We start from the raw sequence: 55,717 nt of genomic DNA, 5'->3' as shown, positions 1-55,717 counted from the left end.
GCCCGCCGGGGTGATCGCGGCCGCGATCGGCCTGGGGCTGCTGGCCCTGGTCCTGGAGACCCTGTCGCTGCGCGCCGTGGTCCCCGGCAGCCGCACCGCCCGCCTGCTCCCGGCGTACGCGGCGACCTCCGCGATGAGCATCGCGATCCCGGGCGGCGCCCTGCTGGGGACCGGCATGCTGGGCTGGCTGCTGCGGCGGGGCGGGCTGGGCGTGAGCACGATCGTCCTCGGACTGCTCGCCTTCTCCCTCGGCGACCTCGCCGTCACCGCCGTGCTGGTCCCCGGGGCGGGGCTGGTCGCCTACGTCGTGGCGGGCGCACAGCTGGACCTGCCGGGGACCTGGGCGGCCGCGCTGGTCGCCGCGGCCGGAGGCGTCCTGTCCCTCGCCGCGGTCGCCGTCGTCCTCTCGCGGCCGCTGGTGGCGGCCGTGGCCGAGCGCCTGTCCCCGCTGGTGCCCGCGGCCGCCGCGGCCGTGGACGTGCGCGACGCGCTGCTGGTGCTGCTGCGCCGCCGCGGCGCGGCGCTGCTGGCGGGCCAGATCGGCGCGCGCCTGGCGCACCTGCTCGTGCTGCTGCTGGCGCTGCGGGCCGTGGACGCGGATCTCTCCGTCGCTGCGGCGGTCGCGGTCTTCGCGCTGGGCCGGGTGGTGGCGATGGTGCCGCTGACCCCGGGCGGCGCCGGGGTGACCGAAGCGGTCGGCGCCGCCTCGCTGATCGCGCTGGGGGTCCCGGGGGCCGATGCGGCCGCGGCGGCCCTGGTGCTCATGGTCTCCACGGTGATCGTCCCGGTCGCGGCCGGAGCCCTGGCCGCAGCAGCCGGCGCCCTGCGGTCGGGCGGGCCGGGCTCGCAGGGGCCGCGCCCGGAGGGGCCTGGCAGGCAGGGGCCGCGCTCGGAGGGGCCGGCTCAGTCCTCGTCCTCGTAGCCCGGTGTGGCCGCGCCGAGGGTCTCGGAGGGGTGCGGCGGGACCGCCCGGCCGCGCGGGCTCAAGGGGTAGCCGCCGATGCTCGCCCCGAGGTCGTGCCCGCGGAAGGCGATCACCTGGCGCACCTGCTCGACCTGCTCGCGGGCCCGGTCGCCGCGCCCCAGGAAGCCCGCCCCCGCATAGCCGCCCATCCGGCGGCCGCTGGCACGCTCCGCGGCGGCGGCCGCCGCCTCGAGGCGGTCGTGGTCGGCGCGCAGCGCGCGGACCAGGGCGCCGATGCCCGGGTAGACCTCCTCGACCCAGGTCTCGTGCACCACTCCGCCCTCGAGGGCGGACATCCCCCGGGCCAGGCGCAGGCGCAGCAGGGTCAGCCGGTCCGCGGCGCGGCGGTGCGCCGCGGCGAGCCGGTGCAGGTCATCGGGCGCTGCGGCCACGGTCCACCTCCCCGTCGATGCGCGGCGGGAGCACCTGGCCCCGACGCGGCGTGCACGCTCACGGGCGTCCCGGCGGGACGTCCCGAGTCATCGTAGGACCGATGTCCGGGAGTTCCCTCAGCCAGTCCTCGACGATCTCCAGGGCCCGCCTGCGCACCGCCGGGGCGGAGAGGAAGACGTCGTGGCGCGCCCCGTCGACGGGCTCGATGCGCACCGACGGCCCCAGCTGGCGGGCGGCCGCAGCGATGGTCCGCACGTTCAGCACGATGTCGGCCTCGGCCATGTCGGAGCGGAAGCGCAGCCCGAACACCGAGCGGGACGAGTGGAGCACGAGGGTGGGGACGGCGAGGGGCCCGCCGCGGCGCAGTCGCGCCTGCCCCTCGAGCACGGCGCTCAGCGTGCAGGCCGGGAAGTCGTGGCCGCCCGGCGGCTTCCAGCGCAGCGAGTAGGGCGTCTCGCCGCCGAACAGGGCATGGGTGGTGCGGGTGTAGTGCGTCGATCCGCGGGGCAGCACCCGTGCCGTCGGCGCCCGTTGCGCCAGGGCGCGCAGCGCGGGGCGGATCGCCTCCCGGGCGGCGGCGCCGGCGTGGAACTCCAGCCACGGGGAGTTCAGCACCAGCGCGCGCACCGTCCCCGGGCGGCGCTGCGCCCACAGCGCGGCCGTGAGGCCGCCGGTGGAGTGGGCGAGCAGGACCGGGGGACGGTCCCGGCCGATCAGGTCCAGCATCGCCGCGATCTCGGCGTCGTACTCGGACAGGTCCCGCACCGCGGTGGGGGTCTGCCCGGGCAGGAGGCTGCGCCCGTGCTTGCGCAGGTCCACTCCCCACACGTCGAAGCCTCGTGCATACAGATGCAGCATGAGGCGGCGGTCCAGCACGTAGTCGGACCAGCCGTGGATCAGCAGCACCGGGATGCGACGGCGCTGCGCGGCCTGCGCCGCGCCGCGCGAGGCGGCAGGTCCGGGCAGGCAGCGCACCGCCACCGCCCGCAGCGGGCCCTCCTCGTCCTCGCCGAGGTCCAGCGTCCGGCAGCGGAAGCCCGCGCCCAGGACGTCCCGGCGCCACCCGGCATCGCTCGTCCTGCGACGGGCGGCGCGCGTCACGGAGAGGGGCTCAGAGGCTCTCTGCCTGCAGGTTCTCCTGCAGGAGCTTCTCCACCTCGTCGCGGCGGTAGCGTCGATGACCGCCGAGGGTGCGCAGCGAGGACAGCTTCCCGGACTGGGCCCAGCGGGTCACCGTCTTGGGATCGACGCGGAAGAGCTTCGCGACCTCGGCCGGCGTCATGAGACTGCCGATCGACGCCGTCGCAACATCGTGGTTCTCCGCGGATGCAGCCATCGGGGGTGTCCCCTCCTCGTTCTCGGGGCGCGGCCACGCCCGCCCATCGTCACAGTCATGTCGTGAACAGCAAGCCTACGCCCTCGGATACCGCTTTCGGAGCTCTCGTCGCCTCGACGCCCCTCCCTGTCCGGCATCGGCGCCGACGTGAGCGCGACCTCACGCCGTTCGGGTTACCGCCCCACGGCGCGTTCGTTGTAAGGTTGGGTTCCGAAATCACTGCCATCTTCCGGGCCGCCTCGCCCGCACCCGACGCACAGGGGGTCAGATCCATGGGTCGTGGCCGACAGAAAGCCAAGCAGACTAAGGTGGCTCGGGACCTCAAGTACTACAGCCCGCCCACCGACCTCACCGCGCTCCAGCGCGAGCTGCAGTCGAAGGCCTCCGCGAACGAGGAGCAGGGCGACTGGGACGACGAGGGGACCGACGAGTGGGCGGATGATTCGCCCGCATCGGCGCGGCGACGCTGACGCCCCCACCCCGCGGGCTCCGCACCATCCGGAGCCCGGGAACCGCGGAACCGACCGCGGCATCGAGCACAGCATGACGAAGGCGGCCCCCCGGGGCCGCCTTCGTCGTGTGCGCGGCGGGTCCGATCACGCGCCCCAGCCCGGATGCGTGCCGGTCATGAGGACGGCGCCCCCGTCCACGCCCTTGGTCCCGGAGACGAGGACGTCGGAGGTGCTGGGACGCGGGGCCGCCAGCGCATCCTGCGGATGGATCCGTCCGATCGCCCGCGAGGGCAGGCCCGCGGACTCGAGCTGCGCGAGGACGGCATCGGCCGCATCGGCGGAGACCACGGCCACCATGCCCAGGCCCATGTTCAGGGTCGCCTCGAGATCGGCCAGCGGGACCGAGCCCCAGGTCGAGACGCGCTCGAAGATGGCTCCCGGCGTCCAGGTGGCGCGGTCCACGGCCGCGCCCAGCCCCGCGGGGACCACGCGGGCCAGGTTCGCGGCGAGCCCGCCGCCGGTGACATGGCAGAGGGCGTGCACGCCCTCCCCCGCCGGCGATTCCAGCAGGTCCAGCAGGTCGCGGGTGTAGATGCGGGTGGGCTCGAGGGCCTCCTCGCCGAGGGTGCGCCCGAGCTCCTCCACATGCGTGTCCCAGCCCAGGCCCGCCGCGTCGATCACGGCGCGCACGAGCGAGTAGCCGTTGGAGTGCAGGCCCGAGGAGTCCATCCCGATGATCACGTCGCCGGCCTCGACCCGCTCCGGCCCCAGGACCTTGGAGGCCTCCACCACGCCCACGGCCGCACCGGCCACGTCGTAGTCCTCGGGGGCCATCAGGCCGGGGTGCTCCGCGGTCTCCCCGCCGACCAGGGCGCAGCCGGCCAGGCGGCAGCCCTCGGCGATGCCGCGGACGATGTCGGCGATGCGCTCGGGCACGACCTTCCCGCAGGCGATGTAGTCGGTCATGGCCAGCGGCTTCGCGCCGAGCACGACGATGTCGTCGACGACCATCGCCACCAGGTCCTGGCCGATGGTGTCGTGGATGTCCAGGGCGCGCGCGATCGCGATCTTGGTGCCGACGCCGTCGGTGCTCGAGGCGAGCAGCGGACGCTCGTAGTCCTTGAGGGCGGAGACGTCCAGCAGGCCGGCGAAGGCGCCGACCCCGCCGAGGACCTCGGGGCCGTGGGTGGCGGCGACCGCCTCCTTCATGAGCTCGACGGCCTTGTCCCCGGCGTGGGTATCGACCCCGGCGGCGGCGTAGGTGATCGGCTGGGGGGACGCTGCGCTCACGCGGGGACCTCGTTCTTCTCGGGGGAGGCGGGATGCGGGCCGGCGCCCGGTGCGCCGGCCTTCTTCTGCTCGAGCACGCTCTTGCCGAGCGCGCGGGGATCGGGGAGCGGCACCGGATACTGCCCGGTGAAGCAGGCCGAGCACAGCTCGCCCGCCGGCTGCTCGGTGGACTCGACCATCCCGTCGAAGGAGATGTAGCCCAGCGAGTCCGCGCCGATGGAGCGGGCGATCTCGTCGGTGTCCAGGCCGTTGGCGATGAGCTCGGCCCGGCTGGCGAAGTCGATGCCGTAGTAGCAGGGCCAGCGCACCGGCGGGGAGGAGATGCGCACATGCACCTCGGCGGCCCCGGCCTCGCGCAGCATGCGCACCACGGCGCGCTGCGTGTTGCCGCGGACGATCGAGTCGTCGATGACCACCAGGCGCTTGCCGGCGATGATCTCCTTGAGCGGGTTCAGCTTCAGCCGGATGCCCAGCTGGCGGATGGTCTGGCTGGGCTGGATGAAGGTGCGCCCGACGTAGGCGTTCTTCACCATGCCCTGGCCGTAGGGGATGCCGGACTCCTGGGCGTAGCCGATGGCGGCAGGGGTGCCGGACTCCGGGGTCGGGATCACGAGATCCGCCTCGACGGGATGCTCGCGCGCCAGCTGGCGCCCCATCTCCACCCGGGAGGCGTTCACGCTGCGACCGGCGATGCGCGTGTCCGGCCGGGCGAGGTACACGTACTCGAACACGCAGCCCTTGGGGCGCGGCTCGAGGACCTGGCTGCTGCGCAGGCCCTGCTCGTCGATGACGATGAGCTCGCCGGGGGCGACCTCGCGCACGAAGCTGGCGCCGCAGATGTCCAGCGCCGCGGTCTCCGAGGCGACCACCCAGCCGCGGTCCAGGCGGCCCAGGACCAGCGGACGGATGCCCTGGGGGTCGCGCGCCGCGTACAGGGTCGTCTCGTCCATGATCGTGAAGCAGTAGGCGCCGCGCAGATGCGGCATGAGATCGGCGATCGCCCGGGCGAGGTCTCCCTCGACGTCCAGCAGCGCCGTCACCAGGGCGGTGTCCGTCGTGTTGCCGCGGGCGATCTCGCCCTTGGGGGCGCGGGCGCCGCCGCGGCGGGCCTCGAGCATGTCCACGAGCTCGCGGGTGTTGACGAGGTTGCCGTTGTGGGCGAGGGCGACGGTGCCCTCCGGGCGGGGGCCCAGCGTCGGCTGGGCGTTGGACCAGATGGACCCGCCGGTCGTCGAGTAGCGGGCGTGGCCGATGGCGATGTGACCCTGCAGGGTGCTCAGGGAGGTCTCGTCGAAGACCTGGGAGACCAGGCCCATGTCCTTGTACACGAGGATCTGCTCGCCGTCGCTGGTGGCGATCCCCGCGGACTCCTGCCCGCGGTGCTGCAGGGCGTACAGGCCGTAGTAGGTCAGCTTGGCGACGTCCTCCCCCGGGGCGAAGACGCCGAAGACGCCGCACGAGTCCTGGGGGCCCTTCTCGCCGGGGAGCAGGTCATGGGTGAGTCGTCCGTCGCCGCGTGCCACCGAATCATCATGCCACAGCCCCGATGCCCCCGAACCGTCGGGGTCACGCACCGCACAGCCCTGCGGGCTGCGGGGCGAGCGCTCAGCGGCGCCGGTCGGTGCGGCGGTGGCGGAGGGCGTCGACCAGGGCGGCGAGCGCGGCCAGCGGCAGCCCGAAGAACACGGCGCCGGTCACGGCGAAGTACACCATCCCGGCGAGGTAGCGGACCTCGACGACATAGGCCACGACGGCCCCGGCCAGGGCCGCCAGCAGCATGCAGCCCAGGACCCAGAACCCCAGGCTCGGCATGCGCCGCCGCCGGACCAGGATGACGGTGCCCTCCGGGGTGGAGGAGTCCTCGGCATCGGCGGCGTCAGCCGCGGGGCCGTCCTCCTCCGCGGACTCCGCGCCGCGAGGGCCGTCGGCCTCGGGGGCGTCGGCCGCAGGGGCATCGGCCTCGGCGGCATCGGCCTCTGGGGCGTCGACCGCGGGGCCGTCGGCCGCGGGGGCCTCGCCCGGAGCATCGGCCGGGACCGGGTGGTCCGGGGACTCGGCGGCGTCGGGAGCGGGCGCCGGGGTGCTCCCGGGCTGCGGGGAGGCGGGGTCGCTCGGGTGGGTCACAGTGCTCCTGCTGCGTCTACGGCCGCCTGGGCGATGGCGGCGTCGGTACGGGTGGGGGCGGCGGCATCCGGGGTGCGGCTGCGGGCCGAGGTGTGCACGGCGTCCACGCGGGCCCGCCGGGCGAGGTCGGGGATGTCGACGGGGCGCACCCCGCCGCCGGCCATGATCTCCACGATGCCCTCGCCGGCCTGCACCATGCGGGCGAGGTCCTCGGCGCCGTCGAGCGCACGGGCCGCGCCCCCGGAGGTGAGCACGCGGTGGAAGCCCAGCCGCAGCGCGGTGCGCACGGCCTCGGCGCGCTCCTCGGCCCCGGGCAGGGCGTCCACGGCGCGGTGGAGGGTGAGGTCCAGGCCGCGCAGGGAGCGGGAGGCGGCGCCGAGGGCGGCGTCCCGGATCTGCTCGAGGGCGGGCACGTCGAGCGCGCCCTCGGCGGTGAGCACGCCGATCACGACGCCGTCGCAGCCGGCCTCGACCATCGCCGCCGCCTGCTGCCCCATGCGCCGCACGGCCTCGCCGTCGGCGACGAACTCCTCGGGACGGCCCAGGAAGTCCCCGGTGCTGGCCTCGGGGCGCACCAGGGCGTGGACGCGGAAGTGCGGCTTCGCCTCGCGCTCGGCGACCAGCGCCGCGGCACGGGCGACGGCCTCGGCGGCGAGCTCGGGCCGCGGGGTGACGCCGCCGTGGTCGAGGTCCTCGGCCAGCTCGATGCGGTCCGCTCCCGCGCGGGCGGCGATCTCGAGGCCCGCGAGGTCCTCCACGGTGATCTCGACGGCCAGGCTCATCGGCCCTCCTCCAGGGGTGCGGTCCGCTCGGCGGCGGCAGAGGCGTCGGGCCCGGGCGCTGCGGCGCGGGCCGCGGCGACCAGCCGCCGGGGCCCGGGCAGCGGCAGCAGGGCCGAGATGTCGCTGCGCTCCCCGCTGGCGTGCAGGGCGCCGCGGGCGACGGCCTCGGCGAAGGTCAGGTCCCCGGCGGCCAGGGCCAGCCAGGTCAGCGGGTCGGTCTCCACGACCGCCGGCGGCGTGCCGCGGGTATGCCGGGTGCCGGCGATCGCCTGCACGGCGGCATAGGGCGGCACGCGCAGCTCGACGGCGCCGCCGGGGTTCTCCTCGGCGAGCAGCTCGAGGGTGTGGCGGACGGCGGGGGCGAGCACGCGCCGACCGCCCGCCGCGGCGGCGTCGGGGTCGCGCGCCCACAGCTCGAGGGCGGCGCGGCCCTGCTCGGGATCGGTGCGCCGGGCGGGGGACACGGTCAGGCGGACTGCGGGAGCAGGTCGTGCACGGCGACGGTGGCCTCGCGGTCCGGTCCCACGCCGATCGCGCTGATGCGGCAGCCGGCGAGCTCCTCGAGCCGCGCGACGTAGCGCCGCGCGTTCTCGGGCAGGTCCTCCAGGGTGCGGCAGGAGGAGATGTCCTCCGTCCAGCCCGGCAGCGTCTCGAGCACCGGCACGGCGTGGTGGAACTCCGTCTGGGTCATCGGCATCTCGCGGTGGATCACGCCGTCGACGTCGTACGCGGTGCAGATCGGCACCTCGTCCAGGCCCGTGAGCACGTCCAGCTTGGTCAGCACGATGTCGGTGAAGCCGTTGATCCGCACGGCGTGGCGGATCATCAGCGCGTCGTACCAGCCGCAGCGGCGCGGGCGGCCCGTGTTCACGCCGACCTCGTGGCCGGTGGTCTGCAGGAACTCGCCCCACTTGTCGAACAGCTCGGTCGGGAACGGGCCGGCGCCCACGCGGGTGGTGTACGCCTTGACGATCCCGATCACCCGGTCGATGCGGGTGGGGCCGATGCCCGTGCCCGTGCAGGCGCCGCCCGCCGTCGGGTTGGAGCTGGTCACGAAGGGGTAGGTGCCGTGGTCGACGTCGAGGTAGGTGGCCTGGCCGCCCTCCATGAGCACGACCTCGTCGCGGTCCAGGGCGGCGTTGAGCAGCTCCGTGGTGTCCACGACCATCGGCCGCAGCCGCTCGGCGTAGGCGAGCAGGGTCTGCGTGATCTCCTCGACCTCGACGCCGCGGCGGTTGTACAGCTTGACCAGCAGCTCGTTCTTCTGGCGCAGGGCGCCTTCGACCTTCTGGCGCAGGATCGAGGCGTCGAAGAGGTCCTGCACGCGGATCCCGAGCCGGCCGATCTTGTCCATGTACGCCGGGCCGATGCCGCGACCGGTGGTTCCGATGGCGCGCTTGCCCAGGAAGCGCTCGGTGACCTTGTCGAGGGTCTGGTGGTACGGCGCGACGATGTGGGCGTTGGCGCTGATCCGCAGGCGGGAGGTGTCCACGCCGCGCGACTCGAGCACGCCGATCTCCTCGAAGAGGGCCTCGAGGTTGACCACGACGCCGTTGCCGATCACGGGCGTCACCTGCGGGGAGAGGATGCCGGCGGGGAGGAGCTTGAGCTCGAACTTCTCGCCCTTGACGACCACGGTGTGCCCGGCGTTGTTGCCGCCGTTGGGCTTGACGACGTAGTCGACCCTCTCCCCCAGCAGGTCGGTGGCCTTGCCCTTCCCCTCGTCGCCCCACTGGGCTCCGACGATCACGACGGCGGGCATGGCGGCTCCTCAGGGATGCGGGGTCGATCGCACGCCGACGACGGGAGCTGTGCCCGTCCGGGCGCCGACGGGTCTCGGGGGAGACCGGCGCGATCCTACCAAGCGCGCTTCCGCGCCGTGCCCAGCTGCGCACGGCGCGAGGCGCGCATCACCGGTGCGGGATCGGTCGACCGGCGAGGGATCAGTCGACCAGCGAGGGGTCGGCCTCCCGGAGGAAGGCGCGCACGCGCTCGGCCTCCTCCTCGTCGCCGATGCGCCGGGAGGTCTCCCCCAGCAGCGCGAGGGCCCGCAGGAACCCGCGGTTGGGCGCATGGGAGGCGGGGATCGGCCCCTGGCCGCGCCATCCGGCCCGGCGCAGGGCGTCCAGGCCGCGGTGGTAGCCGGTACGCGCATAGGCGTAGGCGGCGATCACGTCGTCGTCGGCGAGCGCGTCGCGCGCGAGCTCCGCCCACACCAGCGAGGAGTGCGGGAAGCGGGCGGCGAGGTCGCGGGGGTCGCCATCGGCCTCGAGGGCGGCGGCCACCTCGGTGTCGGGGTGGTCCTCCGGGAGCAGGGTCGGGGGGACGCCGAGCAGGTTCGACGCGTCCAGGGAGGGGGTGCTGTCAGCCATGCCTGCATGGTACGGGTGCATCATCCGCCTCGCCGGTACGGTCGAACCCTGGTAGAAACGTCGCATGTCTGTTTCACGGGACGGCTCCGAGCTGCTGACGGGGCCAGACGCCGGCGGCCTGCTGAACTCCGCTGTCAGCAATGCCGGGGGCGTGCTGCGCTCGTGGGAGCTGGACCACGTCGACCACCGGCCCGGCCGGTCGACGAAGGCCCTGTACCGCACGACCGTCTCCTGGCCGGAGCTCGACGGCCCCTCCGCGCCCGCACGGGAGGAGCTGTTCGGCGCCAGCGCGCACATCGGCGAGGCCGAACGGCACGTCGCCGGGGCGGAGCATTCCCTGGTCATGACGGACGGGGACATCAATGTGCGGGTCTGGCGCTACCCTCACGACCCCTGGCTGCCGATGCTGCCGCGGGTGTGCTACCCCGACGTGCTCGGCACGACGCTCGCCGAGCTGGGCGTGCCCACGGGGATGGACGCCGCCGCCCCGGTCCCGATCGAGGTCGTCTCCTATCGCCCTGGCCGTCGGGCGGTGCTGCGCGCCCGCCTCGCCGACCGCGCCGTCTTCCTCAAGGTGATGCAGCCGCACAAGAGCGGGGAGATCGTCGATCGCCATCAGCGGCTGCTCGCCGCCGGCGTTCCCGTGCCCCAGGTCACAGCCCACCACCAGGGGCTGGTGGTGATGGAGGAGCTGCCGGGCCGCCCGCTCGCCCACGCCGTCGTCGAGGAGGGCGCCCGGGCCGTCCGCGCCGAGGACCTGGTCGCGACCCTGGACCGCCTGCCCGCCTCGATGTACACGCTCCCCCTGCGGGCGCCGTGGACCGATTCGGCCGATTTCTACGCGGGCGTGGTCAGCTCCTCCGTGCCGGCGCTCGCCCCGCGGATCGAGACGCTCGTGCGGGGGATCCGCGACGGCCTCGCCGCGGTGGGCCGCCGCCTGGACATGCGCCCGCACGACGTGGTCCACGGCGACTTCTACGAGGCCCAGCTGTTCGTGCAGGGCGGCGAGGTCGTCGGCGTGCTCGACATCGACACCGTCGGCCCGGGGCGCCGCGCCGACGACCTCGCCTGCCTGCTCGCCCACCTCAGCGTGCTCGCCGACTACGGCAGCACCGGCCGGATCTCCGCCCCCGCCCAGGCGCATGTCGAGGAGGCGATCCGCGTCTGGCACGAGGTGTTCGCCCGGCGCGTGGACGCCACCGAGCTCGCCCTGCGCGCGGCCGGCGTGGTGCTGTCCCTGGCCACCGGCCCGCATCGGCAGCAGGAGAACGCGTGGGAGGCCGCCACCGAGGCGATCATCCGCGTCGCGGAGCGCTGGGTGGAGACGGCCCGCGAGGCCGAGCGCCGCCTGCAGCGCGCCCAGCGCGAGGCCCAGGAGGCCCGCGAGGCGCAGGCCGCGCGGGAGGCGCGCCAGGCCCAGCTCCAGGCCGAGGCGGAGCGAGCCCGGGCGGAGCAGGCCCGGGCGACGCCCCCGCAGACCGGGGCGCCGCAGGCGCCTCACGGGCCCCCGGTGCAGCAGGGGACCCCGGCGCCGCACGGGCCCCCGGCTCCCCCGGCTCCTCACGCGCCGGCGGCCTCGCAGCCGCTCGAGGGCCCGCCCGCCGCGCAGCCCCGTCAGGCCCCGCCGGGGCAGGACGCCCAGGACCCGGGCACCCCCTGGGGGCACACGGTGCCGGCGCGCCCGGTGGACCCCATCGTCCCGCCGGCGCCGACGCGCGCCGCCGCCCTGCGGCCCGAGGACACCGCCCCGCGCAGCGCCTCGCAGCAGTCCGCCCCCGTCTACCAGCCCCCGGAGCAGCAGGTCGCCTCCGGGATCCATGCGCCGCTGGCGCCCTCGTCCCCGGTCCCCTCGACCGGCGGCCAGCAGAGGGGGCCCTCGGCGGCGCCCGCGGGAGCTCCCCCGACGCACGAGAGCTCCGCCTCGCCCGATGCCGGCGACGAGAGCCCCACCCAGGAGCGCCCGATCAGCTCGATCCCGCGCTGACCGCGGCCCGATAGCATCGGCCCCATGCGTGCAGTCCTCCAGCGAGTCAGCCATGCCCAGGTCGAGGTCGAGGTCGAGGGCGAGGTGGTGGGCCGGACCGAGGGCGAGGGGATCCTCGCGCTGATCGGCGTCACCCACGAGGACGGGCCCGAGCAGGTCGCCACCATCGCCCGGAAGATCTGCGAGCTGCGGATCCTGGAGGGCGAGCGCTCGGTGCTCGATGCGGGCGCGAGCGTCCTGGTGGTCTCGCAGTTCACGCTCTACGCCGATGTCCGCAAGGGCCGTCGCCCCTCCTGGAACGGCGCCGCCCCGGGGCCTGTCGCCGAGCCGCTGGTCGAGCAGGTCGTCGCCGCGATCCGCGAGCGCGGCGTCCCGGTCCAGCAGGGCCGCTTCGGCGCCCACATGCAGGTCTCGCTCACCAACGACGGCCCGGTCACCATCCTGCTCGAGGCCTGACGGCCCGGACCCGGCCGGACGACGAGCCTCCGACCCCTCGACGCCGAGGCCCCGGAGAGCGCCGGCCCCCGTCCGGACCTCGCTCCCGGGAACACCGGGCGGGACGCACGGTCGAGGCCAGGCAGGCGGGAGGACGTCTCACGGCCGGGCGGGCTGCCCTCGCGGAGCGGACCGAGGTGCAGGTACGGGGCGCGCCCCGTACCCTGGGACCCATGACCTACACACTCGTGCTGCTCCGCCACGGCGAGAGCGACTGGAACGCGAAGAACCTGTTCACCGGCTGGGTGGACGTGCAGCTGACGGAGAAGGGCCGCAAGGAGGCCGCCGCCGGCGGCGTGCTGCTCAAGGAGGCCGGGATCCTCCCCGACGTCGTGCACACCTCGCTGCAGCGCCGCGCCATCACCACGGCGAACCTGGCGCTGGACGCCGCGGATCGGCACTGGATCCCGGTGCACCGCGACTGGCGTCTGAACGAGCGCCACTACGGGGCTCTGCAGGGCATGAACAAGGCGGAGATCCGCGAGAAGTACGGCGAGGAGCAGTTCATGGCCTGGCGCCGCTCCTACGACACCCCGCCGCCGGAGATCGAGTTCGGCACGGAGTTCAGCCAGGACCAGGATCCCCGCTACGCGGACCTCGGCGAGCAGCTGCCGAAGTCGGAGTGCCTCAAGGACGTCGTCGAGCGCTTCCTGCCGTACTGGGAGGAGGGCATCAAGCCCGACCTGGCCAGCGGCAAGACGGTGCTGATCGCCGCGCACGGCAACTCCCTGCGCGCGCTGGTGAAGTACCTCGACGACATCTCCGACGAGGAGATCTCGGGCCTGAACATCCCCACCGGCCAGCCGCTCGTCTACGAGCTCGACGAGAACTTCCAGCCGGTCACCGCCGGCGGCCGCTACCTCGACCCGGTCGCCGCGAAGGCCGCCGCCGAGGCCGTCGCCAACCAGGGCAAGTGAGGTCGCGCCCGGGCACGCGAGCCCGGGCGACCGCAGCGAGCGGGCCCCGTGCCCGGCGACCGCGTCCAGGTCGCCGGGCACGGGGCCCGCTCGCATCCCGTGACGGTCCGCCGACCGTCACCCGTCATCGTCACCGGAGGCGAGTCATCCCGCCGTGCCAGGAGGGGCCGCGGCGGTCCCGGCATCGTCCGCGGCGCGCGCCCGGTCCTCGATCGCGGCGTAGCGCGACCAGCAGTACATCGTCAGCGCCATCGCCCCGGCCGTCCCGAGCACGGCCGGCAGCGGCCTGCGCCACCAGGCCCCGGCCGCAGCGGTCGCCAGCAGCGCGGAGTTCGCGGCGTTGACGGCGCCCATCCCGGGGTCGAGGCTGTGATCGGTCAGCCAGCGCTCCTCGCCGAGCATGGCGCGGGTGGCGAAGGCCTGATCATCGGCCGGGGGCGGGGTCATCACGGGGTTGAGGGCGAACCAGGCTCCGACGGCGAGCGCCGCGCGGCCCGAGCGCGTCCACAGGGGCGCCAGCAGCAGCGGGGTGGTCGCCCACCGACTCCAGGCGCTGAGCGGATGGCAGTGCCGGGAGAAGACGAACCGGGTCAGGGGCGGAGAGGCCGGGGGTGCCATGGTCAGCGCCTCCTGCGGCGGGTGCCGAACAGGGACCGGGTGATCTCGCGGCCCACGACGGTGCCCGCCGAGCGCAGGAACGACCTCACCGCCGGATTGTCGAACAGGCCCTTGTCGTCCTTCGCCGAGGACCGCCGGGCGGGGGCGTCCTTCTCGGCGGGCTGCTCCGACGGGGCCTGCGCGTCGGCCTCCTCCGCGGCGGCACCGGCGGCTTCGGCGTCGCGCCGGGCGAGGATCTCGTAGGCGGACTCGCGGTCCACGGCCTCGCCGTACTCGGCCTGCAGCGCGGAGGCGTCCACGATCTTCTGCATGGCCTCGGCGGGCGCCGGGTTCATGGAGGACTCGGGGGCCCGCACCGCGGTCACCGCCACCGGGGTGGGGGCGCCGTCCTCGCTCATCACGGTCACGATCGCCTCCCCGGTGCCGAGCGCCGGGATCACCTCGACGAGGTCGTACTCGCTGCTGGGGAAGGTCGAGGCGGTCGCCTTGAGCGCCTTGGCGTCATCGGGCGTGTAGGCGCGCAGGGCGTGCTGGATGCGGTTGCCGAGCTGGGCGAGGACGTCGCCGGGGACGTCCTTGGGGGTCTGGGTGATGAAGAAGATGCCCACGCCCTTGGAGCGGATCAGCCGGACGGTCTGGATCACCTGGTCGAGGAACGCCTTCGAGGCCCCCTGGAACAGCAGGTGCGCCTCGTCGAAGAAGAACACGAGCCTGGGCTTGTCGGCGTCGCCGACCTCGGGGAGGTCCTGGTACAGATCCGCCAGCAGCCACATCATGAACGTCGAGAACAGCTGGGGCCGGGTCGCGACCCCCGGCAGCTCGAGGCAGGAGATGATCCCGCTGCCGTCCTCGGCGGTGCGCAGGAGATGCTGGGTGTCGAAGGCGGGCTCGCCGAAGAAGACGTCCGCGCCGGAGGCCTCGAAGGCGGTCAGGCTGCGCAGGATCACGCCGGCGGTCGCCGCGGAGATCCCGCCGATGCCCTTGAGCTCGCCCTTGCCCTCGTCGGAGGTGAGGAACTGGATCAGGGCGCGCAGGTCCTTGAGGTCCAGCAGGCCGAGGCCGTGCGAGTCGGCGTAGTGGAAGATCAGCCCCAGCGAGCTCTCCTGGGTCTCGTTGAGCTCGAGGACCTTGGACATCAGCACGGGCCCGAAGTCGCTGACGGTGGTGCGGATCGGCACCCCGGTCCCCTGGCCGCCCAGGCTGTAGAACTCGGTCCTCCCGGCCCGGGACACCCACTCCTGGCCGCGCGCCGCGGCACGCGCGGTGAGCTTCTCGGACGCCTCCCCCGGCACGGCGATGCCGGAGAGGTCGCCCTTCATGTCGGCGACGAAGACGCTGGTCCCGGCCGCAGCGGCCTGCTCGGCGACGACCTGGAGGGTCTTGGTCTTGCCGGTGCCCGTCGCGCCGGCGATCAGGCCGTGGCGGTTGAGCATGGACAGGGCGAGGTTCACCGGCGCCGCGGCGACGGGCTCCTCGCCCTCGACGAGCGCGCCCAGGTGGATGCGGGCGCCCTCGAAGGCGTAGGCCGCGGTGATCGCGGCGGCGTGCTCGGACAGTCCGGCCGATGCGGGGGCCTCGGTCGCAGGCCCGGGGACGGGAGCCTCCTCCGGCTGGGCCTGGGCGTTCTGGGTCATCGGGTCTCCTCGCATGGATCCGGCCGGCTGGTGCCGACGTCGGTGTGCGGAACACCACGATCGTAACCATGCCGCCGCTGGTCGCGGACGGTCCGCGGCCGATGAGCCAGTCCGGACGAGCGCGGACGGGGCCGCAGGGACGAGGACGGGCGGGCCGAGGCGATGAGGACGGACGGGCCGAGGCGACCGGGGGCGCGGCCCTCAGCGGCCTCGGGCGGGCGGACCGACGGACTCCCGCCAGACCACCGTCTGCAGCGGCCCGTCCTGGGTCGAGGGCGCTGCGGAGGGCACTGCACCCTCGTCCGGACGATCGGGGCCGGACCCGGTCCCGAGCCCAGCATCAGCATCGGCATCGGCATCGGCATCGGCATCGGCATCGGCATCGGCCGCAGGGTCCGCGCGGCGGCGCACGGCCTCGATGAGGCGCCGCATCGAGACCCTGCCCAGCAGCTCGCGGTCCTCCTGGACGGTGGTGAGCGAGGGGACGAGGTAGGCGCTGGTGTCGCGGTCGTCCCATCCGGTGATGCTCATGTCCCCCGGGATCGACCAGCCGCGCAGCACCGCGGCGCGGATCGCCCCGGTCGCGATCACGTCGTTGCCGGCGATCACGGCCAGCGGCGGGGCCGAGTCGGGCAGGGACTCGATCGCCGCGAAGCCCGAGGCGGCGTCCCACCGGCTGGGGAGGACGCCGAGGTCCTCGACCCCGTGCCGCGCGATCTGCGCCAGGTAGGTCTCGCGGCGGGCCACCGCCGAGGGGAAGTCCATCGGCCCCGCGATGTGCAGGAAGCGGCGATGCCCCAGGCGCACCAGATGGTCCATCATCTCGGCCACCGGCCCGGCGTCGGTGAGCACGCCCGTGGCGTGCAGGCTCTCGTCGAACTCGGCCAGGACCAGCAGCACCGGCCCGTCCTCGGGGACGGCGGGCGCCTCCGGACCCGGCGGGGTGAACGCGAGCACCCCCTCGTAGTCCCCCGAGCCCACCAGCTCCTCGAGGCGGGCGCGGCGCTGGGCCGGGTCCGCGGGCAGGCCCACGACCTCCAGCACATAGCCGTGCTCCTGCGCCGTCGCGGTCGCCCCGCGCAGCACTCCCCCGGGGCTGTACCCGGCGTCCGGGATGATCACGGCCAGCCGGCCGCTGCGGCGGGTGCGCATGGAGCGCGCGGCACGGTTGGGGCGGTAGTTCAGCTCCGCAGCGGCCTGCAGCACCTTCTCGCGGGTGGCGGCGGAGATCCCGCGGCGCCCGGTGAGCACGAACGAGACAGTCGACTGCGAGACCCCGGCGCGCTGGGCGACGTCCCGGCTCGTCGGCCTCCTGATCATCGATCGCTCCCTTCGCCCTCCACCGGCCCTCGGCGGTCCGTCCCGAGCTCGGGACCCCGGAGCGGGTCTTGACGGGCTGTGGCGGCCGCCATACTATCCCGAGCTACTACGTATTAACGATCGCGGACCCCCAGCGCCGACCCCGGTGCGGCCGCCTCGGGACGGGACAGGACCAGCATGCTGAGGATCGGGATCATCGGAACCGGCGGGATCGCCCAGGCGCACATCCGCGCCTACCTCGCCTTCGGGCAGCTGTGCGAGATCGTCGCGGTAGCGGACGTCGTCCCCGGCAAGGCCGCGGAGCGCGCCGCGGAGTTCACCCTGGAGGCCGCGACCGCCTTCGAGGACCCCGCGCGGATGCTCGCCCAGGCGGATCTGGACCTCGTGAGCATCGCGACGCCGCCCTCGACCCATGCCCCGCTCGCGATCGCCGCGCTCGATGCGGGAGTGCACGTGCTGGTCGAGAAGCCGATGGCGCCCTCCCTCGAGGAGTGCGACGCGATGATCGCCGCGCAGGAGCGCTCGGGCCGCCGGCTGTGCGTGGTCGCCCAGAACCGCTTCCGCGACGACCTCGCCACCCTCAAGGAGGTCGTCGACTCCGGGCTGCTCGGCTCGATCTCCCATGTGCGGGTGGACTCCGCCTGGTGGCGCGGTCTGTCCTACTACGACCTGTGGTGGCGCGGCACGTGGGAGAAGGAGGGCGGCGGCTGCACCCTCAACCACGCCATCCACCACATCGACCTGCTGCTGTGGCTGCTGGGCCGCCCGCAGGAGATCACCGCGATGCTCGCCAACGCCCAGCACGACAACAGCGAGGTCGAGGACCTCTCGGTGGCGGTGCTCCGCTACGGGCGCGGCCTCGCCCAGCTGACCAGCTCCGTGGTCCACCACGGCCAGGAGCAGGAGATCGTCGTCCAGGGCGAGCACGCCCGCATCTCGCAGCCGTGGAAGGTCCTCGCGGAGACCTCGGCCCCCAGCGGCTTCCCCGAGCCCGGCGGGGACGCCGCCGTGCGCCGGCGCATCGAGGAGCTCGCGGCCGCGCACGTGCCGCTGGCCCACACCGGCCACGAGGGACAGATCGGGGACCTGCTGGAGGCCCTCCTCGAGGGGCGCGCTCCCCGGGTCGATGCGGCCGATGGGCGCAGCGCCGTGGAGATCGTCACCGCCATCTATGCGGCGGGCATCGAGAAGCAGGTCGTGGACCTGCCGCTGGCAGCCTCGGACCCGTACTACCGCGCCGGCCAGCTCGTCGCCCGCGCCCCGCGGTACGGCGCCGCGCAGACCGCGTCGGGGCAGGCCGCGCCCGGAGAGAACGCGCCGGATCAGCCCGCCGCGGGGCAGACCGCGCCCGGGCAGGCCGCAGAGCAGGCACCGGATCCGGCGCCTGCGGGCGCATGAGCGCGCCCTCCTTCCCAGGCGGCACGGCCCTGTCCCATCTGGACATCTACGACGATGCCGCGCCCGACGGACGCTGCGGCGGGGCGCCGCACGTGCACCTCGTCTCCACCGAGGCGTACGTCATCACCGCAGGCCGCGGGGAGCTCCAGACCCTCGACGCGGAGGGCGCCCGCTCGACGCCGCTGGCCCCCGGGGACGTCCTGTGGTTCACCCCCGGCACCGTGCACCGCGCCGTCAACCACGGCGGCCTCGAGATCATGATCCTCATGTCCGCCGCCGGGCTGCCCGAGGGCGGGGACGCCGTGCTCACCTTCCCGCCCGAGCATCTCGCCGACCGCAGCGCCTACGCCGCGGCCGCCGCGCTCGGCGAGGGGCCGGACCGGGCCGAGCGCGCCGCCCGCCGGCGCGACCTCGCGGTGACGGGCATGCAGCGCCTGCGCACCGCCCTCGAGGCCGGGGACCGGGGACCGCTCGAGGAGTTCCTCGCCGCCGCAGCGGCGCTGGTCCGCGACCGCGCCGAGGACTGGGCGCGGATCGTGCGCGAGCACCCCCTGGCCCATGCCCAGCAGGCTCTCGCGATCACCGAGGCCCTGGGCCGCGGCGAGACCGCGCACCTGACGCAGGCGCGGATGCACCGCGCCGCCCCGCCCGCCGCCGAGCGCGCCTTCGGCATGTGCGGGCGGATCCGCGCCTACGACCTCACCGACCCGTCCGACCACGCCGAGCGCCCCCAGATCCCCGAGACCACTGAGACCCCCGAGACCCCCGAGGACCATCGATGACCCCGCACCCCTACACGTTCGATCCTCTCCCTCGGCCGGCGGTGGGCCCCGGCGAGTTCGCCGTGGCCGCCATCGGCCTGGACCACGGCCACATCCACGGCATGGTCCAGGGCCTGGTGGAGGCCGGGGCGGAGCTCGCCTGGGTCCACGACAGCGACCCGGACCGTGCGGCGGCCCTCGCCGCGCAGCATCCCGGCGCCCGCGTCGCGACCCGCGAGGAGGAGATCCTCGAGGACCCCTCGGTGCGGCTGGTCGCCAGCGCGGCGATCGCCTCCGAGCGCGCACCCCTCGGCCTGCGCGCGATCGCCGCGGGCAAGCATGCCTTCGTCGACAAGGCGCCGATGACGACCGTCGCGCAGCTCGAGGCGGTCCGGGAGGCGACCGCGCGCACCGGCCTGCTGTACGCCGTCTACTACGGCGAGCGCGTGCACTCCGAGGCGGCGATCCTCGCCGGCCAGCTCATCGAGCGCGGCGCCATCGGCCGCGTGCTGCAGGTGGTGTGCTTCGGCCCGCACCGGGTGGGCGGGAGGCGCCCGGACTGGTTCTACGACCCCGCGCAGTACGGCGGGATCCTGTGCGACATCGGCAGCCACAACTTCGAGCAGATGCTCCACTACACCGGGGCGCGCGGCGGGCGGATCGCGAGCGCGACCATCGCCAACCATGCGCATCCGGACACCCCCGGGCTGCAGGACTTCGGGGACGCGCACGTGGTGCTGGACAACGGCGCCACGGGCTATGTGCGCGTGGACTGGTTCACCCCGGAGGGCCTGGACGTCTTCGGCGACGGCCGCACCCTGATCCTGGGCACCGACGGATACCTCGAGATCCGCAAGTACGTGGACATCACCACCGAGAACGGCGGCGGACAGGTGCTGCTGGTCGACCACGAGGGGCAGCACCGCTTCGACGCCCGCGGGATGACCGGCTTCCCGTACTTCGGCCGCCTGATCCGGGACTGCCTGGACGGCACGCAGACCGCCATGACGCAGGAGCATGCCCTGGCCGCGGCGGAGCTCTCCCTCGCCGCCCAGGCACAGGCCGTGGACCTGGGCGCCGGGGTCCCCGCCGGCGAGGTGCCCGGCCCGCCGGCCCCCGGAGCCGCGGAGGCAGGAGCGGAGGTCCCACGGGAGGTCGCCGCGCCCTAGCATGGGGCCATGCCGTCCGATGCCGCCGTCACGCCCGCCCCGCCGCGCGAGGTCCGCGCCGATTCCGATCTCCCCCTCGACGCCTACCGGGTGATGCTCACCGCCCCCTCCCGGGCGGAGCTGCTGACGCTGCTCGGGATCACCGGGCAGGACGCCGAGGACCTCGCACCCCTGGCCGATGCCGCGGCCCGCGACGACGAGATCCTCGCCGAGGTCGCCCGCACCGCGAACGCCCTGCGCGAGGCCGCCGGGCTGGAGGTCCCGGCCGTGGATCTCGCGGCCCGCAAGGCCGAGCACGACGCGCTGCAACAGCGTCTCGCCCCCGGGGAGGGCCTGATCCCGATCCTCGCCTTCCTCCTGTCGACCGACACCGTCCGCTCCTGGCACGCCGCGCGGGGCCTGGATCGCGAGCAGTCCTGGCACGTGCTGGCGGACCTGGGCCAGCAGATGCGGGTCCACCGCCGGGGCACCGGTCGCCTGGGTCTGCATCAGCTGAACTGGGTCACCGGGAACTGGGCGGGCCGCCTCGTGCATCTGGGGCGGCTCCAGTTCGACCTCTCCCGCCGTCGGGTGGCCCGGCTCGAGCAGGGCGCGGACCGGCCGTCGGACGCACAGGACACCACGGGGTCATCGGAGGCGAGCCCCGCATCGGCCGCCGAGGCGGAGCCGATGCGCTGGGTCGTCGGCACCCACATCCCGGCGACGGGGCCGCTGGACCCGGCCGAGGTCGAGGCCTCCTTCGCGGCGGCGACCGCGTACTTCACCGCGCACTACGCGGACCTGGGCGCGGGGCGCGGGCCGGACGAGCCGGCCTTCGGCCACGAGTTCACCTGCGACTCGTGGCTGATCAGCGACGAGTTCGCGCAGATCCTGGGCCCCGACGCGAACCTCGCGCGCTTCGCGGCGCTGTGGGAGCGGATCGGCACCATCCCCGGGGACGGGGACGGTGCGCTGTTCTTCGTCTTCGGGCTGCGTCCCCCGGTGGACCCGGCGGATCTGCCCCGCCGCACCCGGCTCGAGCGGGCCGTGGCGGACCGCCTCGCGGACGGCCGCGGCTGGACCAGCGGCAAGGGCCGGCTCCTGCGCTGAGCCGCCGCGGCGGCGGCACGCCGCCCGGGTCCCGCCCGCGCCGACGGCCCGGCGGGACCCCTGCGTCCTTCGGCCCTCAGATGTCCGCGCGCCCCGAGTCGTAGAGCTCCACGACCTCGTCGAAGGCGGCCGTCAGCTCGATGCCGCGGGCCATCGCGACCGCGAAGGCGCTGCGGGTCAGGGCGAAGGCGAGCTGCACGATGACGAACGCCCGCTCGCGGGCGTCCTCCCCCTCGAGGAAGCCGGTGAGGATGTCGACCATCTCGTTCTGGATGGTGTGGAGGTTCCCGGTCGAGATCGAGTGCAGCTTCGGCTCGCGCGCCATGACCTCCTTCTTGAGGTCGCGCAGCTCCGGATCGGAGGGCACCGCCGCGAGGGTGTCGCGCATGACCTGGCGCAGGGCCTCGCGGTGCGGGAGCTCCTCGAGGGCCGGCACCAGGCGCGTGACCACCGAGTCCGACTGGCCGGTGAGGATCCCCAGGATCGCGGACTCCTTGGTGGACCAGTGGTTGAAGAAGGTGCGCGTGGACACGCCCGCGCGCCGCGCGATCATCTCCGCGGTCACGTTCGCATAGCCGTGCTCGACGACGAGCTCGAGGGCGGCGCGATGCATCGCCTCGCGCGTCTGCTTCTTCTTGAGCTCCCGCAGCCCCGGGGCGGCCGGCGCCGCGCGCGCTGTCGTCGTCTCTTCCGCATCGATCACGGGACCATCGTAGTCCGGGACGTCACAGAAACTGCACTCACTGAAATAGTGCAGTCAATGCAACAGTTCTGTAGCATGAGGAGGTCGAAGCCCACCGGCGCGCTGCGGCCATCGGGCGAGCCCGCCTCGCCCTCCAATCCGTCCACCATCGCCCCCGAGGAGCTCCGTGAGCACCAGTCCGTCCCAGGCGCCGACCGCAGGCGCCGCCGCCCCCGCACCCTTCACCGGGCTCGACCGTGAGGGCAAGCTCGTCTTCGTCGGCCTCATGCTCGGCATGTTCGTCGCCTCCCTCTCCCAGACCATCGTCGGCCCGGCCATGCCGCGCATCGTCGCCGAGCTCGGCGGCGTCGAGCACTACAGCTGGATCGCCACCGCCGCCATGCTCGTCTCCGCCGTCGCGGTGCCGATCGTCGGCAAGCTCTCGGACCTCTACGGCCGCCGCTGGTTCTACCTCGGGGGCCTGGCCGTGTTCATGATCGGCTCGATCCTCGCCGGCCTCGCCCAGGGCTTCTGGTTCCTCGTCTTCGCGCGCGCCGTGCAGGGCCTGGGCATGGGCACCCTCATGCCGCTGTCCCAGACGATCATCGGCGACATCATCCCGCCCCGGCAGCGCGGCAAGTACCAGGGCATCATGGGCGCCGTCTTCGGCGTGACCAGCGTCGTGGGCCCGCTCATCGGCGGCACCGTCACCGACAACCTCGGCTGGCGCTGGCTGTTCTACCTCACCCTGCCCATCGGCGTGGCCGCCTTCGTCTTCATCCTGCGCTTCCTGCACCTGAAGACCGCCAACCAGCAGGGCAAGGTCGACTACCTCGGCATGCTCACCCTGACGCCCGGCCTCGTGATCGGCCTGCTGGCCACCACCTGGGGCGGCAACTCCTACGCCTGGGACTCCCCGGTGATCATCGGCATGTACGTCGTCGCCGCGCTGTTCATCGCCGCGTTCGTCGTGGTCGAGACCCGCGTGTCCGAGCCGCTGCTGCCCCTGCACCTGCTGCTGCGCCCCATCGTCGCCCTCTCCGTCGCGGCGTCCTTCGCGATCGCCGTGGCCATGTTCGGCGCCATCATCTACATCCCGGTCTACGCCCAGGGCGTGCTGGGGGTCTCCGCCACCAACTCCGGCGCGATCCTCATCCCGCTGTCGGTGGCGATGATCCTCACCTCCATCGTGGTGGGCCTGCTCATCACGCGTCTGGGCACCTACAAGGTCTTCCTCATCGCCGGCGGCCTGGTGCTGGTGACCGGCTACTGGCTGCTCTCCCGCCTCCAGTACGGAGACACCCAGTGGCACCTGACCCTGGCCATGATCGTGATCGGCCTGGGGCTGGGGCTGTCGATGCAGGTCTACACGCTGGTCGTGCAGAACGTGGTGGCCCAGCGGGAGCTGGGCGTGGCCACCGCCGCCATCCAGTTCTTCCGCAACCTCGGATCGACGATCGGCACCGCGGTGCTGGGCACCGTGATGACCGCGCAGATGTCCAGCGCGATCGAGAAGCAGATCCAGTCCCTCCCGGCCGACGACCTCGCCGCCATGGCGCAGATGTCCTCCGGCGGCGCCCTGGACGCCTCCTCCCTCGAGGCCGCGGTGCTGGACCCGGCCGCCCTCGAGAAGCTGCCCTCCTTCCTCGTCGACCCGATCCGCATGGGGATGGGCGAGGCCATGCACCACGTCTTCCTCACGGCCCTGCCCTTCGTGATCGCCGCGCTCGTGCTGTCGCTGTTCATCAAGCAGGTGCCGCTGCGCGACACCCTGCACAGCGCCGACGAGCCCGCCACCGCCCCGGGGGCCGATGCGGCCGCCGAGCTCGCGGGCACCGGCACCGAGACGCCCGAGGCCCACGAGGCCGCCGATGCGCACGAGGCCTCCGATGCCGAACGCGCCGGCGCGACCGCCGTGTCGAGCTCCGCGACCGCGGGCCCCACGCACCGGGCCGAGAGCCCGGAGGCGCCCCCGCAGCGCTGAGACGCCGCCCCTCGGCACGCCGAGGGCCGCCGGGACGCCCCGAGGACGGACGGGGCGTCCCGTCCCGGCCGGCGCATCGACTCCCCACCCGGGGGGTCCGATGCGCCGGCCGTACTCGTTCCCGGACCCTGCGCCCCGGGACGTGGCACGATGGCTCCGTGCCCCTCACCGACCATTTCCCGCCGACCATGCCGCCCGGACTCTCCGAGCGGCTCACCACCCGCCTCCCGCTGGAGTCGGACGTGGAGCCCCTGTGCGATCTGGTCACCGCGGACCTGCACCGCCATACCCCCGACGCCTCGGCCCAGCGCCCCGGGCTGCGGTCGCGTCTGGTGGGCCTGAAGTCCTGGTCCCGCCGGCAGGTGGTGGTGGTCCCGGTCCGGGCCGACGGCCGCCCCACCACCGACCGCCCGCCCATCGGCTGGATCTCCCTCGAGGACCGCGCCGCCGGTCGCACCAACGTGCAGTGGGTGATCGCCGCCGGTGCACCGCAGCGCGAGGAGCTGGCCGGGGCCCTGCTGGACTGGGCCCAGGAGGTCGGCGGGTCCTTCGCCCGCCACCGCGGACTGCCCTCCACCCAGCTCTCGGCCGATGCCGCCGAGGCCGACCGGGACCGCGGCCGCATCCTCGCCGCGAACGGCTACTCGATGGTGCGCACCTGGCTGCACATGCGCCGGCCTGTCCACCCGGGCGAGGTCACCGGCCTCCCCGCGCCCCGCGAGGGCGTGCGCGTGCGCCGCGTCCACCGCCACCCCTCCGGGCTCCCCGTCGCCCAGGACGTCCGCACCGTGCACCGCATGCTCGAGGACTCCTTCCAGGACCACTTCAACTCCTACCGGGAGTCCTTCGCCGAGTTCGTCCAGCGCCTCATCGAGAACCCCGAGAAAGCGGACTGGGACCACTGGTGGATCGCGGAGATCGAACGCGACGGCCGCCGCCTGCCCGCCGGCGGCCTGGTCGCCGCCGCGGTCCCGGCGCGCGCGGACCGCGGCGAGGGCACCTATCTCGAGTACCTCGGCGTGCACCGCTCCGCCCGCGGGCACGGCATCGCCAAGGCGCTGCTGCACGCCGCGATCGCCGATGCCGCCGAGCGCGGCCGCACCCACATCGACCTCGAGGTCGACGCCGACTCCCCCACCCGCGCCGACGGCATGTACACCTCCATGGGCTGGGAGACCTTCGCCCGCACCCAGTCCTGGCACGCCTCCGCCGAGGCCCACCCCTCCCGCCTGCTCGAGCCCCCGGAGCGGTGACCCGGGCGCCGAGCATCTGAGCGCCCCGAGCCTCCGCACACGTGCCGCCTCCCTCGCCCCACCTCACGCCGGGACGCCCCGCTCGCCCCACCACGCGCCGCGACCTCCCGCTCGCCCCGCCACGCGCCGTGGAGGTCATTCCCCGTCGCTTGAAGGAGCGTTCAAGCGACGGAGAATGACCTCCCGGCGGAGGCGGGTCGGGCCGGATCGGGCCGGGCCGGGTCGGGCCGGGCCGCGCGAGCGCGGGGCCGACGGCCCTGATCGCGGGCCCCGGACCGCAGCTGCGGACGATCATCGCCCCCTGAGGGCCGCCCGCCATCACCCCGGCTGAGTTGTCCGATTCCCGCTGGTCCTGCCGGTCCTGGCCCCGGATGCTGGAGGCACAGCATCCCCCAGCCTGGAGGTCGGACATGTCCACCGCACTCATCACCGGTTCCACCCGCGGCATCGGCCGCGCCCTGGCCCAACTGCTCCTCACCGAGGGCGAGGACGTCATCGTCACCGGCCGCGACGCCGCCGGGGTCGACGCCGCCGTCCGCGAGCTCGGCAGCTCGCCCGGGGACGGGCGCGGCCGCGTGACCGGCCTGGTGCTGGACGTGACCGACGAGGACAGCGTCGCCGCGGCCGCGAGCGCCGTCGCCGCGTCGGCCGGCCACCTCGACGTGCTCGTGAACAACGCCGGCATCCTGCCGGAGGCGACCGATGCCGACCCGGCGGCCGCCGTGGACCCCGCGATGGTGCGCCGCACCTTCGCCACGAACGTCCTCGGGGCCGCGGCGATGATCGACGCCTTCCTGCCCCTGCTGCGGGAGGCCCCGGGCGGGCGCATCGTCAACGTCTCCTCGCGCATGGGCTCGCTGCAGGACCAGCTGGATCCGGCCTCGCCGTACTTCGGCACGGTGATCCCGGCCTACCAGGCGTCCAAGGCCGCGCTGAACAGCCTGACCGTCGGCCTGTCGAAGACGCTCTCGGAATCCGGGATCGGCGTCGTCGCGGTGTGCCCCGGGTTCGTGCGCACCGACCTGACGCCGATGAGCCGCGCCCAGGCGCCGCTCGAGCCCGAGGACGCCGCCCGCGTACTGCTGCGGGCGATCCGCGCCGAGGACACCGGCACCTTCACCGACGCCGAAGGCCCCGTCCCCTGGTGACGCCGCCGCCGGCCTCGCGTGGAGGCCGGGATCGCCCGCGCGATGTGGAGCAGACGTGCCCGCGCGACCTTCGGACATACGCGGAAGGGCCTGTGGGGGCCGCTCGCCGGGTCATCGCCCGGTGACCGGCCCTCACAGGCCCTTCCGTGCCCGCGCAGCGCGCGGGGAGGCGACGATCAGCGCCGCCCGGGGATCACTCCCACTCGATGGTGCCCGGGGGCTTGCTCGTGACGTCGAGGGTGACGCGGTTGATCTCGCGGACCTCGTTGGTGATGCGGGTGGAGATGCGGCCCAGGACCTCGTAGGGCACCTTGGCCCAGTCCGCGGTCATGGCGTCGTCGCTGGTGACGGGGCGCAGCACGACGGGGTGGCCGTAGGTGCGGCCGTCGCCCTGCACGCCCACGGAGCGGACCTCGGCCAGCAGCACCACGGGGCACTGCCAGATCTCGCGGTCCAGACCGGCGGCGGTGAGCTCCTCGCGGGCGATCGCATCGGCCGCGCGGAGGATGTCCAGGCGGTCCTTGGTGACCTCGCCGATGATGCGGATGCCCAGCCCGGGGCCGGGGAACGGCTGGCGCCAGACGATCTCGTCGGGCAGGCCCAGCTCGTGGCCGACGGCGCGGACCTCGTCCTTGAACAGGGTGCGCAGCGGCTCGACCAGCTCGAAGGAGAGGTCCTCGGGCAGGCCGCCGACGTTGTGGTGGCTCTTGATGTTGGCCGCGCCCTCGCCGCCGCCGGACTCGACCACGTCGGGGTACAGGGTGCCCTGGACCAGGAACGCCTTCGCCTCGGCATGGCCCTCGGCGTCGATGACGCCGCTGGCGCGGAGGATGTCGGCCTGCGCCTGTTCGAAGGTGCGGATGAACTCGCGGCCGATGATCTTGCGCTTCTGCTCCGGATCGGTGACGCCGGCCAGCGCGGTGAGGAACTGCTCCTCGGCATCGACGACGACGAGCTTGGCACCGCCGGTCGACTCGCCGAAGGCCTTCTCGATCTGCGCGGACTCGTCCTGGCGCATGAGGCCGTGGTCGACGTACACGCAGGTGAGACGGTCGCCGATGGCGCGCTGCACGAGCGCGGCGGCGACGGCGGAGTCCACGCCGCCGGAGAGGCCGCAGATCGCGGTGCCCTCGCCGATCTGCTCGCGGATGCGGGTGACCTGCTCGTCGATGACGTTGCCGGTGGTCCACGACGGCTCGATGCCGGCGCCGCGGTACAGGAAGTTGCGCAGCACCTCCTGGCCGCGGTCGGAGTGGCCGACCTCGGGGTGCCACTGCACGCCGTAGATGCGGCGCTCGGGATCCTCGAAGGCGGCGACGGGGCTCGCGGAGGAGGTCGCGATGACGCGGAAGCCGGCGGGCGCCTCGGTGACGCAGTCGCCGTGGCTCATCCACACGTTCTGCTCGAGGTCCTGGCCGTCCAGCAGCACGGAGGCGCTGTCCAGGGCCGACAGGCGCGTCGCGCCGTACTCGCGCACACCGGTCTCCGCGGCGGTGCCGCCGAGGGCGGCGGCGATGGACTGGAATCCGTAGCACAGGCCCAGGACCGGGACGCCGGCCTCGAGGAGTGCGGGGTCCAGGCGGGGGGCGCCCGGCTCGTACACGGAGGAGGGGCCGCCGGAGAGGATGATCGCCAGCGGCTTGCGCGCGAGGATCTCCTGGACGGGCATCGTGTGCGGCACGACCTCGGAGTAGACGTCGGCCTCGCGGACCCGGCGCGCGATCAGCTGCGCGTACTGGGCCCCGAAGTCGACGACGAGGACCGGGTCGGCGTCGGTGTTCTCGGCTGTGCTCACGCCCACCATCCTAGGGCCGACACGCCCGTCGAGCCCCGCGGGGCGACGTGAGATGGGCGGTACCCGACGGGGTGCTGTCCCGGGCCGGCACGGCGGCGGCGGCCGGCAGCCGGCGCCCGGCTCACCGGGTCGCGGCATCGGCGGATCGCCGGGCGGGACGGTGGCGTCGTCGCCGGGCCCGGATGCCTGCGCGGGGCACTCGAGAAATCGCGCCGTCCCCGGATGCCTTCGCGGGGCACTCCAGAAATTGCACGGTTCCGTACCACCTGAATCGATTCACATGGTACAGAACCGTGCAATTTCTCGAACGCCGCCAGGACCTCTCCCGCAGCACACGCCGACCGCACGAACCCTGGTCCCGCGGCCGCACGGTGGTCCCGCGGCCGCACGACGGCGCGGTCGGCGGGCCCGACGTCCCGGCTCAGCGCCGCGGGTGCTCCTCGTCCTGCAGCGTGGGGCGCTGGCGGAGGTCGCTCTCCATCTTCTGGTGGGTCCAGCGCTCGCCGAAGAAGGAGAGCACCGGCACCACGCCGAACAGCATGAGCAGCAGCATCCGCGGCAGGGACCACCGCATGCGCATCCACAGGTCGAAGGACAGGACCACGTAGACCATGTAGATCACGCCGTGGATGGGCGACCAGGTCTGCGAGATGGTCTCCCAGGTGTGGGAGGTCGAGGTGAACAGCCCCTCGCCGTGGTAGACGCCGTAGCGCATCACCATGATCGACACCAGCACCAGCAGGGCGATGCCCTCGGCGAAGGACGCGAAGCGGTAGCGGGCGAACGAGGCGCGGATCGCGACCTCATCGAGTGGTCGCGGAGTCGGGGTCGACACCAGTCACGTCCTTCGGGTCGTTCGGGTTCTGAGGGGTCGGGGCCAAGGCATCGGGGTCCGATGCGGCCGGGCCCGATGCGGCCGGATCCGATGCGGTCGGGGCCGATGCGGTCGGACCCGGGGCGGCCGGGCCGTCCGCGGGCTGCAGGCTCGCCTCGAGGCGGGCGCGCTCATCGGCCCGCTGGTCAAGATACGCGGTGCGCACGGAGCGCCACCACAGGTACAGGAAGAAGCCGCCGAACAGCACCCACTGGGCGGCGTAGCCGATGTTCTGCCAGTCCAGTCCGCGGGAGAAGGCGGACTGCGCGGCGGGCATCGGCGAGAGCCCATCGGCCGCGGAGGTCTGGGCGAGATAGCCGGAGTACATCGGCTCGCCCCACTCGTTGACCAGCAGCGGGGTCGCGATCTCCTGGGCGACGTGCCCGGAGACGCCGTCGGTGGCGGCCTCGCTCGCCTCGAGCAGCCCGGTCACCTCGATCTCCCCCGCCGGGACCGCCGGGGCGAGGGCCGGGTCGACCTCGCCGTCGGGACCGGTGGCATCGGCCGCGGGCATCCAGCCGCGCGCCACGGGCAGGCGGGCCTCGCCGCCGTCCGGCTGGACGACGTGCAGGGCGCTCACCACGATCACGGCCTCCTGGCCGTCGATGCGGCGCCCGGGCACGAGGATCTGCTCGGCGGGATCGAAGGTGCCGCGGGCCACCACCGGATCCCCGGCGCGCTCGTTGGTGACGGGCTCGCCCAGCAGCAGCGCGTCCTCGAGGGCCACGGCCGGATCGGTGGGCTCGGATCGGCTGGTGATCGCCCGATGCGCCCGGTCCCACTGCCAGGTGGCCAGCAGTCCGCACACCAGGGTCGCCGCGACCATCAGGGCGAGGAGCCCGAGGAAGCGGGGGCGCAGGGCGGTGCGGAGCATGGCCTGCATGGTACGGAGCCGCCCTGGGAGGGCGCGCCGCTCGTGTCCGATACCTCACCGGCCATCGGCGGTCCGCGGGGACCGGCCATCGGCCGCCCGCGGGCGCATCGCCGCCGCACGGAGCCGGCGGCCCGCCGCGGGATCCGTCCGACCTCTGCGGACTCCCCGGTTCTGCACGGATCGGACATCTATCCTGAATCGCGTGACCCAGTGCCAGAGTGTGTATGTCGCCAGCCCTGAGGGATTGACCGGGAAGTCCACCGTCGCGTTCGGACTCCTCGAGGCGCTCGCCGCGCGGTCGGACCGCGTGGGCGTCTTCAGACCGGTGTACAAGGCCGGCGCCGGGCGGGACGAGGCGGTCGAGCTGCTCATCGCCCATCCGGCCGTCAGCCAGGACTACGAGGAGGCGCTCGGCGTCGACTCCCAGGCGGCCCTGGCCGACCCGGAGGCCGCGCACGAGGCGATCCTGCGCCGCTACCACGCCCTGGCCGAGCGCTACGCCGTGCTGGTGGTGCTGGGCTCGGACTACGACTCCGTCGCCAACCCCACCGAGCTCGCCTTCAACGCGGAGGTCGCCGCGAACCTCGGCGCCCCCGTCGTCATCGTCGTCTCCGGCCTCGAGCGCCGCCCCGAGGAGATCGCCGGCCTCGCCGTGGTGTCCGTCGGCGAGTTCTCCTCCCACCACGCCGCCCCGATCGCCCTGATCGTCAACCGCTCCGCGGCCGACGCCCTCGAGGACATCCGCGGCGCCGTCTCCGCCAAGCTCGGCGAAGGCATGATCGTCGCGGCCGTGCCGGAGAACCCCGTGATCATGGCGCCGACGGTCGCCGCCATCCAGGAGGCCGTGGAGGGCACCCTGGTCCAGGGCAGCACCGAATGGCTGGGCCGCGTGTCCCTGGGCACGGTGGTCGCGGCGATGAGCCTGCCCAACGTGCTGCGGCGCCTCAGCGAGAACTGCACGGTCGTCGCCCCCGGGGACCGCTACGACCTGCTGCCGGGCCTGTTCATGGCCCAGCAGTCCGGCGCCCATCCGGCGCTGTCCTCGATCGTGCTCACCGGCGGCTACGAGATCCCCCAGGAGATCACCGACCTCGTCGAGGGGCTCGGCCAGGACCTGCCGGTGATCGCCACCGAGCACTCGACCTTCGACGCCGCCGTGAAGATCGCCGGCACCTCCAGCCGCCTGACCGCGGACAGCGCCCAGAAGGTCGATGCCGCCCGCCGCGCCGCCAGCGAGCACCTGCCGCTGGAGGCGCTGCTGGAGCGCATCGACGTCTCCCGCTCCGACGTGGTCACGCCGATGATGTTCGAGTTCGAGCTGCTGGCCCGCGCCCGCGGCGAGAAGAAGCGGATCGTGCTGCCCGAGGGCGACGAGCCGCGCATCCTCGCCGCCGCCGAGTCGATCCTCGCCCGCGGCGTCGCGGACCTCATCCTGCTGGGCGACGAGAACGCGATCCGGGCGAAGGCGGCGCTGCTGGGCCACGACATCTCCGAGGCGACGGTGGTCTCCCCGCAGGACCCGGAGCTGCTGGAGAAGTACGCCGCGGAGTACGCCCGCCTGCGCGCCAAGAAGGGCGTCACCCTGGAGCAGGCCCGCGAGCGCATCCAGGACGTCTCCTACTTCGGCACGATGATGGTGCAGATGGGCGAGGCCGACGGCATGGTCTCCGGCGCCGTGCACTCGACCGCCCACACCATCCGCCCCAGCTTCGAGATCATCAAGACCCGGCCCGACGCGAAGATCGTCTCCTCCGTGTTCCTCATGGCGCTGCAGGACCGGGTGCTGGTGTACGGGGACTGCGCCGTGAACCCCGACCCGAGCGCCGAGCAGCTGGCCGACATCGCCGCGCAGTCCGCGGCGACGGCCGTGCAGTTCGGGATCGAGCCGCGGGTGGCGATGCTGTCCTACTCGACCGGCTCCTCCGGCTCCGGGGCCGATGTGGACAAGGTCCGCGAGGCCACCGAGGCCGTGCGCGCCCACCATCCGGAGCTCAGCGTCGAGGGCCCCATCCAGTACGACGCCGCGGTGGACGCCTCGGTCGCCAAGACCAAGCTGCCCGACTCCGCGGTCGCCGGCCGGGCCACGGTCTTCGTGTTCCCGGACCTGAACACGGGCAACAACACCTACAAAGCGGTGCAGCGCTCCGCCGGCGCGATCGCCATCGGCCCCGTGCTGCAGGGCCTGAACAAGCCGGTCAACGACCTCTCGCGCGGCGCGCTGGTCGACGACATCATCAACACGGTGATCATCACCGCGATCCAGGCGCAGTCCCAGCCCGCCGGCGCCTGATCCGCCCGCCGCCTCGCCTCCCCCGCCCGCCTCCGACCCTCCGAGGAACCCATGCCCGCACCTGCAGCCGACGCCGCCCGCGTCCTCGTCATCAACTCCGGCTCCTCCTCCCTGAAGTTCCAGCTGGTCACGCCCGGGACCGGCGAGGTCCATGCCTCCGGGATCGTCGAGCGCATCGGCCAGAGCACCGGCCGCGCGAGCATCGAGACGGGCGGGGCCGAGGGCCGCGAGACGTCTGTCGAGACGGAGGTCCCCGACCATGTCGAGGCCATGCGCGTGGTCGAGCGGCTGTTCTCCGAGGTCGGCATCGCGCTGCAGGACGACCGCATCATCGCGGTCGGCCACCGCGTCGTCCAGGGCGGGGCGCGGTTCTCCGAGCCCACCCTGATCGACTCGTGGGTGCGCGAGCAGATCGAGGACCTCGGCGCCCTCGCCCCGCTGCACAACTACGCGGCCGTCGACGGGATCGACGGGGCCCGCGCCCTGCTGCCCCATGTCCCGCACGTGGCCGTGTTCGACACCGCCTTCTTCACCGGCCTGCCCGCCGCCAGCGCGACCTACGCCCTGAATCGCGAGATCGCCGCGGAGTATCGGATCCGCCGCTACGGCGCCCACGGCACCAGCCACCGCTACGTCTCCGAGACCGTGAGCGCCCTGCTGGCGGCCCGAGGCCGGGACGTCTCGGACCTGCGCCAGATCGTGCTGCACCTGGGCAACGGCGCCTCCGCCTCGGCGGTGCGCGGCGGCCGGCCCCTCGACACCTCCATGGGTCTGACCCCGCTGGAGGGACTGGTGATGGGCACGCGCACGGGAGACATCGACCCCTCGGTGTACGTCCATCTGCAGCGCCAGGGGAACCTCTCCCCCGCCGAGGTCGACACCATCCTCAACAAGCGCTCCGGGATGCAGGGGCTGTGCGGCATGAGCGACTTCCGCGACATCGAGGCCGCCGTCGAGGCGGGGGACGACCAGGCCGCCCTCGCCCTGGACGTCTACGTGCACCGGCTGCGCAAGTACATCGGCTCCTACGCCTTCGCGCTCGGCGGGATCGACGCGATCACCTTCACCGCCGGGATCGGGGAGAACGCCGCCCTGGTGCGGCGGCGCGCGCTCGAGGGGCTCGAGGCGTTCGGGATCGTCCTGGACGAGGACGCGAACGCCGTGCGGTCCAAGGAGGCGCGGCTCATCTCCGCCCCCGAGTCCGCCGTCGCGGTGCTGGTCGTGCCCACCGACGAGGAGCGTGCGATCGCCCGCCAGGCGGCCGAGGTCGCGGGGCGGCCCGCTTCCTGATATCTCTGTCGTACTGCCTCGCAGCGGGGCACCTGAGGGAGGGGACCCACCATGAGCTACGTCGACCCGTACAGCGGCGGCACGTCCGGCGGTACCCAGGGGCCCGGCCCGTACGGGTCGTCCCCGGCGCCCGGCGGGTCGGGCTACGGCTCGGCGCCCTCGGCCGGCCCGGACTACGGCGCCCCGTCCTACGGCTCCTCCGCCTCCAGCGCTCCGGGCGCCCCGAGCCAGTTCGTCCCGGCCGGCGCCGGCTACGGGTCCCCGGCAGGCAGCGGCTACGGAGCCCCGTCGGGCCCCGGGTACGGCGCACCGCGCAAGCGCAAGGGCATCAAGCGCACGATCTTCGGGGCGCTCGGCCTGATCGCGAACGCGATCGGCCTGGTGGTGATGCCGGTGCTCGCCGGCATCATCGCGGCGACGATCACGGTGGGGACCGGCGAGGGCGCCATCCCGCTGGGCCCCTCGGGCGGCACCTTCACCGCCGACACCATGAGCGTGCATTCGATCGCCGTCCCGGCGTCGGAGGCCGCGACCGCCGAATGCACCGCCACGGGCGCCAGCCTGGAGCGAGAGCTCAACACGTACACCGCCGGCGAGATCGACGGCGTCGACTACGTCGAGATCTACGACGTCCGCGCGGCGAGCGGCGAGGTCACGGTCGAATGCACGGGCGTCTCCGCGGTCGCCTACACCGAGATGGGGATGGCCGGCACCCTCATCGGCCTGGGGATCGGGTTCGTCATCCCGATCGGCCTCGGCCTCGTCTCGCTGGTCCTGCTGATCTGGGGGATCATCGCCCTGATCCGGTCCTGACCGGCCGGGGGCTCAGCGCTCGAGCGCGTCGAACAGCTCCGCCGCCAGGCGGTAGCCCTCCTTCGCCTCGGCCAGGAACGCGGCCTGCACGGCCGGATCCACGATGCCGTCCAGGCGCTCGCGGTAGGCGTCCTTGTACCGCTTCGGCGAGCCGAGCGCGGAGAAGTCCCACAGCCGGCCCTGCTCGGGCGGCACCCCGTAATGGCGCGCCACCAGGGCCCCGATCGCCTGCCCGCCGGAGAGGTCGCCGAGGTAGCGCAGATAGTGGTGCGCCAGCAGCGCGGGCACCGGGGCGCCGGCGAGGCGCCGCGCATACCGGGAGGTGACCTCGAGCGGCGGGTCGACCCGGGGCCGCGGCCCGAACCGTGCGGCAAGGTCCGCCCGGATCGCCTCGGCACGCGCCAGCCGCGGGTCGTGGAAGGCGGCGGCGAGGGGGTCCCGTGCGGCCGCCGCGGAGATCGCGTCCTCGAGCGCCTCGTAGATCGGCAGGTACTGGGCGACCAGCCGCCAGTAGTCGGCCTCGTCCCGGCGCCCGCCCAGCAGCGCGCCGATGAACCCGCTCTGCTCGGCGGCCTCGTGCTCGGCCCGCGTCTGCGTGCGCAGACGCTCGGAGAACGGCGCGTCCGGTGCGGGACCTGCGGTGCTGTGCATGGCTCCTCCTGCCGTGCGCCACCACGAGGGTGATGACGCGGTGTCAGAACCAGCATGCGCGCGATCCGCGCGCGGGGCAAGGCCCGAGGGGGCAGGAGCGTGGCAGGCGGGCGGCGGTCAGCGGTGGCGTCGTCGGGCGCGCTGCAGACCCCCGGCGCAGGCGCGCAGCCATGCCTCGTCGTCGCGGGCGAGGCGGCCGTCCCACGAGATGTCCAGGGCGCGGGCCATCTCGTGGCGCCGGCGCGCATCCATCGTCGTCACGGCATCCAGCGGGATCTCGCAGGCGCCCGCGGGGACCTCCCGGGGTCGATCCTCCGCCGCCCGGGGATCCTGCCCGGGGGACGCGGAGGGGAAGCCCGACGAGACCCGGATCCAGGGGGTCTCCGCCTCGCTCGCCTCGACCTCCTGTGCGGCGTGCTCGGCGGCCGAGCCGGAGCGCATGCTCGCCCTCCCCTCCCCGGCGTCCGGTCGGGACGGCAGATCGGGCCGCGACCCCTGGGCGGCGCTCCCGTCCGGCCGGAGCGCTGCGGCGAGCCGGGCGCCGGGCAGCCCCAGCGGCAGCCAGATGACCAGGAACAGCACCAGCACGAGGCTGAGGAACCCGGTGGAGGGCTGCAGCAGATGGGGAAGGATGTAGGGGATCATCCGGGGCTCGAGGACCCAGGGCACGAAGTCCAGCAGGATCGCGCCGGCCAGGACCACGGCGAGCAGCAGCGAGACCGCAGCACGTGCGATGCCGCTCATCGCTCCTCCCCCATCTCGTCCGCATCCGTGTCCGCGGTCTCGCCAGAGCCCGCTGCGGCCGCGTCGGCGGGCGGGCTCGCGGAGGAGGCGTAGCTCGAGGATTCGTAGAGCGTGGTCGAGGTGTACACCGAGCCGAGGGAGGCCGAGCCGGACGCCGTGCTCGCCCCGGACGCCGTGCTCGCCCCGGCCCCCGGGGACGGCGCGGCGTCGGGACCCTGCGGGGCATCGGCCGCAGCGGAGTCCGGGGCGGGAGTCGCCGCGAGAGCGGCGGCAGAGCCGAGGTCGAGGCCGGATTCAGTTGCAGGAGCGGCTTCCGGGGCAGGAGGAGTGTCCGAGGCAGGAGCGGAGTCCGCGGCACGGGAAGACCCCGGGGCGGGAGAAATGCCGGCGGCGGGCGCCGGACCGGGCTCCGGTGCGGGCTCGGGGACGTCTCCGGGCCCGCCGATGTCCGCTCCGCGCAGCAGCAGGATCTCCAGCAGCGCGCGGGCACCGCCGGGGGTCGCGTACTCGGGACGCCACGGCATCTGGTGCTGGGCGGCGAGGGCGCGCAGCTGCTCGGTCGTCCGATGCAGCACGGGGACGTCGCCGCCCGTCCCAGGGAGGTGCAGCCCGCGGGCGAGGCTCTCCGGCACGGGCGCGCTCTCCTGCGCGGAGAGGGCGCCTGGGCCGGCGCCGCCGCGCCGCCGCTCCCCGTCGCGGTCCCGCCGCCGCTCCTGGCGTCGCCGCTCCCGCAGCCGGCGCTGACGCCGGGTGGCCTCCGCGGTGGCCTCGGCGGCGCGGCCGCGCAGCCGCGCGAGGGGTATGGCGAACAGGAGCACGACCAGTACGACGATCAGGACGATGCTCCCCTGCCGGGACAGGATCCCGGCCAGCTCCCCGTTGAGCACGGTCTCCAGCCGACGACCCGCCTGCAGGAGGATCATCTCCGCGAGCGACCATCCGGAGCTCGTGGGCAGGTACAGCAGCGGGATGCTCACCGCCAGCGCCACCGATCCGAGGATCACGGTGGCGGTCCGGCCGGGGGCCGCGGCGCGGCGGGGGCGCGTCATCGCTGCCTCAGGTGGTGACGACGACCTCGACGCGCTGGAACTCCTTGAGGTCCAGGTAGCCCGTCGTGGCCATGGCGTGCCGCAGCGCCCCGACGAGGTTGGTGGTTCCCTCGGCGTTCAGGCCGGGCCCGTAGAGGATCTGCTCGAGCGGGGCGACCGTGCCAACCTCGACGCGGTGCCCGCGGGGCAGCACGGGATGGTGGGCCTCGCTGCCCCAGTGGTGGCCGGCGCCGGGGGCCTCCTCGGCGCGGGCGAGCGCCGCCCCGACCATGAGGCCGTCGGCGCCGCAGGCGATCGCCTTGACGAGGTCCCCGGAGCGGCCCAGGCCGCCGTCGGCGATGACGTGCACGTACCGGCCGCCGGACTCGTCCATGTAGTCCCGGCGCGCGGCCGCGACATCGGCCACCGCCGTGGCCAGCGGCACCTGGATGCCGAGGGTCTCGCGGGTGGTGTGGGAGGCGCCGCCGCCGAAGCCGACGAGCACGCCGGCCGCGCCGGTGCGCATGAGGTGCAGGGCCGCCGTGTAGGTCGCGCAGCCGCCGACGATGACGGGGACGTCCAGCTCGTAGATGAACCGCTTGAGGTTCAGCGGCTCGCGGTCGCTGGAGACGTGCTCCGCCGAGACCGTCGTCCCGCGGATGAAGAAGAGGTCCACGCCGGCGTCGACCACGGTGCGCCAGTGCTCCTGGGTGCGCTGCGGGGACAGGGCCCCGGCCGCCGTCACGCCGGCTTCCCGCAGCTCGCCGATGCGCGCGGTGATCAGCTCGGGCTGCACCGGCGCGGCGTAGGCGTCCCGCAGGACCTGCACGACCTCGCCCTCGGAGGCGTTCGCGATCCGCTCCAGCTGGGCGGTCGGGTCCTCGTGCCGGGTCCACAGGCCCTCGAGGTCCAGCACGCCCAGCCCGCCGTGGCGGCCCAGCTCGATCGCCGTGGCCGGGGACATGAGGGAGTCCATCGGCGCAGCGAAGATCGGGATGTCGAAGTGGTAGGCGTCCACCTGCCACGCGGTGGAGACGTCCTCCGGGTCGCGGGTGCGGCGGGAGGGGACCACTGCCACGTCGTCGAAGCTGTAGCTGCGTCGTCCCCGCTTGTTGCGGCCGATCTCGATCTCGCTCATCACCGGGTCAGTCTACCGGCGCGGGAACGGCGACGTCGGCGATCGGCCAGTCCAGCGGCACATCGGGCGTGCGACCCCGGCTGGAGAGGAACTTGTTGAAGTTCTCCGCCCAGTCGCGGTGCCAGGTCATCTGCTGCTGGTGCAGCTCCGCGAGAGGCATCGCGCCGAGGGCGTCGAACTTCGTCACCTGCGCGCGCAGCACGTCCAGGGTGGCGGAGACGTCGACGTCCGCCGTGTGCAGGCGGCCGTCCTGGTGGATGCCGTAGACCTCGAGGAGGTCGGTGAGGGTGCGCTTGCCCTTGCGGTAGCGGTCCAGGCCACGGTCCAGGACCAGCGGGTCGATCATCGGGGCGATCTGCCGGCCCAGACGCTCGGCGAGGGTCGGAAGGCCCAGCCGGCGCAGCTCGTTCTCGAGGATCGCCACGTCGAAGCTGCCGTTGAAGGCGACCAGCGGCACGTCCCGGGACAGGGCATCGGCCAGCATCCCGGCGACCTCGTCGAGCGCGGGGCCGGGGGCCGCGCCGTGCTCGCGGGCGTGCTCGGTGCTGATCCCGTGGATCCGTGCGGCCTGCTCCGGGATCGGGACCCCCGGGTCGATCAGCCAGGTGGCGACCGTTTCGTTCTCCCGCCCGGGGCCCACCGAATGGACCAGGGCCGCGGTGACGATCCGGTCCGTCGCGACGTCCGTCCCGGTCGTCTCGGTGTCGAAGCCCAGCAGGGGTGCGGAGGTCCAGGCCGGCGGTGCGATGCTCATGCCTCCAGGGTAGGTGCGATCACGGACAGGCCTGGTCCGTCATCCACAACGCGGGGGCCGGGGCCGCGCCGTCTCTCCCGCGACACGGGATCGCCTGTGCACGGACGGCGGCCTCAGAGCCTCGAGCCAGGCAATCGCCTGGCCCGCGGCTCTGAGGCCGCCTTTCGTGTTCGCAGCCGGGATCGATCGGCGGCGGGCGGGAGCTCCGCTCGGGCCCGGGGCCCTGGCGGGTCAGCGGGCGGCGCCGGGGCCGGTCAGCGCGCGGAGTAGTTCGGGGCCTCGACGATCGCGGCGAGGTCGTGGGGGTGGGACTCCTTGAGGCCGGCCGCGGTGATGCGCACGAAACGGCCCTTCTCCTTGAGCTCCGGGACGGTGTGCGCGCCGACGTAGAACATCGACTGGGCGAGGCCGCCGACCATCTGGTGGACCACGCCGGCCAGCGGACCGCGGTAGGAGACGCGGCCCTCGATGCCCTCGGGGACGATCTTGTCGTCGCTGGAGACATCGGCCTGGAAGTAGCGGTCCTTGGAGAAGGACTTCTTGCCGCGCGAGGCCATCGCCCCCAGCGAGCCCATGCCGCGGTAGGACTTGAACTGCTTGCCGTTGACCAGCACGACCTCGCCCGGGGACTCCTCGGTCCCCGCGAGCAGCGAGCCGACCATGACGGTGTCCGCGCCGGCCACGAGGGCCTTGGCGATATCGCCGGAGTACTGCAGGCCGCCGTCGCCGATCAGCGGGACGCCCGCGGGGCCGCAGGCCTGGGCGGCCTCATGGATCGCGGTGATCTGCGGCACGCCGACGCCGGCGACCACGCGGGTGGTGCAGATCGAGCCGGGGCCGACGCCGACCTTCACGGCGTCCGCGCCCGCGTCCACCAGCGCCTGGGCACCGGCCCGGGTGGCGACGTTGCCGCCGATCACCTGGACGCCGCGGAAGTAGGAGTCGCCCTTGATGCGGGCGATCATCTCCAGGGCGAGGCGGGCATGGCCGTTGGCGGTGTCGACCACGAGCACGTCCACGCCCGCGTCGCGCAGGGCCCCGGCGCGGTCGATCGAATCGCCGAAGAATCCGACGCCCGCACCCACCAGCAGACGGCCCTGGCCGTCCTTGGAGGCGTCGGGGAACTGCTCGGACTTCACGAAGTCCTTCACCGTGATCAGGCCGGTGAGCTTGCCGTCGGCGTCCACCAGCGGCAGGCGCTCGCGCTTGTTGCGGCGCAGCAGGGCCGTGGCCTCCTCGGAGGAGACGTCCGACGGGGCGGTGAACAGCGGCTGGGAGGTCATCACGTCGCCCACGCGGGTGCTCGCCCACTCGGCGACGGGGATGAAGCGCAGGTCGCGGTTGGTGCAGATGCCCAGCAGCGTGCCCTCCGCGTCGACCACGGGGAGGCCGGAGACGCGGAACTGGCCGCAGACGGAGTCGAAGTCCTCGAGGGTGGCCTCGGGGCCGATGGTCACCGGGTTGGTGATGCGGCCCGTCTGGGTGCGCTTGACGAGGTCGACCTCATGGGCCTGGTCCTCGATGGAGAGGTTGCGGTGGAGGATGCCGATGCCGCCGTGGCGGGCCATGGCGATGGCCATGCGCGCCTCGGTGACGGTGTCCATGGCGGCGCTCGCGAGCGGCACGCGCAGGGAGATCTCCTTGGTGAGGCGACTGGTCGTGTCCGCCTCGGAGGGGATGACGTCGGTCTCTCCCGGCAGCAGGAGGACGTCGTCGTAGGTCAGGCCGATGAAACCGAACGGATCCGCACTCGTCATGCACCGATGCTACCCGCGGGGCGGCGCCCCGATCAGCCTCGGGGGACGTGGCACCGGACACCCCGGCGGCGCACCGGCGGGCGGGCGGGCTCCTCGGCCGATGGCGGGCACACCGGTCCGCCCCGGGAGCGGCCCCGGGCGCGCCGGCGCGCCGACGGCTGCTCAGCCGCCGCCCCCCGAGGGCGGCTCCTTGCCGCCGAGCACCCGGCGGGCGTGGTCGAAGTCGCGCTGGAAGGCCGCCTCGTCGTGCGCGTACTCCTCCCGCCAGGGCATGCCGATGCGCTGGGCCATCTCCTGGTGCGCGTCCGCGCGGCGGCGGCGCCGGGCCTCGGCCAGCAGCACGGGGCGGGGCGGGGCGGCACGCAGCCCGGCCGCGGACTGCAGGGCGCGCAGCCCGTCGAAGCCGGCGTCGTCCCAGCCGATGTTCGGGATCCGCCACTGCCGGGCGGCCTGGTCCTCGGGCCGCTCCGGGGCGCCGATGCCGATCAGCGCCTCGTACCCGCGCTCGGCCTCGCCCACGGCGTAGACGACCTCGGACACGGGCACCGGCTCCCCCGTGCGCAGCCCGCGCCGCAGGCGGACGGTGCCGGCGGCCTCGTCCAGCAGCACCACCCGATGGGTGGCGATCATCGGCACCAGCGCCCACAGCGCCAGCAGCGCCCACAGCAGCAGCCAGCCCAGCAGCATCTGCGCGGCCATCGGCTCGAGCAGCCTCACCAGGGGTCCGCCCGCGCCGGCGGCGACGCGGGCGTCGCGCCACTGCTCGAGGCCGGCCGCGACGAAGGGGGCCAGCAGCAGGGAGACCATCGGCAGGCCGATGAGCGCTCCGGGGAGGTATCGCGCGCGGATGCTCGGGCCCACCAGCACGAGGCCGTCGCGGGTGCGGCGCGGGGAGGGCGCGGCCTCCTCCAGGGCGCCCGGCGCGCCGTCCTCGTCCACCATCACGCCCTCAGGGTACGCGGCGGCCGCTGATCAGCTCGCGCGGGGCGCCCGTGATCGGGTCGCGGAACGCCAGGCGCAGGGCCAGCAGGTGCAGCACCGGGTCCTCGGGGCCGAGGGCCCGCACCTGCGGGTAGAGGTCGTCGCCCAGGATCGGGGCGCCGCGATGGGCCAGCTGCACGCGCAGCTGATGGGTGCGCCCGGTGCGCGGCATGAGGGCGAGGTCCCGCACCCCCGGCGCGGAGCCCAGCACCCGCACGTGCGTGAGGGCGTTGGGCTCGCCGGGCACGACCTGCGTCTGCAGCGCGCCGCGGCGCCGCACGAGCCGGTCGCGCAGGGTGAAGGCCTCCCCCGGCGCCCAGCTCGGCCCGTCCTGCGCGGGCGGTCCGTCCTGAGCGGCCGGTCCGTCTTGCGCGGGCGGCCCGTCCTGCGCGGGCGGCTCCTGGACGCGTGCGCGGTACTCCTTCTCGACCTCGCCGCGCGCGAAGAGGCTCTGGTAGGCGGCCCGCTCCTCGGGGCGGATGCCGAAGGCGAGCACGCCTGCGGTGCGTCGGTCCAGGCGGTGCAGCGGCGTGAGGGTCTCGATCCCGGTGAGGCGCCGCAGCCGCACCAGGGCGCTGGAGCGGATGTGCGCGCCGCGGGGCATGGTCGCCATGTCGTGGGGCTTGTCCAGGACCAGCAGGTGCTCGTCGTGCAGGAGGATCGGCAGCGCGACCTCGGGGACGTGCTCGGGGGCGAGCTCGCGGTGCAGCCACAGCTCGGTGCCGGGGGCGAGCTCCTCATCGGCCGCGACCGGGCGCCCGGAGCCCCGGACGATCTCCCCGCGGGCGAAGCGCAGCGCGAGGTCGGTGGCCGCCGGGTCGCGCAGGGCGGGCAGCCGCGCGGCGAGCGCGTCGAGGGCCCGTCCGCCGGCCTCGAGCCGCACCCGCAGGGGGTCCAGCCCCTCGCGCTGCGGCAGCGGCGGGGTGGGACGCCGCAGGCGGCGCCGGGCGGCGCGGCCCGGGCGGGCCCCCGGGGCGGGCTGGTCGGCACCGGATGCGGGGTGGTCGGCACCCGATGCGGGGTGGCCGGCGTCCGGGGCGCGCCCGGCGCCCGCGGCGGGCCCGCCGGGCCCGGAGCCCTCGCTCACAGGCCCCAGATGACGAAGGTCAGCACGTTGTGCGCGACGTAGAAGGCCGCCAGGCCCAGCAGCACGAGGTGGGGGTGGCGGTCGATGAAGGAAAGCGCATGGGGCTCCAGGGCGTGCAGCTCGCGGGGCGTGATGAGCTCGATGTCGCGCACCTCCACCCCGGCGGCGCGGGCCCGCTCGACCATGGCATGCTGGGCGCCGAAGCCGAAGAAGCGCCCGGAGACGTTGACCAGGCGCCGCCCTCCGCGGTCCAGCACGAAGACCCCGTCGTAGGGGGAGCCGGAGCGCTCGAGCATCTCCGCCGGGGAGGCCCCGCGGTCGATCTGCTGCACCGCGACGACGCGGCCCACCTCGGCCCAGGTCATGGTGATGCTGCGGCGGAACAGGCCGTGCACGTCCACGCCGACGTCGGTCAGCTGCAGCCAGGTGGTGACGATCCGCGCGACCATCACGATGCTCGCGGCCAGCACGAGCACCCACCCAAGCAGCGGCAGGGTGAACACGAGGTCGTGGAGCATCAGCGGGTGGTTCCACAGGCGCTGGCCCACGAAGCTGATGAGCACGAGGAACTCGAGGACGATGACGAACACGAAGGATGCGAGGACGGTGCCGATCACCGCGGGGGCGGGCGGCCCGAAGATCCGGGTGGACTGCGCGACGGGCGAGCTGTCACGGCGGCCTGGTCGGCTCACGGATCCCCTCCCCTCCTGTGTGGACTGCGACGACGTCATAGTAGGCCGCTCGCCCGTCCGGGAGGCGCCAGGCGCCGCCGGTCGGACGGGCGGGATGCACGCAGGGCGGGCGGCACGACCTCGGTCGTACCGCCCGCCCTGCGATCCGGGGATCGGATCCCCGGGGGCGCGAGGATCAGGCCTCCTCGTCGTCCTTCTTCTCGACGACGAGCGTCTCGGTCGTCAGGACCAGGGTCGCGATCGAGGCCGCGTTGCGCAGCGCCGACCGGGTGACCTTGACCGGATCGATGATGCCCGCGGCGACGAGGTCGACGTACTCGCCGGTCGCGGCGTCGAGGCCGTGGCCGACCTGCTCGCCCTTGACCTTCTCGACGACGACGAAGCCCTCGAGGCCGGCGTTCTCCGCGATCCAGCGCAGCGGCTGGGCCAGGGCCTTGGCCACGGCGCGGACGCCGACGGCCTCGTCACCGGTGAGCCCGAGGTCGCCCTCGAGGACGGAGGCCGCCTGGACGATGGCGCTGCCGCCACCGGCCACGATGCCCTCCTCGATGGCCGCACGAGTCGCGGAGACCGCGTCCTCGATGCGCATCTTCTTCTCCTTGAGCTCGACCTCCGTGTGGGCGCCCACCTTGATGACGGACACGCCGCCGGCGAGCTTGGCGAGGCGCTCCTGGAGCTTCTCGCGGTCCCAGTCGGAGTCGGTCGCGGCGATCTCGGAGCGGATCTGCGCGACCCGGTCCGAGACGGCCTCGTCGTCACCGGCGCCGCCCACGATGGTGGTGGTGTCCTTGGTGATGACGACGCGGCCGGCGTGGCCGAGCACATCGGTGCCGACGGTCTTCAGGTCCAGGCCGAGATCGGCCGTGACGACCTGGGCGCCGGTGAGCACCGCGATGTCCTGCAGCATGGCCTTGCGGCGGTCGCCGAAGGCGGGGGCCTTGACGGCCGCGCCCTTGAAGGTGCCGCGCAGCTTGTTCACGACGAGCGTGGACAGCGCCTCGCCGTCGACGTCCTCCGCGATGACGAACAGCGGCTTGCCGGACTCGACGACCTTCTCCAGCAGCGGCAGGATGTCCGCCACGGCGGAGATCTTGCCCTGGTTCAGCAGCACGTAGGCGTCCTCGAGCACGACCTCCTGGCGGTCCGCGTCGGTGACGAAGTGCGGGGAGATGTAGCCCTTGTCGAACTGCATGCCCTCGGTGAAGTCCAGCTCCATCGCCGTGGTGGAGGACTCCTCCACGGTGATGACGCCGTCCTTGCCGACCTTGTCGAAGGCCTCGGCGAGGAGCTCGCCGATCTCGCGGTCCTGGCTGGAGACGGACGCGACGTTCGCGATCTGCTCCTTGCCGTCGACCTCGATGGCGATCTCGCCGAGCTTGGCGGAGACGGCCTCGACGGCGGCCTCGAAGCCGCGCTTGAGGGCGGCCGGGGCGGCGCCGGAGGTGACGTTGCGCAGGCCCTCGTGCACGAGCGCCTGGGCCAGCACGGTGGCGGTGGTGGTGCCGTCACCGGCGACGTCGTTCGTCTTGGTGGCCACCTCCTTGGTCAGCTGGGCGCCGAGGTTCTCGAACGGATCCTCGAGCTCGATCTCCCGGGCGATGGTGACGCCGTCGTTGGTGATCGTGGGGGCGCCCCACTTCTTGTCCAGGACGACGTTGCGGCCCTTGGGGCCGAGCGTCACCTTGACGGTGTTCGCGAGGTGGTCGACGCCCCGCTCGAGGGCGCGGCGCGCCTCCTCGTCGTAGATGATCTCCTTCGCCATGGGCTCAGGCCTCGACGATCGCGAGGATGTCGCGGGAGCCCAGGATGAGGAACTCCTCGCCGCCGTACTTCAGCTCGGTGCCGCCGTACTTGGAGAAGACGACCTTGTCGCCGACCTTGACGTCCATCGGGACGCGCTGGCCCTTGTCGTCGAAGCGGCCCTCGCCCACGGCGACGACCTCGCCCTCCTGGGGCTTCTCCTTCGCGGTGTCCGGGATGACCAGGCCGGAGGCCGTGGTCTGCTCTGCCTCGAGCGGCTTGACGACGACACGATCCTCGAGGGGCTTGATGGAGACCGACATGCGGATCCACTCCTTCTTCGATGAATGACTCTGAGAGTTCCGGGTTCGGATCCCCGGAGCGGTCGTCGTCGCGGTGCCGACCGGGTGGGGACCCGTCTGGCAGCTCTGGCACTCGGGCCAGGTGACTGCCAACGGGGACAACTCTAGGACCGCCTTGGCACTCGCGCAAGACGAGTGCTAAACGTGTCGGCGCCCGGCGGCCTCGACGATGCCGCGCACCGCCTCCTCGTCGAAGTCGTAGACCGGCGCGAGCCGCTGCCCGGGGTCGCCGTCGGCCGGGAGGTCCCCCGCGTTCGGCCAGACGGAGGTGGTGATCCGCGGCGCCGACTGCGCGCTGCGCCCGTCGAACTCCACCAGGCTCGCCCCCGAGAGCGCGAGGGCGCGCTCGTGCTGATCCGCGCCCAGCGGGTCGACCACGTTCGTCACCCCCGGCGCCACGTGCACGGGCACCGAGCCCAGCCGGCCGTCGAGGGCGTGGTGGTAGTGGCCCGAGAGGATCACGCGCACGTCCGTGCCCTCGATCGCGGCGGAGAGCTCGTCCAGCCCGTCGAGGTCCAGGGCGCGCAGCAGGGGGGTGGCCGCCGCCAGCGGCGGGTGGTGCAGCACCAGCACGGTGCCGCGGCGGGCCGGCACCGCGAGGATCCGGCGCAGCCAGTCCAGCTGCACGGTGTCGAGATGGCCGTAGCCGGCGCCGGGGACGCTCGTGTCCAGCACCACCGCCCGCGCCCCGTCGCCGGTGGTGACCACCCGGTCCTGGTAGGGCGCGGCGTGGTCGCCGGGCCCGGCGACCTGCGCGTAGGCGGCGGGGACGTCATGGTTGCCCATGGCGACCACGAGCTTCGCCCCGAGCCGCGCGGCGAACGGGTCCAGCATCTCGTGCAGCAGGCGGTAGCTGGCGACGCTGCCGTCCTCGGAGGCGTCCCCCGAGTGCACCACGAGGTCCACGCCCCGCAGCCCGGAGAGGTTCTCGAGCACCGCCCGCAGCGCATCGGCGGTGGCGATGCGGTCGTAGTGCCGGGCGGCGGGATCGGCGAAGAGATGCGTGTCGGTCAGGTGCAGGATGCGCATGGCCCGACGCTAGCCCTCGCAGATGTCCCCCGGGTGAACCGCACCGCGGCGCGCCGGCCCGCACCGGCCACGGCACGTCGGCCCGCACCGGCCACGGCACGAGTGCCGGTTGGCGAACCAGAATGGGCCGATTTTGGCTCGCCAGCCGGCACTCGACAGCCGTCCGCGCGGGGGCAGGGCAGGGCGGCGCGATACGGGGGCGGCCAGGGCGGGGCAGGGCGGCGCGGGGGCGGGGCGGCGCGGTGCGGGCGGCGGTGCGGGGTCAGCCGCCGGCACCGACCCATTCGGCCTCGCCGTCGGCGAAGCGCTGGTGCTTCCAGATGGGGACGCGGCGCTTGACCTCGTCGACCAGCGCGTCGCAGGCGGAGAAGGCGAGCTTGCGGTGCGGCGCCGCGACCGCGCAGGCCAGGGCGGTGTCGCCAATGCGCAGCGGGCCGATGCGATGCGCGAGGGCGATGAGCACGTCCTCATGGCTCGCGGCCACGTCCCGCGCGGCCTCGGCGAGCGCCTGCTGCGCCAGGGGGTGGGCGCTGTAGTCCAGGGAGAGCACGGTGCGCCCGCCGTCATGGTCGCGGACCACCCCGTCGAAGGTGACCACGGCCCCGCAGCGCGGATCGGCGACGGCGCTGGCCATCTCCTCGACGGAGATCGGCTCCTCCCCCACGCTCGCGCGGCGCACGCGCGCGCCGGCCTCGCCGAGCGCCGGGTCGCCGGGGACACGCAGCTGCTGCGGGTCGGCGCCGAAGGGGGTGCGGCCGATGGCCTCCGGTGCACGCTCCGGTGCCACGGCGTCGGGGACCGCGGCGCTCGGGGTCGCGGTCTGCTCGGTCGGCCCGTCCGGCGCGGCGGAGCCGGGGCCGCTCATGCGTGGCCACCGCCGTCGCGCTGGTCCAGGAGGTGGTCCAGGATCGGGTCGAGCACGGCGATGCCGTCCTTCACCCCGCCGCGGGACCCGGGCAGGTTCACCACGACGGTCCGCCCGGCCATGCCGGCGAGGCCGCGGCTGAGCAGGGCGGCCGGGGAGTTCGCCAGGCCCCGCCGCCGCACCTCCTCGAGGATCCCCGGCAGCTCCCGGTCCAGGTGGGGAGCCGTCTGCTCGGGGGTGACGTCGCTCGGGGAGATGCCGGTGCCGCCGGAGGTGATGAGCACGTCCACGCCGTCCGCGATCGCCGCGCCGACGGCCCGCCCCACCTCGGGGCCGTCGGGCACGACGACGACGGGGCCGATGTCCAGGCCGCGGCCTGCGAGCCAGGCGTGCAGCAGGGGGCCGGTGCGGTCCTCGTAGGTGCCGTCGGCCGCACGGGTCGAGGCGATGACCACGCGCGCGCTGCCGAGCAGGAGCGCCGGGTTCTCCGGATCGGGGATGCGGCAGTCGGCGTCGCTGCGCCGGGCGGGGATCTCCCTCATCGCGGGCCCTCCTGCTCCTCGGGGCCTGCGGCTGCGGCCGGCGCATCGCCCCGGCTCCAGTCGCCGCTCTTCCCGCCGGACTTCTCCTCGACCCGGATCTGCTCGATCACGGCGAGGTGGTCGACGGCCTTGATCATGTCGAAGACGGTCAGCGCCGCGACGCTCACGGCGGTCAGCGCCTCCATCTCCACGCCGGTGACGCCGCGGGTCCGCACCCGGGCGCGGATCTCGACGACGTCGTCGTGGGGGTCGAGGTCCAGCTCCACCCCGGACAGCGGCAGCGGGTGGCACAGGGGGATGAGGTCCGGGGTGCGCTTGGCGCCCATTATCCCGGCGATGCGCGCCACGGGCAGGGCCTCGCCCTTGGGCAGGGTGCCCTCGGCGATGCGGTCGATGACGTCGGGGCGGGTACGCAGCACGGCCCGGGCCGTGGCGGCGCGGGAGGTGACGGCCTTGTCGGTCACGTCGACCATGCGGGCGGAGCCGTCCTCGCGCACATGGGAGAGGTCTGCGCCGGTCATGCGCCGGCGCCCGGGAGCAGCAGGGTCTCGAGCATGTCCCCATCGTTCACCATGTCGACGCCGGCCGGCACCCGCACCAGAGCATCGGACAGCGCCAGCGCCCCCAGCAGATGCGAGGAAGGGCCGCTGACCAGCCGCACCTCCCCCGACGGCAGCAGCCGGGCGCGCCGGTACTGCTCGAGGTCGCGCGGCGAGGGCGCGGGCTCGTCCAGGCGGACGGGCAGGCGCAGCGTCGTGCGCGGCGCGGCTCCGAGCGCGGGCCGGGCCACCAGCTCAAGGCTCAGCAGCGCGGAGACGGGGTTGCCCGGGAACGCCAGCCACGGCAGGCGGCGGCCGTCGGCCTCCACGGTGCCGATGCCCTGCGGGCCGCCGGGCTGCATCGCCACCTTCGGGAAGGCCAGCCGCACGCCGGGCAGCTCGGCGGCCTGGCGGACCACCTCGAACGCGCCCGCGCTGACACCGCCGCTGCTCACGACGAGATCGGCCCCGGTCGCGGCGGCCTGGCACTCGAGGGTGCGCAGCAGCTCGGCGGGATCGTCCACGACACGGGCGGCGCCGACCACCTCCGCGCCGGCGTCGACCAGGGCGGCGGCGAGGCCCGGACCGTTGGCGTCGAAGGCGCCGCCCTCCCGCAGCGCCGTGGAGGCATCCTGCACCTCGCTGCCGGTGGACAGGACCAGGGCGCGCATCGGCACGAGCACGCGCAGACGGTCGATCCCGCAGGCGGCGAGGTGGGCGATGCGTGCCGGGGTGAGCACGGTCCCCTCGCGCAGGATCAGGTCCCCGGCGCGGGTGTCGGAGGCGGCGCGGCGCACGAAGCGACCGGCCGCGGCGACGGCGGGACGCAGGTCGATCTCCTCGCCGGCGGGCGGGGCGCCCTCGAAGCTGCCGGGGCCGCTCTCCTCGACGGGGACGACGAGGTCCGCGCCGCGCGGGACGGGGGCGCCGGTCATGATCGGGGTCGCGGTGCCGGGGACGTGGTCGCGCACCCCGGCGCCGGCGGCGATCGCCGGGGCGAGCCGGAGGCGCGCCGCGGCGCCGTCGCCCGCGAGATCGGCCGCGGCGACGGCATAGCCGTCCATCTGGGAGTTGTCCGCCGCGGGGACGTCGGTGCGGGCCCGGACATCGGCCGCGGCCACCCGCCCGAGCAGCGCGCCCGTGACGGGCACGATCTCTCGCGTGCGATGGGCGGCGAGCAGGGCGATCGCGTCGTCGCGGTGATCGGCGAGCGGGATCCGGTCCATCGGCGTCCTTCCCTCGGGTGCGGGCGCCGAGCGACCTCGGCGCACCCCTCCAGTATCGGCCTCCGGCCCCCGGAGCGCGCCCCGCCGCCCCCGGCCGCGGGGACGCCCACGCCCCGCGGCACGACCCCGGCGGGTCTCGACCCGGCAACGGGGCCCGCCCGATCCCCGCCGGCGCGGGGCGGGCCCCTATCCTGGACGGGACGGCGCGCACCCGGCGCGCCGCAGGGAGGGGGCGCGATGCCCAGGGCAGGACGCGGCGTGGCGCTGGGGATCCCCCGGCCCCGCACGACGGACCCCGCCGCCGTGCGCCTTCCCGACACGGCCGATCGCCCCGCCTCCCCGGCCCTGCTGGACCGCTTCGGCCGGGAGGCGACCGACCTGCGCGTCTCGCTCACCGACTTCTGCAACCTGCGCTGCTCGTACTGCATGCCGGCCTCCGGCCTGACGTTCCTCTCCTCGAAGGACCTCCTCTCCCGCGAGGAGATCGTGCGGATGGTGCGCATCGGCACCGAGCACCTGGGGATCACGCAGGTGCGGCTCACCGGCGGCGAGCCGCTGACCCGGCCAGACCTGCCCGAGATCATCGCAGGGATCTCGGCCCTGCCCTCCGCGCCGGACGTCTCGCTGACCACGAACGCCATCGGCCTCGAGGTGCGCGCCGCGCAGCTGCGCGAGGCCGGGCTGGACCGCATCAACGTCTCCCTGGACTCCGTGGTCTCCGAGACCTTCGAGCGCATCACGCGCCGGCCCCTGCTGCACCGCGTGCTCGAGGGCATCGACGCGGCGCGGGAGGCGGGGCTGACCCCGATCAAGATCAACGCCGTACTGATGCCCGGGGTGAACGACCACGAGCTGCCGGATCTGCTGGACTGGTGCCTGCGGCGGGACCTCCAGCTGCGCGTGATCGAGCAGATGCCGCTGGACGCGGACCACATCTGGGACCGCAGCAGCATGGTCACCGCCCAGGACGTCCACGCCCTGCTCGAGGGGCGCTTCCTGCTCTCCCCCGCCGATGTGGAGCGCGCCGGCGCCCCCGCCGAGCTGTTCGACGTCGCCGATCGTGCCACCGGCGCGCACCGCGGGCGGATGGGCATCATCGCCTCGGTGACCCGGCCTTTCTGCGCCGACTGCCGCCGCACCCGCCTCACGGCCGAGGGGCGCGTGCGCACCTGCCTGTTCTCCCATGAGGAGACGGACCTGCGCGGCGCCCTGCGCTCGGGGGCGTCGGACGAGGCCATCGCCGACATGTGGCGGGCGGTCCAGTGGGGCAAGGCGGCCGGCCACGGCATGGACCGCCCCGACTTCGTCCAGCCCGAGCGGCCGATGAGCGCGATCGGAGGATGAGCGCCATGGAATCCCGTTCCGCCCCGGTCCCGGGTCCCGGGACCGGCGCCTCGCTCCCCGAGATCGAGGTGCACCTGTTCGCCGCGGTCGCCGCGGCCCTGGGCGCCGAGCGGATGCTCCTGCGCGCCGGCACCGTGGACGAGGCGCTCGGGCAGCTGCGCGCCGCGACCGACGCGCCCGGCGCCCGGGTGCTCGACAGCTGCAGCCTGCTGGTGAACTCCGTGGTGTGCCGCGATCGGACGCGGGCGCTCGCCCCGGGCGACCGCGTGGACGTGCTGCCGCCCTTCGCCGGGGGCTGAGCAGGACGAGTCCGGTCCCCTCGCTCCCGGAGACCCCGAGGAGTGCCGGCGTCTCCTGAGCGTGGACGCGGAACGGCCCCCGCGCCGGAGCGCAGGGGCCGTCGCCAGGATGACCGGGGGTCAGCCGTCGAGCTTCGAAGAGCCCTTCACGTAGCCGATCTTCGTCCAGTCCAGCGACTGGAAGCCCTTGGCCCCGAAGTTCGCGAGATCGTCGTTCTGCACGAAGAAGTCGTACGCCTGCCAGAGCGGGACGACGCCCGCGAGCTGCCAGAGCCGGGCATCGGCCTGGTTGATCAGCTCGAGGCGCTTGGCCGGGTCCGTCTCCACGGCGGCCTGGTCGATCAGCGCATCGGTCTCGGCATCGCCGATCTTCCCGAAGTTCTGCTCGCCGTCGGTCTTCCAGATCGAGTCGCCGGAGGAGAGGAAGGGGTTGCCGACCCAGCCGAACAGCGTGACGTCGAAGTCGCCCGGGATGACGTACTTGGAGAACAGGTCTGTCGGCGGGACCTTCTGCACGGTCATGGTGATGCCCACGGCCTTGAGCTGCTCCTGGACCACGGGCACGACGGCCTCGTTGGTCTTCGAGCCGTCGTTGTAGACGTAGGTGATCTCGACGGCCTTGCCGTCCTTCATGGCCTTCATGTCGTCGCCCTCACCCTCGAGGGTGTAGCCGGCGTCGGTGAGGAGCTTCTTGGCGGCCTCGGGGTCGTACGTGCCCAGATCGCCCGAGTTGTCCTGGTAGCCCTCCTGGTTCGTCATCAGGAGGTGGTTGTTCAGCGGCTCCGTGTTGTCCGGGTACGGCATGGTCGCGTTGACGGACAGGAACACCTCGTGGCGATCGATCGCGCGGAACATCGCCTGACGCACGGCCGGGTCGGCCAGCGCGCGCCCCTCGGCGCCGTTCAGGGTGAGGTGGGTCCAGTTCGGCCCGGCGGCCTTGCGCAGCGTGGCCCCGTTGCCGATCAGCGGCTCGACCACGGAGTACGTGGCGGGAACCGTCGTCTCGATGACATCGAGCTGGCCGTTCTGGAACGCCGTCGCGGTCGCGGCCGGGTCCTCGATGGTGGTGAACAGGACCTGGGAGAGGAGGGGCTTGTCGCCCCACCAGTTCTCGTCCGGCACCACGAGCACCGTCTTGTTGGCGGCGTCGATCGTGTCGACCTTGTACGGGCCGGCGGTGACCAGCGGCTCGGCGGCCCAGCTCGTGTTGAAGGCGTCAGCGGTCGCGACCAGGGAGTCCGGCATGACGCCCGGCAGGGAGATCCAGTCCGCGTACTTCTCCTTGAAGGTGACCACGGCGATGAGGTCGCTCGCGCCCTGCTCGATCTTCTCGACCTTGTCGTAGCCGGAGGAGGAGGCGATGGCGTAGTCGGGCTTGGAGCCGTTCATCGTCTCGAAGACGTTGGCGATCGACTGGTAGTTGATCGGCGTGCCGTCGGACCAGGTCATGCCCTCGTTGAGCTCGATCTCCATGACCTGCGGGTCCTCGGAGGTGAGCTCGATGCGCTGGGCGTACTGCGGGTTGTGGGTCACCTCGCCGGCAGCGCTGTACTGGATGAGGCTGGGGTACATCGTCGCGAGCATCTCGGACGTGTTCGCCTCGTTGCCGTCGGTGTGGAAGCCGTTCCAGTTGGCCGGGAAGGCGTTGTTCGCCAGGCGCAGCGCGCCGCCCTCGCCGAGCTCGGAGCGGTCCTTCGCGTTGATGTCGTTGGAGTCGGCGGCGATCGGAGCGTCGCCGCCCTCCTCGCCGCCGCCGTCGGAGCCCCCGTTGCCGCCGCCTCCGGTCCCCGGGTCCTGGCTGCAGGCGGCCAGCGCCGTCATCGAGACGGTCAGGGCCGTCGCTCCCAGCATGGATCGACGCGTCAGACGCATATGTTTCTCCTTCATTCGCGCGCACCGATTCGCTCAGCACCGCTTCGTGGTCGAGACCGGGACATGCGGTGTGAAACCTTCTGGGTCAAGCACCGTCCATGCCCGGTGTGACGAGTCTAATGACCGGTCGGTATCCCGGGTGGGATGTCAGCGTTCCTGTTACCGCTTCGCAACACGGCGAGGCCCCGACGCACCGGGGCGCGACCTGCATCGTGGCAGGTCGCGCCCCGGGATCGGTCTCGCTCAGGCGGCCGTGGAGCCGTCCTCCGGGGCCGCCCCCTCGAAGGCCGCCCGGTCCAGCACCATGCGCCGCCGGCTCCGCGCGATCACCGGGTCGGGGATCGGCACGGCGGCGAGGAGCTCCTTGCTGTACTCGTGCTGCGGATCGGAGAACACGTCCTCGGTCGCGCCGATCTCGACGATCCTCCCCTGGCGCATCACGGCGATGCGATCGGAGATGTGGCGGACCACGGACAGGTCGTGCGAGACGAACAGGAAGCTCACGCCGAGCCGGGTCTTGAGGTCCGCCAGCATGGCGAGCACGCCCGCCTGCACCGTCACGTCCAGCGCCGAGGTCGGCTCGTCGAGCACGATCAGCTTCGGGTCGCAGGCCAGTGCCCGGGCGACGCCCACGCGCTGGCGCTGGCCCCCGGAGAACTCGGTGGGATACCGCGCGGCGTGCTCGGGCAGCAGTCCCACGGTCTTGAGCAGCCATTCGACGCGCTCGGCCATGCGCTCGGCGCTGTAGCCCTGCACGCGCATCGGCTCGCGGATGATGTCGCCGATGGGCATCCTCGGGTCCAGGGCCGCCATCGGGTCCTGGAAGACGATGGTGACGTCCGAGCGCAGAGCCTGGCGCTCCTTGCGGGTGAGGGAGCCGGTCTCCTTGCCGCCGATCCGGATCACGCCCTGCTGCGGGGTGCGCAGCTGCATGATCTCCATCAGCGTCGTCGTCTTCCCGCAGCCGGACTCGCCGACCAGGGCCACGCACTCCCCTTCGCGGATGTCGAAGGAGATCCCGTCCACCGCCCGCTGCTCGCCGACCTTCCGGCGCACGAGCGCCCCCTTGGTGATCGGATAGACCCGGTGGAGGTCCTCGACCTCGAGCACGGCGGGGCGCTCCTCCCGCGGGATCGCCGGCTCGGTGGCCTCGACCGCCTCCGCGACCCTGCGCAGGGCGGCGCCGGCGACGCTCGCGGTGCCCTCGGACTCGGCGAGGTCCACCCGCGGCACGGCGGAGAGGAGATCCCGGGTGTACTTCTCCCGGGGCCGGTAGAAGATCTCGTCGACCTCGCCGGTCTCCACCATCCGCGAGTCCTTCATCACCAGGACCCGGTCGGCGAAGCCGGCGACCACGCCCATGTCGTGGGTGATGAGCACCGTCGCGGCCCCCAGCAGCTCCTGGGCCGACTTCAGCAGCTCCATGACCTGCGCCTGGATCGTCACGTCCAGGGCCGTGGTCGGCTCGTCGGCGATGATCAGCTCGGGCTCGTTGGCGATCGCCATGGCGATCATGGCCCGCTGGCGCATGCCGCCGGAGAACTCGTGCGGGTACTGCTTCGCCCGGCGCCCCGGTTCGGGGATCCCGACGGCTTCCAGCAGCTCGACCGCGCGCGCCTGGGCCGCCGCGGCGGACCGCTCCGGATGGTGGATCCGGACCACCTCGGCGATCTGATCGCCGACGCGGTAGACCGGGGTCAGCGCGGACAGCGGGTCCTGGAACACCATCGAGATCGTGTTCCCGCGCAGCTCGGAGAGCTGCTTGTCGTCGAGCGTGAAGATCTTGCGGCCCATCAGCTCGATCTCGCCGCTGATGCTCGCGGTGGCCGGGAGCAGGCCCATCACCGCGAGGGAGCTGACGGACTTGCCGGACCCGGATTCGCCGACGATCGCGAGGGCCTCGCCCTTGTGGACCTCGTAGCTGAGGTTCTGCACGGCGCGGACGGTGCCGTGCTCGGAGGGGAAGGTGACGGTGAGATCGCGGACGGAGAGGATCGTGTCGGACATCTGCTCCCCCTTTCTACAGCCGGCTCGCGCCGCTGGTCGGGTCGAGGGCGTCGCGCAGCGCCTCGCCCATGAGGTTGATGGAGATGACGAGGGCGGCCAGCACCGCGGCCGGCGGGATCCAGGTGTACGGCGCCGAGATGTTGTAGTCCTGCAGCACGGTGCCCAGGGAGACCTGCGGGTACTGGATGCCGAAGCCGATGAAGGACAGGCCGGTCTCGCCGAGGATCGCACCGCTGACGCCGAGGGTGGTGTCGATGATGATCCAGCTGGCGATGTTGGGCAGGATGTGCCGGGTCATGGTGACGACGGGGTGCACCCCCATGAACTTCGCCGCCTCGACGTACTCGGTGCGCACGAGCTGCTGCGTCATCGCGCGCAGCACGCGGGCGGTGAGCATCCAGGCGAACAGGGCGAGCAGCGGGATCATCCACAGCCAGGAACGCTGCTGGAGCACGGGGCTGAACAGCATCAGCAGCAGCAGCGAAGGGATCACCAGGAACAGGTTGATGAGGTTGACCAGCGCGCCGTCGGCGAGCGCGCCCCAGCGGCCCTTGCTGCTCACGAAGCCGGCGACGATGCCGACCACCACCGAGAGGAAGGACGTCAGCACGGCGGTCCCCAGACCGATCACCAGCGAGATCCGCAGGCCCTGCATGGTGCGCGCGAAGATGTCCAGGCCTCGCTCGTTGACGCCGAACCAGTGGTAGGCCGAAGGTCCGCTGAGCGCGTTGCGCAGGTCCCGTTCGAAGGGACCGTACTGGTAGAACATCGGCGCGAAGATCGCCAGCAGCACGAGGAGCGCGAAGACGACCATGCCGATCTGGGCGCTGCGGTTGCGCAGGAAGCGGCGGCGCAGCAGCTCGCTGCGCCCCATGGACTCGATCGCCCGGGCGTCGCCCTGGGGCAGGTCCTGCTCGGAGAGCGACGGGTCGTTCAGGACGCTCGCGATGACGGGATTC

At 73.8% G+C, this 55,717-nt stretch carries 53 protein-coding genes (2 of these 53 running past the window's edge); 17 read left to right on the top strand and 36 right to left on the bottom strand.

Annotation, left to right across the window (positions count from 1 at the left end; translation table 11 throughout):
• Positions 1–922, top strand: the 3' portion of a protein-coding gene (locus BF93_RS05795; protein WP_051486594.1) for a lysylphosphatidylglycerol synthase domain-containing protein. 182 nt of this gene lie to the left of the window's left edge; only the last 922 of its 1,104 coding nucleotides appear in the window; its start codon lies off the left edge, out of view; the stop codon is at positions 920–922.
• Here BF93_RS05795 and BF93_RS05790 read toward each other — a convergent pair.
• From BF93_RS05790 to BF93_RS18860, 3 genes are read right to left on the bottom strand one after another with little or no spacing between them, the layout of a single operon-like run.
• The gene (locus BF93_RS05790) at positions 904–1,356 is read right to left on the bottom strand and encodes a hypothetical protein (protein WP_038371260.1); all 453 of its coding nucleotides are present in this window, start codon (positions 1,354–1,356) and stop codon (positions 904–906) included. The two genes, BF93_RS05795 and BF93_RS05790, sit on opposite strands and share 19 nt — an antisense overlap.
• A gap of 58 nt (positions 1,357–1,414) precedes the next feature.
• Positions 1,415–2,458 carry an alpha/beta hydrolase gene (locus BF93_RS05785; protein ID WP_051486593.1) on the bottom strand — a complete coding sequence of 348 codons (1,044 nt, stop codon included), beginning with the start codon at positions 2,456–2,458 and terminating at the stop codon, positions 1,415–1,417.
• A gap of 10 nt (positions 2,459–2,468) precedes the next feature.
• Positions 2,469–2,693: a BldC family transcriptional regulator gene (locus BF93_RS18860; RefSeq protein WP_051486592.1), complete on the bottom strand. Its 225-nt coding sequence runs from the start codon at positions 2,691–2,693 to the stop codon at positions 2,469–2,471.
• A 272-nt stretch (positions 2,694–2,965) separates the two neighbouring features.
• Between BF93_RS18860 and BF93_RS05780 the strand changes: the two genes are divergently transcribed.
• Positions 2,966–3,163, top strand: coding sequence for a DUF3073 domain-containing protein (locus tag BF93_RS05780; RefSeq protein WP_038371258.1), 198 nt, complete (start codon positions 2,966–2,968; stop codon positions 3,161–3,163).
• 126 nt (positions 3,164–3,289) lie between these two features.
• Here BF93_RS05780 and purM read toward each other — a convergent pair whose 3' ends face one another.
• From purM to BF93_RS05740, 7 genes are all read right to left on the bottom strand, one after another.
• A complete protein-coding gene (purM, locus tag BF93_RS05775; protein WP_038371256.1) occupies positions 3,290–4,435 on the bottom strand; it encodes a phosphoribosylformylglycinamidine cyclo-ligase in 1,146 nt (381 codons plus the stop codon).
• Complete coding sequence (purF, locus tag BF93_RS05770) at positions 4,432–5,958, bottom strand: amidophosphoribosyltransferase (RefSeq protein ID WP_051486591.1); 1,527 nt, start codon at positions 5,956–5,958, stop codon at positions 4,432–4,434. The genes purM and purF overlap by 4 nt, the downstream gene beginning before the upstream one ends.
• A gap of 82 nt (positions 5,959–6,040) precedes the next feature.
• Positions 6,041–6,559, bottom strand: coding sequence for a hypothetical protein (locus BF93_RS18855; RefSeq protein ID WP_051486590.1), 519 nt, complete (start codon positions 6,557–6,559; stop codon positions 6,041–6,043).
• Positions 6,556–7,341 carry a copper homeostasis protein CutC gene (locus tag BF93_RS05755; protein WP_038371255.1) on the bottom strand — a complete coding sequence of 262 codons (786 nt, stop codon included), beginning with the start codon at positions 7,339–7,341 and terminating at the stop codon, positions 6,556–6,558. The genes BF93_RS18855 and BF93_RS05755 overlap by 4 nt, the downstream gene beginning before the upstream one ends.
• The gene (locus BF93_RS05750; protein WP_051486589.1) at positions 7,338–7,805 is read right to left on the bottom strand and encodes a sterol carrier family protein; all 468 of its coding nucleotides are present in this window, start codon (positions 7,803–7,805) and stop codon (positions 7,338–7,340) included. The genes BF93_RS05755 and BF93_RS05750 overlap by 4 nt, the downstream gene beginning before the upstream one ends.
• Positions 7,806–7,807: 2 nt before the next feature.
• Positions 7,808–9,103, bottom strand: coding sequence for an adenylosuccinate synthase (locus tag BF93_RS05745; protein ID WP_038371254.1), 1,296 nt, complete (start codon positions 9,101–9,103; stop codon positions 7,808–7,810).
• Between the two features lie 181 nt (positions 9,104–9,284).
• Positions 9,285–9,713 carry a DUF3151 domain-containing protein gene (locus BF93_RS05740; protein ID WP_038371253.1) on the bottom strand — a complete coding sequence of 143 codons (429 nt, stop codon included), beginning with the start codon at positions 9,711–9,713 and terminating at the stop codon, positions 9,285–9,287.
• Positions 9,714–9,777: 64 nt separating this feature from the next.
• Here BF93_RS05740 and BF93_RS05735 point away from each other — a divergent pair, with 64 nt between their 5' ends.
• From BF93_RS05735 to BF93_RS05725, 3 genes are all read left to right on the top strand, one after another.
• Positions 9,778–11,697, top strand: coding sequence for a phosphotransferase (locus BF93_RS05735; protein WP_038371251.1), 1,920 nt, complete (start codon positions 9,778–9,780; stop codon positions 11,695–11,697).
• Positions 11,698–11,721: 24 nt separating this feature from the next.
• The gene (gene dtd / locus BF93_RS05730) at positions 11,722–12,153 is read left to right on the top strand and encodes a D-aminoacyl-tRNA deacylase (protein WP_038371250.1); all 432 of its coding nucleotides are present in this window, start codon (positions 11,722–11,724) and stop codon (positions 12,151–12,153) included.
• A gap of 212 nt (positions 12,154–12,365) precedes the next feature.
• Positions 12,366–13,109: a phosphoglyceromutase gene (locus BF93_RS05725; protein ID WP_038371248.1), complete on the top strand. Its 744-nt coding sequence runs from the start codon at positions 12,366–12,368 to the stop codon at positions 13,107–13,109.
• Positions 13,110–13,253: 144 nt separating this feature from the next.
• Here BF93_RS05725 and BF93_RS05720 read toward each other — a convergent pair whose 3' ends face one another.
• The 3 genes from BF93_RS05720 to BF93_RS05710 form a co-directional block, all read right to left on the bottom strand.
• A complete protein-coding gene (locus BF93_RS05720; RefSeq protein ID WP_198025364.1) occupies positions 13,254–13,727 on the bottom strand; it encodes a DUF6653 family protein in 474 nt (157 codons plus the stop codon).
• 2 nt (positions 13,728–13,729) lie between these two features.
• The gene (locus BF93_RS05715) at positions 13,730–15,361 is read right to left on the bottom strand and encodes a helicase HerA-like domain-containing protein (RefSeq protein WP_051486588.1); all 1,632 of its coding nucleotides are present in this window, start codon (positions 15,359–15,361) and stop codon (positions 13,730–13,732) included.
• Between the two features lie 201 nt (positions 15,362–15,562).
• Positions 15,563–16,681: a LacI family DNA-binding transcriptional regulator gene (locus BF93_RS05710; protein ID WP_051486587.1), complete on the bottom strand. Its 1,119-nt coding sequence runs from the start codon at positions 16,679–16,681 to the stop codon at positions 15,563–15,565.
• Positions 16,682–16,858: 177 nt separating this feature from the next.
• Between BF93_RS05710 and BF93_RS05705 the strand changes: the two genes are divergently transcribed.
• From BF93_RS05705 to BF93_RS05690, 4 genes are read left to right on the top strand one after another with little or no spacing between them, the layout of a single operon-like run.
• Positions 16,859–18,079, top strand: a complete 1,221-nt coding sequence (locus tag BF93_RS05705; protein ID WP_084148306.1) for a Gfo/Idh/MocA family protein — start codon at positions 16,859–16,861, stop codon at positions 18,077–18,079.
• Entirely contained in the window at positions 18,076–18,861 is a 786-nt protein-coding gene (locus tag BF93_RS05700) for a cupin domain-containing protein (protein WP_038371246.1), read from the top strand. The genes BF93_RS05705 and BF93_RS05700 overlap by 4 nt, the downstream gene beginning before the upstream one ends.
• Positions 18,858–20,009 carry a Gfo/Idh/MocA family protein gene (locus BF93_RS05695; RefSeq protein WP_084148305.1) on the top strand — a complete coding sequence of 384 codons (1,152 nt, stop codon included), beginning with the start codon at positions 18,858–18,860 and terminating at the stop codon, positions 20,007–20,009. Before BF93_RS05700 ends, BF93_RS05695 begins: the two co-directional genes overlap by 4 nt.
• Positions 20,010–20,018: 9 nt before the next feature.
• A complete protein-coding gene (locus tag BF93_RS05690; protein ID WP_038371244.1) occupies positions 20,019–21,098 on the top strand; it encodes an acyltransferase domain-containing protein in 1,080 nt (359 codons plus the stop codon).
• 76 nt (positions 21,099–21,174) lie between these two features.
• On the opposite strand, the gene BF93_RS05685 is transcribed toward BF93_RS05690, so the two are convergent.
• Entirely contained in the window at positions 21,175–21,801 is a 627-nt protein-coding gene (locus tag BF93_RS05685) for a TetR/AcrR family transcriptional regulator (protein WP_051486586.1), read from the bottom strand.
• A gap of 166 nt (positions 21,802–21,967) precedes the next feature.
• On the opposite strand from BF93_RS05685, the gene BF93_RS05680 reads away from it, so the two are divergent.
• The 3 genes from BF93_RS05680 (at position 21,968) to BF93_RS05670 (ending at position 26,165) form a co-directional block, all read left to right on the top strand.
• Positions 21,968–23,764 carry an MDR family MFS transporter gene (locus tag BF93_RS05680; RefSeq protein ID WP_084148304.1) on the top strand — a complete coding sequence of 599 codons (1,797 nt, stop codon included), beginning with the start codon at positions 21,968–21,970 and terminating at the stop codon, positions 23,762–23,764.
• Between the two features lie 158 nt (positions 23,765–23,922).
• Entirely contained in the window at positions 23,923–25,017 is a 1,095-nt protein-coding gene (locus BF93_RS05675) for a GNAT family N-acetyltransferase (protein WP_038371242.1), read from the top strand.
• 410 nt (positions 25,018–25,427) lie between these two features.
• Entirely contained in the window at positions 25,428–26,165 is a 738-nt protein-coding gene (locus tag BF93_RS05670) for an SDR family NAD(P)-dependent oxidoreductase (protein WP_038371241.1), read from the top strand.
• 193 nt (positions 26,166–26,358) lie between these two features.
• Here the strand turns inward: BF93_RS05670 and guaA are convergent, their stop codons facing one another.
• From guaA to BF93_RS05655, 3 genes are all read right to left on the bottom strand, one after another.
• Entirely contained in the window at positions 26,359–27,969 is a 1,611-nt protein-coding gene (gene guaA, locus BF93_RS05665; protein WP_051486585.1) for a glutamine-hydrolyzing GMP synthase, read from the bottom strand.
• A 412-nt stretch (positions 27,970–28,381) separates the two neighbouring features.
• On the bottom strand, positions 28,382–28,795 hold the full coding sequence (locus tag BF93_RS05660; RefSeq protein ID WP_038371237.1) for a DUF3817 domain-containing protein: 414 nt from the start codon (positions 28,793–28,795) through the stop codon (positions 28,382–28,384).
• A complete protein-coding gene (locus BF93_RS05655; RefSeq protein WP_051486616.1) occupies positions 28,764–29,708 on the bottom strand; it encodes an SURF1 family protein in 945 nt (314 codons plus the stop codon). Before BF93_RS05655 ends, BF93_RS05660 begins: the two co-directional genes overlap by 32 nt.
• Before the next feature lie 202 nt (positions 29,709–29,910).
• Here BF93_RS05655 and pta point away from each other — a divergent pair, with 202 nt between their 5' ends.
• From pta to BF93_RS18850, 3 genes are read left to right on the top strand one after another with little or no spacing between them, the layout of a single operon-like run.
• Positions 29,911–31,998: a phosphate acetyltransferase gene (gene pta / locus BF93_RS05650; RefSeq protein ID WP_232226213.1), complete on the top strand. Its 2,088-nt coding sequence runs from the start codon at positions 29,911–29,913 to the stop codon at positions 31,996–31,998.
• A gap of 51 nt (positions 31,999–32,049) precedes the next feature.
• Positions 32,050–33,288: an acetate kinase gene (locus BF93_RS05645; protein ID WP_038371235.1), complete on the top strand. Its 1,239-nt coding sequence runs from the start codon at positions 32,050–32,052 to the stop codon at positions 33,286–33,288.
• Between the two features lie 51 nt (positions 33,289–33,339).
• Complete coding sequence (locus BF93_RS18850) at positions 33,340–34,101, top strand: hypothetical protein (RefSeq protein WP_051486584.1); 762 nt, start codon at positions 33,340–33,342, stop codon at positions 34,099–34,101.
• 12 nt (positions 34,102–34,113) lie between these two features.
• Here the strand turns inward: BF93_RS18850 and BF93_RS05635 are convergent, their stop codons facing one another.
• The 16 genes from BF93_RS05635 to BF93_RS05560 form a co-directional block, all read right to left on the bottom strand.
• Positions 34,114–34,752, bottom strand: a complete 639-nt coding sequence (locus tag BF93_RS05635; protein ID WP_038371234.1) for a biliverdin-producing heme oxygenase — start codon at positions 34,750–34,752, stop codon at positions 34,114–34,116.
• Between the two features lie 117 nt (positions 34,753–34,869).
• Positions 34,870–35,496 carry a hypothetical protein gene (locus BF93_RS05630; protein ID WP_038371233.1) on the bottom strand — a complete coding sequence of 209 codons (627 nt, stop codon included), beginning with the start codon at positions 35,494–35,496 and terminating at the stop codon, positions 34,870–34,872.
• A complete protein-coding gene (locus BF93_RS05625; protein ID WP_038371231.1) occupies positions 35,493–36,545 on the bottom strand; it encodes a hypothetical protein in 1,053 nt (350 codons plus the stop codon). Before BF93_RS05625 ends, BF93_RS05630 begins: the two co-directional genes overlap by 4 nt.
• 7 nt (positions 36,546–36,552) lie before the next feature.
• Positions 36,553–37,662, bottom strand: a complete 1,110-nt coding sequence (locus BF93_RS05620) for a GuaB3 family IMP dehydrogenase-related protein (RefSeq protein ID WP_198025363.1) — start codon at positions 37,660–37,662, stop codon at positions 36,553–36,555.
• 7 nt (positions 37,663–37,669) lie between these two features.
• Positions 37,670–38,416 (bottom strand): exonuclease domain-containing protein, encoded by a 747-nt coding sequence (locus BF93_RS05615; RefSeq protein WP_038371228.1) that lies wholly within the window; start codon positions 38,414–38,416, stop codon positions 37,670–37,672.
• Between the two features lie 254 nt (positions 38,417–38,670).
• Complete coding sequence (gene guaB / locus BF93_RS05610) at positions 38,671–40,173, bottom strand: IMP dehydrogenase (RefSeq protein ID WP_038371227.1); 1,503 nt, start codon at positions 40,171–40,173, stop codon at positions 38,671–38,673.
• Between the two features lie 162 nt (positions 40,174–40,335).
• On the bottom strand, positions 40,336–41,115 hold the full coding sequence (locus BF93_RS20190) for a hypothetical protein (protein WP_084148302.1): 780 nt from the start codon (positions 41,113–41,115) through the stop codon (positions 40,336–40,338).
• 7 nt (positions 41,116–41,122) lie between these two features.
• Complete coding sequence (locus tag BF93_RS05600; RefSeq protein WP_232226212.1) at positions 41,123–42,241, bottom strand: pseudouridine synthase; 1,119 nt, start codon at positions 42,239–42,241, stop codon at positions 41,123–41,125.
• A complete protein-coding gene (locus BF93_RS05595; protein ID WP_038371225.1) occupies positions 42,238–42,933 on the bottom strand; it encodes a hypothetical protein in 696 nt (231 codons plus the stop codon). Before BF93_RS05595 ends, BF93_RS05600 begins: the two co-directional genes overlap by 4 nt.
• 175 nt (positions 42,934–43,108) lie before the next feature.
• A complete protein-coding gene (groL, locus tag BF93_RS05590; RefSeq protein ID WP_038371223.1) occupies positions 43,109–44,695 on the bottom strand; it encodes a chaperonin GroEL in 1,587 nt (528 codons plus the stop codon).
• Positions 44,696–44,699: 4 nt separating this feature from the next.
• Entirely contained in the window at positions 44,700–44,996 is a 297-nt protein-coding gene (gene groES, locus BF93_RS05585; RefSeq protein WP_038371222.1) for a co-chaperone GroES, read from the bottom strand.
• A 177-nt stretch (positions 44,997–45,173) separates the two neighbouring features.
• A complete protein-coding gene (locus BF93_RS05580) occupies positions 45,174–46,064 on the bottom strand; it encodes a metallophosphoesterase (protein WP_038371221.1) in 891 nt (296 codons plus the stop codon).
• 262 nt (positions 46,065–46,326) lie between these two features.
• Complete coding sequence (locus tag BF93_RS20260; RefSeq protein ID WP_084148301.1) at positions 46,327–46,929, bottom strand: molybdenum cofactor biosynthesis protein MoaE; 603 nt, start codon at positions 46,927–46,929, stop codon at positions 46,327–46,329.
• Positions 46,926–47,471, bottom strand: a complete 546-nt coding sequence (locus BF93_RS05570) for a MogA/MoaB family molybdenum cofactor biosynthesis protein (protein ID WP_084148300.1) — start codon at positions 47,469–47,471, stop codon at positions 46,926–46,928. Before BF93_RS05570 ends, BF93_RS20260 begins: the two co-directional genes overlap by 4 nt.
• Positions 47,468–47,992 carry a cyclic pyranopterin monophosphate synthase MoaC gene (gene moaC, locus BF93_RS05565; RefSeq protein ID WP_051486583.1) on the bottom strand — a complete coding sequence of 175 codons (525 nt, stop codon included), beginning with the start codon at positions 47,990–47,992 and terminating at the stop codon, positions 47,468–47,470. The genes BF93_RS05570 and moaC overlap by 4 nt, the downstream gene beginning before the upstream one ends.
• Positions 47,989–49,236, bottom strand: coding sequence for a molybdopterin molybdotransferase MoeA (locus BF93_RS05560; protein ID WP_038371220.1), 1,248 nt, complete (start codon positions 49,234–49,236; stop codon positions 47,989–47,991). The genes moaC and BF93_RS05560 overlap by 4 nt, the downstream gene beginning before the upstream one ends.
• Before the next feature lie 237 nt (positions 49,237–49,473).
• Here BF93_RS05560 and moaA point away from each other — a divergent pair, with 237 nt between their 5' ends.
• Together moaA and BF93_RS05550 are read left to right on the top strand one after the other, a co-directional pair.
• Positions 49,474–50,580 (top strand): GTP 3',8-cyclase MoaA, encoded by a 1,107-nt coding sequence (moaA, locus tag BF93_RS05555; protein WP_084148299.1) that lies wholly within the window; start codon positions 49,474–49,476, stop codon positions 50,578–50,580.
• Between the two features lie 5 nt (positions 50,581–50,585).
• Entirely contained in the window at positions 50,586–50,879 is a 294-nt protein-coding gene (locus BF93_RS05550; RefSeq protein WP_051486582.1) for a MoaD/ThiS family protein, read from the top strand.
• A 120-nt stretch (positions 50,880–50,999) separates the two neighbouring features.
• Here BF93_RS05550 and BF93_RS05545 read toward each other — a convergent pair whose 3' ends face one another.
• The 3 genes from BF93_RS05545 to BF93_RS05535 all read right to left on the bottom strand — a co-directional run.
• Positions 51,000–52,751 (bottom strand): ABC transporter family substrate-binding protein, encoded by a 1,752-nt coding sequence (locus BF93_RS05545; protein WP_038371218.1) that lies wholly within the window; start codon positions 52,749–52,751, stop codon positions 51,000–51,002.
• 243 nt (positions 52,752–52,994) lie between these two features.
• Positions 52,995–54,758 carry a dipeptide ABC transporter ATP-binding protein gene (locus BF93_RS05540; RefSeq protein ID WP_038371217.1) on the bottom strand — a complete coding sequence of 588 codons (1,764 nt, stop codon included), beginning with the start codon at positions 54,756–54,758 and terminating at the stop codon, positions 52,995–52,997.
• Positions 54,759–54,771: 13 nt separating this feature from the next.
• Positions 54,772–55,717: the 3' portion of an ABC transporter permease gene (locus BF93_RS05535; protein ID WP_051486581.1), read on the bottom strand. 71 nt of this gene lie beyond the right edge of the window; 946 of the gene's 1,017 nt are visible here — the last part of the coding sequence; the start codon falls outside the window, past its right edge; the stop codon is at positions 54,772–54,774.

The sequence above is a fragment of the Brachybacterium phenoliresistens genome (assembly GCF_000576425.1).
Lineage (GTDB): Bacteria > Actinomycetota > Actinomycetes > Actinomycetales > Dermabacteraceae > Brachybacterium > Brachybacterium phenoliresistens.
This window is presented reverse-complemented; position numbering and strand designations above follow the sequence as displayed.

What these genes read in the sequence shown, in the direction of transcription:
- BF93_RS18860 (WP_051486592.1), bottom strand. Translation starts at nt 2,693, where the DNA reads ATGGCTGCATCCGCGGAGAACCACGATGTTGCGACGGCGTCGATCGGC.
- BF93_RS05780 (WP_038371258.1), top strand. Translation starts at nt 2,966, where the DNA reads ATGGGTCGTGGCCGACAGAAAGCCAAGCAGACTAAGGTGGCTCGGGAC.
- BF93_RS05755 (WP_038371255.1), bottom strand. Translation starts at nt 7,341, where the DNA reads ATGAGCCTGGCCGTCGAGATCACCGTGGAGGACCTCGCGGGCCTCGAG.
- BF93_RS05745 (WP_038371254.1), bottom strand. Translation starts at nt 9,103, where the DNA reads ATGCCCGCCGTCGTGATCGTCGGAGCCCAGTGGGGCGACGAGGGGAAG.
- BF93_RS05740 (WP_038371253.1), bottom strand. Translation starts at nt 9,713, where the DNA reads ATGGCTGACAGCACCCCCTCCCTGGACGCGTCGAACCTGCTCGGCGTC.
- BF93_RS05735 (WP_038371251.1), top strand. Translation starts at nt 9,778, where the DNA reads ATGTCTGTTTCACGGGACGGCTCCGAGCTGCTGACGGGGCCAGACGCC.
- dtd (WP_038371250.1), top strand. Translation starts at nt 11,722, where the DNA reads ATGCGTGCAGTCCTCCAGCGAGTCAGCCATGCCCAGGTCGAGGTCGAG.
- BF93_RS05725 (WP_038371248.1), top strand. Translation starts at nt 12,366, where the DNA reads ATGACCTACACACTCGTGCTGCTCCGCCACGGCGAGAGCGACTGGAAC.
- BF93_RS05720 (WP_198025364.1), bottom strand. Translation starts at nt 13,727, where the DNA reads ATGGCACCCCCGGCCTCTCCGCCCCTGACCCGGTTCGTCTTCTCCCGG.
- BF93_RS05715 (WP_051486588.1), bottom strand. Translation starts at nt 15,361, where the DNA reads ATGACCCAGAACGCCCAGGCCCAGCCGGAGGAGGCTCCCGTCCCCGGG.
- BF93_RS05710 (WP_051486587.1), bottom strand. Translation starts at nt 16,681, where the DNA reads ATGATCAGGAGGCCGACGAGCCGGGACGTCGCCCAGCGCGCCGGGGTC.
- BF93_RS05705 (WP_084148306.1), top strand. Translation starts at nt 16,859, where the DNA reads ATGCTGAGGATCGGGATCATCGGAACCGGCGGGATCGCCCAGGCGCAC.
- BF93_RS05700 (WP_038371246.1), top strand. Translation starts at nt 18,076, where the DNA reads ATGAGCGCGCCCTCCTTCCCAGGCGGCACGGCCCTGTCCCATCTGGAC.
- BF93_RS05695 (WP_084148305.1), top strand. Translation starts at nt 18,858, where the DNA reads ATGACCCCGCACCCCTACACGTTCGATCCTCTCCCTCGGCCGGCGGTG.
- BF93_RS05690 (WP_038371244.1), top strand. Translation starts at nt 20,019, where the DNA reads ATGCCGTCCGATGCCGCCGTCACGCCCGCCCCGCCGCGCGAGGTCCGC.
- BF93_RS05670 (WP_038371241.1), top strand. Translation starts at nt 25,428, where the DNA reads ATGTCCACCGCACTCATCACCGGTTCCACCCGCGGCATCGGCCGCGCC.
- guaA (WP_051486585.1), bottom strand. Translation starts at nt 27,969, where the DNA reads ATGGTGGGCGTGAGCACAGCCGAGAACACCGACGCCGACCCGGTCCTC.
- BF93_RS05655 (WP_051486616.1), bottom strand. Translation starts at nt 29,708, where the DNA reads ATGCTCCGCACCGCCCTGCGCCCCCGCTTCCTCGGGCTCCTCGCCCTG.
- BF93_RS05645 (WP_038371235.1), top strand. Translation starts at nt 32,050, where the DNA reads ATGCCCGCACCTGCAGCCGACGCCGCCCGCGTCCTCGTCATCAACTCC.
- BF93_RS18850 (WP_051486584.1), top strand. Translation starts at nt 33,340, where the DNA reads ATGAGCTACGTCGACCCGTACAGCGGCGGCACGTCCGGCGGTACCCAG.
- BF93_RS05635 (WP_038371234.1), bottom strand. Translation starts at nt 34,752, where the DNA reads ATGCACAGCACCGCAGGTCCCGCACCGGACGCGCCGTTCTCCGAGCGT.
- BF93_RS05630 (WP_038371233.1), bottom strand. Translation starts at nt 35,496, where the DNA reads ATGAGCGGCATCGCACGTGCTGCGGTCTCGCTGCTGCTCGCCGTGGTC.
- BF93_RS05625 (WP_038371231.1), bottom strand. Translation starts at nt 36,545, where the DNA reads ATGACGCGCCCCCGCCGCGCCGCGGCCCCCGGCCGGACCGCCACCGTG.
- BF93_RS05620 (WP_198025363.1), bottom strand. Translation starts at nt 37,662, where the DNA reads ATGAGCGAGATCGAGATCGGCCGCAACAAGCGGGGACGACGCAGCTAC.
- BF93_RS05615 (WP_038371228.1), bottom strand. Translation starts at nt 38,416, where the DNA reads ATGAGCATCGCACCGCCGGCCTGGACCTCCGCACCCCTGCTGGGCTTC.
- guaB (WP_038371227.1), bottom strand. Translation starts at nt 40,173, where the DNA reads ATGACGAGTGCGGATCCGTTCGGTTTCATCGGCCTGACCTACGACGAC.
- BF93_RS20190 (WP_084148302.1), bottom strand. Translation starts at nt 41,115, where the DNA reads ATGGTGGACGAGGACGGCGCGCCGGGCGCCCTGGAGGAGGCCGCGCCC.
- groL (WP_038371223.1), bottom strand. Translation starts at nt 44,695, where the DNA reads ATGGCGAAGGAGATCATCTACGACGAGGAGGCGCGCCGCGCCCTCGAG.
- groES (WP_038371222.1), bottom strand. Translation starts at nt 44,996, where the DNA reads ATGTCGGTCTCCATCAAGCCCCTCGAGGATCGTGTCGTCGTCAAGCCG.
- BF93_RS05580 (WP_038371221.1), bottom strand. Translation starts at nt 46,064, where the DNA reads ATGCGCATCCTGCACCTGACCGACACGCATCTCTTCGCCGATCCCGCC.
- BF93_RS20260 (WP_084148301.1), bottom strand. Translation starts at nt 46,929, where the DNA reads ATGAGCGGCCCCGGCTCCGCCGCGCCGGACGGGCCGACCGAGCAGACC.
- BF93_RS05570 (WP_084148300.1), bottom strand. Translation starts at nt 47,471, where the DNA reads ATGAGGGAGATCCCCGCCCGGCGCAGCGACGCCGACTGCCGCATCCCC.
- moaC (WP_051486583.1), bottom strand. Translation starts at nt 47,992, where the DNA reads ATGACCGGCGCAGACCTCTCCCATGTGCGCGAGGACGGCTCCGCCCGC.
- BF93_RS05560 (WP_038371220.1), bottom strand. Translation starts at nt 49,236, where the DNA reads ATGGACCGGATCCCGCTCGCCGATCACCGCGACGACGCGATCGCCCTG.
- moaA (WP_084148299.1), top strand. Translation starts at nt 49,474, where the DNA reads ATGCCCAGGGCAGGACGCGGCGTGGCGCTGGGGATCCCCCGGCCCCGC.
- BF93_RS05550 (WP_051486582.1), top strand. Translation starts at nt 50,586, where the DNA reads ATGGAATCCCGTTCCGCCCCGGTCCCGGGTCCCGGGACCGGCGCCTCG.
- BF93_RS05545 (WP_038371218.1), bottom strand. Translation starts at nt 52,751, where the DNA reads ATGCGTCTGACGCGTCGATCCATGCTGGGAGCGACGGCCCTGACCGTC.
- BF93_RS05540 (WP_038371217.1), bottom strand. Translation starts at nt 54,758, where the DNA reads ATGTCCGACACGATCCTCTCCGTCCGCGATCTCACCGTCACCTTCCCC.